Source organism: Pseudooceanicola sp. DL12 (assembly GCF_056270665.1).
This window is the reverse complement of the sequence record NZ_CM149884.1, coordinates 537,844-593,357: the sequence shown is the minus strand read 5'-3', so window position 1 is coordinate 593,357 and position 55,514 is coordinate 537,844. Positions and strand designations below refer to the sequence as shown.

Below are 55,514 nucleotides of genomic sequence, written 5' to 3'. Positions count from 1 at the left end.
CCGCCCCGACATCCACCTCTCCGGCGACTTCATCGTCGGCTTCCCCGGCGAGACCGATCAGGATTTCGAGGACACGATGGACCTGGTGCGCCGCGTCGAATACGGCACCGCCTATTCCTTCAAGTATTCCGCCCGCCCCGGCACGCCGGCGGCGGAAAAGGGCGACAAGATGGTGGATCCCGCCGTCGCCTCGGACCGGCTTCAGGCCCTGCAGGCCCTGCTGACGGAACAGCAGCGCAGGCTTCAGGATGCCATGGTCGGCCGCGAGGTTTCGGTGCTGTTCGAAAAGGGCGGCCGCCTGCCGGGCCAGATGGTGGGCAAATCCGAGTACCTGCATGCCGTCCATGTCACCGCCGAGGGGCTTCAGCCCGGCGACATCCGCCGCGTGCGGATCACCGACAGCGGCAAGAACTCCCTTGCCGGCGCCCTCGCCTGACCCGGCCCTGACCCCGCAGCAGGCAGGGCCAGGCAGCAACTTGACGGCCCCCGACAGCCCCTTGCCGACGCGCTGTCCCGGCATCTGCCGCACATTCGCCTGATTTTTCATCAAATCCAACGGACAAAACGCGCCTGGTCACGGAGGGCCGGCGCGTTCTGTAAGGCAGCAATTTGTCGATCACGTTGACCGCCGCGCCCCTACGGGCAACTTTTTGATAACCTTGGACAAAGCGGTTCTACTGGGGCGGCCGCATGGTCGCCCCCGGTTCAGCCTGCCGTCCGTCGGACATCTCAGTTGCGCGGGGTGGAGTCGATCAGTTCCTGGGTGCGCGAAACCATCAGCTCGCTGTGGTCCACCAGATAGGCGTCACGGCAGACCCGCTCGCCGATCTCGATGGCGCGCGAGTAGGAAAAGCCATTTGCCATCAGGGACTCGACGAAATCTTCGTTCGGGTGATCCCAGATCACGGATTTCCAAGGGCCGCGGAAACACGACACGACAACAGGAACGTTTTCGGGGGTAACAGCTTGTGCAGCAACAGCCGGCAAGAAGCCGGCGGTGGCAGCAGCCACCAGCATGACGATTTTCTTCATTCTACCACAACCTTTCAAGCGGGTCCTGAGCGGGGTCCGGCTTTTTGATGCCAGTTCACCCTTTAGATTTTCTTCATTTTGAAAGTGAGGGCTACATATGTGAGGAATTGATTCGTTTCCAGAGCGGAATCAAACAACCTTAACAAGTCGACGTCGCGTCACCCAAAACACACACTTTTCGCTCATATTTTCTCGAATTTGGGCTCTAATTGGCCCAAAACAGCCCGTTTGGGCAGTTTTGCCTATCCGAAGGGATAGGTCCTTCCGGGCGACTTCGCGGCCGTTTTTGCCGCCTTTTCCGCCCACCTCCAAACCCTCCGAGAACGAGTCTTTTACCATTCGTCAAGGTCAGTCTTGCAGACCTTTTGCCCCGCCAATTACCGTTCCGGGCACCTCCCGTTTCAATCCCATTTGCAATTTCGTGAGCCATCACCCGCCGCGATGCGGAATTCTTGACTTGCCGGATCGGCTCCGCCCTGCCACGCTGAGTTCAGGAACCGCCCCGGCGGGCGGATGACATCTCTTGAAGGAGTCCTACTTGGCCACAAGCCTGCTGCCCCCGCAAAATGACGACACGACCCTGGCCGAAGTTGCCGTCGAATTCCCCGACAACTTCCTGCTGATCGAACTCTGCGGCGAATACGACCGCAACCTCGCCCAGCTGGAACAGAAACTTGGCACGCAGATCCTGCGCCGCGGCAACCATCTTGTCGCCATGGGCAGCCCCGAGGCAGCGAAGGAAACCATAGATGTCCTCAAGGCCCTCTACGCCCGGCTCGAGGCCGGCCGCGAGGTCGGCCATGCCGACATCGACCGCGAGCTGCGCATGAACGGCACCTCCGTCAGCGCCAGCAGAGCCCCCGATCCGGAGGACACCGGCGACCAGCTCGAGATGTTCAAGGGCGGCCGGGTCGAGATCAAGACCCGCAAGAAGATGGTCGAACCGCGCACCGAGGCGCAGAAGGCCTATGTCCAGAACCTCTTCAACCACGAGCTCGGCTTCGGCATCGGCCCGGCCGGCACCGGCAAGACCTACCTGGCCGTGGCCGTAGGCGTGTCGATGTTCATCGAGGGCCACGTCGATCGCATCATCCTGTCCCGCCCCGCGGTCGAGGCCGGCGAAAAGCTCGGCTACCTGCCCGGCGACATGAAGGACAAGGTCGACCCCTACATGCAGCCGCTCTACGACGCGCTGAACGACTTCCTGCCGGGCAAGCAGGCCGCCAAGCTGATCGAGGAAAAGCGCATCGAGATCGCGCCGCTGGCCTTCATGCGGGGCCGCACGCTGGCCAATGCCTTCGTGGTGCTCGACGAGGCGCAGAACGCCACCTCGATGCAGATGAAGATGTTCCTCACCCGCCTGGGCGAGGGCTCTCGCATGGTGATCACCGGCGACCGTTCCCAGGTCGACTTGCCGCGCGGGGTGCAATCGGGCCTGCGCGATGCCGAACGCCTGCTCGCCCATATCCCCGACATCTCCTTCAACTACTTCACCTCGAAGGACGTCGTGCGCCACCCGCTGGTCGCCAAGATCATCGAGGCCTACGAAGAGGACGAGGCCAAGGGCTGATCCGCGCCCCCGAGAGCGGATGCGGCGGCGGACAACCCCCGCCGCATCCCCGATGGCGCCGCCCGCCGGCTGATGCTATGGCCCGCCCATGACAGACGACATCCAGATCACCGACTGCCTCATCGAGGACCCCCGCTGGGAGGAGACCGGCCTTGCCGCGCTCTCCGAATCTGCGGCCCGCGCCACCCTTGCGCATCTCGGCCTGACGCCGGCGGACTTCGAGATCTGCGTCATGGGCTGCGATGATTCCCGCATCGCCGAGCTCAACACCGAGTTCCGCGGCAAACCTTCGCCGACGAACGTGCTCTCCTGGCCGGCCGAGGAGCTGGCCCCGGAAACCGAGGGCGACGCGCCCGATCTGCCGCAGGCCGATCCCCACTTCGGGGCCGCCGAACTGGGCGATATCGCCATTTCCTTCGATACCTGCGCCCGCGAGGCGACCGAATCCGGCCTCGCCTTCGATGATCACGTGACCCATCTGGTTGTTCACGGAATCCTCCATCTTCTGGGCTACGACCACATTCGCGACGGCGATGCGACATTGATGGAGGGAACCGAGGTGGAAATACTTGGCAAACTGGGTATCGCTGACCCATATAATCGGGATGGCGGGGTGTAACCCCGCGGCTATTGGAAAGGTACGATGGGCGACAGCACGGACGGGTCTTCTAACGCAGCGCAACGCGCGCGGTCCCAGACCCCAGAAACCGCCGCTCCCGCAGGGGGCGTCGTGGTGAACATGAACGGAACCGGCCAGGCGGCCACGCAGCCAGCGGCACTTCAGCCGGCCGGCGGCGCGACGGCGGGGGCCAGCACCCCGCTCAACGGCACCGCCCAGCGTCCCGGCACCGACAGCGGCACCAACAGCGGCACCGATGGCCCCGTAAACGGGTCCGAGGGCTACTCTCGTGACAGCGATGAAGACGAAGACCGCCAGAACGGCAGTTCCGGCGGCTTTGGCGGCTGGCTGCGTCGGGTCTTCACCGGCGCCGACGGCGAGGAAGAGACCGACGAGAGCAGTGCCACCGGCGATCCGGCCCCCCAGTCGAACGAGCATCACCACCGCCCGCACTCGCTGCTGAATCTGCGCCGCATGCGGGTCGAGGATGTCGCCATCCCCAAGGCCGAGATCGTCGCGGTGCCCTCCACCATCACCCAGGCCGAGCTGGTCGATGTCTTCCGCGAGAGCGGCATGACCCGCCTGCCGGTCTATACCGGCACGCTCGACACCCCGATCGGCCTCGTCCACCTGAAGGACTTTGCCCTGAAACACGGCTGGGCCGGCGGCGGGCGCTTCTCGCTCAAGGCGCTGCTGCGGCCGCTGCTCTTCGTGCCGCCGTCGATGCCCATCGGCGTGCTGCTGCAAAAGATGCAGACCGAACGCCGGCACATGGCGCTGGTGATCGACGAATACGGCGGGGTCGACGGCCTCGTCACCATCGAGGACCTCATCGAACAGGTCATCGGCGAGATCGAGGACGAGCACGACGTCGAGGAGGACGCCCTCTGGACGAAGGAGCCCTCCGGCTCCTACCTGGTGCTCGCCAAGGCCCCGCTCGACGAGTTCGAGGACGAGATCGGCATGTCCCTCACCGATGACGAGAGCGTCGACGAGGAAGAGATCGACACCCTCGGCGGCCTCGTCTTCATGCTCTCGGGCCGCGTGCCCGCGCGGGGCGAGGTGGTGGAACATCCCGCCGGCCATGATTTCGAGGTGGTCGATGCCGATCCCCGCCGGATCAAGCGCCTGCGTGTCCGTCTCAACGTCCGTACCCCGGAACAGGCCGACAGCTAAATCATGAAGAGACTTCCCCGTCCGCGACTTCCGCGCCTGCGCGCGTGGTGGCCCCTTGCGGCGGGGATCCTCGCTGCCGGTGGCCAGGCACCCGTTTCCCTCTGGGTCCTGGCCCTGGCGGGCTTTTCCCTGCTCTTTCTCGCGCAGCTGCGCGCGCCCACCGTGCGCGCCGCCGCCTTCAACGGCTGGGCCTTCGGGTCGGGCTATTTCCTCGCGGCGCTGGCCTGGCTGGTCGAGCCCTTCATGGTCGATCCGGCCCGCGATCTCTGGATGGCGCCCTTTGCCATGTTTTTCATGTGCTGCGGGCTGGCGCTCTTCTGGATGCTGGCCACCGGCCTGGCCAAGCGGATCGCCCCCGGCCCCGCCTGGGCCCAGGCCCTGGCCTTCACCGGGGCGCTTGCCCTGGCCGAGGCCCTGCGTGGCTGGATCTTCACCGGCTTCCCCTGGGCGCTGATCGGCCACGGGCTGATCGACAGCCCCCTGTTGCCCCTCGCCGCCCTCGGCGGCCCGCTGCTGCTCACGGTTGCCCTCCTGCTGCCCGCCTGCGCCTTCGGCACCGCCCTGCACCGCTGGTCGGGCCACAGCGCCCTGCCCGCCCTCACCGGCGTGGCGCTTCTGGCCGTGCTGGCGCTGGCCGCGCCCGCCTTCCGCCCCGAGGCCCTGCCCGCCGGCCCCGATGCGCCCGTCATCCGCCTGGTTCAGCCCAACGCCGCGCAGCGCGAGAAATGGAAGCCCGAGAACATCTCGCTCTTCTTCCGGCGCCAGCTCGACTATTCCGCCGCCGGGCCCCGGCCCGACCTCGTCGTCTGGCCCGAGACCGCCATTCCCTACCTGCTGAACGAAAGCCCCGGCATTCCCGGTGTGCTGCTCGATGCCTCCGGCGGCGTGCCCGTGGTCTTTGGCGTGCGCCGCACCGATGGCCCGCTGATCTACAACTCCCTCGCCGTGGTCGAAGACGGCGCCGATGGCTTTCCCGAGGTGGCCGATGTCTATGACAAGCACCACCTGGTGCCCTTCGGCGAATACATCCCCTTCGGCGATCAGCTCGCGCGGATCGGCATCACCGCCTTTGCCTCGAACCTGGGCAGGGGCTTCTCGGCCGGGCCCGGCGCACATCTGATCGACCTGCCCGGCATCGGCACCGCCCTGCCGCTGATCTGCTACGAGGCCGTCTTCCCCCGCGACATCCGCGCCGCGCCCTCGCGGCCCTCGCTGCTGTTGCAGATCACCAACGATGCCTGGTTCGGCACCTTCTCCGGCCCCTATCAGCACCTGGCCCAGGCCCGCCTGCGTGCAATCGAACAGGGAATTCCGATGATCCGGGTCGCGAATACCGGGATTTCTGCCCTGATTTCAGCAGATGGTCAGGTTATTTCATCGCTCCCGCTGGGGGTCGAAGGCTATCTCGACGTCTCCCTGCCCCCCGCCGCGGCGCCGACACCCTATTCCAAATCAGGTGATATACCTCTGATATTGCTTGCCTTTATCCTCATGTGCATTGCTGCAATACCGGCTGTTCATCAGTCCTTGACCAGTCGGAAACAAACCGATTGACCATTGCAGGCCCGGGGCGTACCCCATTGGGACCGCCACCCCAACGGCTTCCTGACGGGGTTGGTAAGCAATCATCGGAGCACATTCACATGACAAGACAGAGCTACATCTTCACCTCTGAATCCGTTTCAGAGGGCCATCCGGATAAGGTCTGCGACCGTATCTCGGATGCGGTTCTCGACGCCCTCATTTCCGAGGAGCCCGAGGCCCGCGTGGCCTGCGAGACCTTCGCCACGACCAACCGCGTCGTGATCGGTGGAGAAATCGGCCTCGCTGACCAGGACAAGCTGCACGAGTACATGGACTCGATCGAGGACATCGCCCGTGCCTGCATCAAGGACATCGGGTACGAGCAGGACAAGTTCCACCACGAGACGGTGGAAATCACCAACCTGCTGCACGAACAGTCGGCGCATATCGCCCAGGGCGTGAACTCGTCCAACGAGAAGGACGAGGGCGCGGGCGACCAGGGCATCATGTTCGGCTATGCCACGGACGAGACGCCGGAACTCATGCCGGCCCCCATCCACTATGCCCACGGCATCCTCAAACGCCTCGCAGAGGTCCGCAAGGACGGCACGGAACCCACCCTGCGCCCCGACGCCAAGAGCCAGCTCTCGCTGCGCTACGAAAACGGCGTCCCCGTAGAGGTGACCCAGCTGGTGCTCTCGACCCAGCACGCGAACGAGGCGCAGACCAGCGCCGACATCCGGGCCATCGTCGAGCCCTACATCCGCGAGGTGCTCCCCGACGGCTGGCTGACCGACAACACCGAATGGTGGGTCAACCCCACCGGCAAGTTCGTCATCGGCGGCCCTGACGGCGACGCCGGCCTGACCGGCCGCAAGATCATCGTCGACACCTACGGCGGGGCCGCGCCCCATGGCGGCGGGGCCTTCTCCGGCAAGGATCCGACCAAGGTCGACCGTTCCGCCGCCTATGCCGCGCGCTACCTGGCGAAAAACGTCGTCGCCGCCGGCATGGCCAAGAAGTGCACGATCCAGCTCTCCTACGCGATCGGCATCTCCAAGCCGCTCTCGATCTATGCCGACACCTACGGCACGGGCGAGGTGGACGAGGCCGAGATCGAGCGCGCCGTGGCACAGGTGATGAACCTCACGCCCCGCGGCATCCGCGAGCATCTGCAGCTGAACAAGCCGATCTACTCCCGCACCGCAGCCTACGGCCACTTCGGCCGCGCGCCCGATGCGGACGGCGGCTTCTCCTGGGAAAAGACCGACCTGGTCGACGCCCTGAAGAAGGCCATCTGAGAGACGGCATCCGCGCCAGGATCACAGCCTGACCGCACGACAGGGCCCCGCTTCGGCGGGGCCTTTTCGCATCCTGCCCTCACCGCTGGCCAGGCCGCGCCGGCCATGCTAGGACGCGGCCTTCCTCGCCACAGGAGCGCCACATGACCGACACCACCGGACTGACCCAGCTCGGACAGGCCACCGCCCTGCCCGCCTCCCCCGAAGAGGCCGTGCTCGAACGCGTGCCCCAGCCGACACCCGGCGAACGCTACAACGTGCGCTTTACCGCGCCCGAGTTCACCTCGCTCTGCCCGATGACCGGACAGCCCGACTTCGCCCATATCATGATCGACTACGTCCCCCGCGACTGGCTGGTCGAGAGCAAGTCGCTCAAGCTCTTCCTCGGCTCCTTCCGCAATCACGGCGCCTTCCACGAGGAATGCACCGTCACGATCGGCCGCCGCCTGGCCGACCTGCTGGAGCCGGAATGGCTGCGCATCGGCGCCTACTGGTATCCCCGCGGCGGCATCCCGATCGACGTCTTCTGGGCCACCGGCCCCGCCCCCGAAGGCCTCTGGATCCCGGACCAGGGCGTGCCGCCCTACCGTGGTCGCGGCTGAGGCCAAGGCTGACGCTTGACCCGAGACGGCCGAAGGCCCACAACGCCACCCGACCCGAGCAGAGACCCGAGAGCATGACCCGCGACACCCACCCCTCCGGCGCCCCCTGGCGCAACTTCTACGGCCGCTTCAAGGGCAAGGGCCTGCGCCCCTCGCAGGAGGTCTACCTCGACGAGGACCTGGGCCGTCTCTCCCCCGGCGCCGTCGGCTGGGAGGAAAACCCGGAACGCACCCCGCTCGACCTCAAGGCGCTCTTCGGGGAGCGCGACGTCTGGCTCGAGATCGGCTTCGGCGGCGGCGAACACCTGGTGCACCAGGCGGCGAACAACCCGAACGTCGGCATCATCGGCGCGGAACCCTACATCAACGGCGTCGCCATGCTGCTCGGCAAGATCCGCGAGGCCGGCGTGGAGAACCTCGCCGTGCACCCGGGCGACGCGCGCGACCTCTTCGACGTCCTGCCGGACGGTTCGCTCTCCCGCGCCTTCCTGCTCTACCCCGACCCATGGCCCAAGAAACGCCACCACCGCCGCCGCTTCGTGACGCCTGACCACCTCGAACCGCTCTCGCGCAAGCTCAAGCCGGGTGCGATCTTCCGGGTGGCCACCGACATCCCGGACTACGTCCGCCAGACCCTGCAGGAAGTGCCGAAACAGGGCTTCGAATGGCTGGCCGAAGGCCCGACGGACTGGCGCGCGCCCTGGGACGACTGGATCTCCACCCGCTACGAGCAGAAGGCGCTGCGCGAAGACCGCACACCGCATTACCTGACCTTCCGGAAACTCTGAGAGGGGTTTCGCGCCGCAAGCGGCACGAAGCCTCCGGCGGGGATATTTTTCTACAGGGAAACAAGAAAAAACACCCTTCTGGCGGCCCGGCCGAACAGAAGGGTGTTTCCCTGTGCGGTCATCGGGATCCCTCCCTGTACCGCGAAACCTGGCTGACAGATCTTGGATAACAAACGGTTAAGCCGCGCGCGGCAGCTTCCGTTTCCCTGTTCCAAATATCCCCGCCGGAGGCAGGCGCGGCGCCGGCAAGGGGCGCCACGTCCGATGCTTCAGAGGTTTTCTGGCTGTGGCATGCCCAGCACGTGATAGCCGCCATCCACGCGGATGATCTCGCCGCTGGTGCAGGCCCCCGCATCGGAGGCCAGGTAGACCGCCGTGCCGCCAATGGCTTCCAGCGTTGCGTTGGCCCGCATCGGGGCATTGGCCTCGGTCTGACGGAAGGTCTTGCGCGCCCCACCGATGGCCGCCCCGGCCAGCGTCTTCATCGGACCGGGCGAGATGGCGTTGACGCGGATCCCCTCGGGGCCGAGATCGTTGGCCAGGTACCGCACCGCCGATTCCAGCGCCGCCTTGGCCACGCCCATGACGTTGTAGAAGGGTGTCACCCGGTTCGAGCCCTGGTAGGTCATCGTCAGGATCGTGCCGCCATCCTTCATCAGCGGGCGCGCCCGGCGCGCCACGTCGATCAGCGAGTAGCAGGAGATATCCAGCGAGTTCTTGAAGTTCTCGCGGCTGGTGTTGATGAACCGCCCCGAAAGCTCGTCCTTGTTCGAGAAGGCAATGGCATGCACCACGAAGTCGAGGCTGCCCCACTGCTCCTTGATCTTCTCGAAGGCGGCATCCATCGAGGCATCGTCGGTGACGTCGGAATCGAGCATCAGCTCTACCCCGAGTTGCTCGCCCAGCGGTGCCACGCGCTTGCCGAAGGTTTCCCCCTGGTAGGTGAAGGCCAGCTCTGCCCCCGCCTCGTGCATCGCCTTGGCGATCCCCCAGGCGATCGAACGTTCGTTCGCCACGCCCATGATCAGGCCACGTTTGCCCTGCATCAATCCCGTCATCGTCAGATCATCCGTTGTAACGCGACAGCAGCATCGAGCCGTTCGTGCCGCCAAAGCCGAAGGAATTGGTCATGACGGTATCGAGCCCGGCATTTTCGACCAGAGAAGTCGCGATTTCGCCCGGCAGGATACCCTCGAGCAGCGTGTCCACGTTGATCGACGGGATGATGAAATCATCCCGCAGCGCCAGCAGGCAGAAGATCGCCTCGAGCGCCCCGGCCGCCCCCTGGGCATGGCCGGTCATCGACTTGGTCGAGCTGATCGGCGGCACCTCTCCTTCGCCGAAGACGCGACGCACCGCGTCGACCTCGGTGCCGTCACCGGCCGCCGTCGAGGTGCCGTGGGCGTTGATGTAGGAGACCTTGCGGCCCTCGGGCAGCGTCGACATGGCAAGCTCCATGGCGCGCTGCGCCCCCTCGCCGGAGGGCGCGACCATGTCGACCCCATCGGAGGTCGCGGCAAAGCCGGTGACCTCGGCATAGATCTTGGCGCCACGCGCCTTGGCGTGCTCGAGCTCTTCCAGCACCACCATGCCGCCGCCGCCGGAGATCACGAAGCCGTCGTGATCGGCGTCAAAGGCACGGCTGGCCTTCTCGGGCGTGTCGTTGAACTTCGAGGACATGGCGCCCATGGCGTCGAACAGGCACGACAGCGTCCAGTCGAGCTCCTCGCCGCCGCCGGCAAACATCACGTCCTGCTTGCCCATCATGATCTGTTCGGCCGCGTTCCCGATGCAGTGCAGCGAGGTCGAGCAGGCCGAGGTGATCGAATAGTTGATGCCCTTGATCTTGAAGGCGGTGGCCAGGTTGGCCGAGATCGTCGAGCTCATGCATTTCGGCACCGCGAAGGGCCCGATCCGCTTGGTGGCGCCCGTCGACAGCACCGTCTGGTGCGCCGCGAACATGGCGCTGGTCGAGGGGCCGCCGGAACCGGCCACAAGGCCCGTGCGCGGGTTCACCACGTCGCTCTCCTCCAGGCCCGCATCCGCGATGGCCTGGCTCAGGGCGATATGGGCATAGGCCGCCCCAGGCCCCATGAAGCGCAGGGTACGCTTCTCGACATGTTCGGCCACGTCGATCTTCAGCGTGCCCGCAACCCGGCTGCGGAACCCGTGCTCGGCCATTTCCGGCGAAGCGACGATACCGGATGTTCCGGTTTTCAGAGAGGTGGTGACCTCTTCAGCATTGTTCCCGATCGAGGATACAATCCCCAACCCGGTGACCACGACTCGGCGCATGGAGCCCTCCTTCCTCAGGAATTAGCTTTCAGACAGGGCAACTTTCATGTCCTTGACCTGGTAGATGACCTCGCCATCCGCTTCCACCCGGCCATCGGCCACGCCCATTGTCAGGCGCCGCGTCTGCACGGCCTTGGTGAAATCGACGTAGTAGGTCAGCATCTTGCGGTCGGGACGCACCATGCCCGTCAGCTTCACTTCGCCAACGCCCAGAGCATAGCCGCGACCCTGCCAGCCGCGCCAGCCCAGGTTGAAACCGGTCAGCTGCCACAGCCCGTCGAGGCCAAGGCAGCCCGGCATGATCGGGTTGCCCGGAAAATGGCAGTCGAAGAACCACAGGTCGGGACGGATGTCGAATTCGGCGACCACGTGGCCCTTGCCGTGCGGTCCGCCATCGGCGCTGATGTCGGTGATGCGATCCATCATCAGCATCGGCGGCTCGGGGAGCTGCGCATTGCCTGCGCCAAACAGCTCGCCACGCGCGCATTTCAGAAGATCTTCCCGGTCAAAGCTGGTGGGATAATCGGCCATTAAGGCTCCGCCCCTTTCATGTCGTCTTCAGGTTCTGCCCCCTCTATCACCGCGCGAACGCGCCATGCAAGTGCAGGCGCCCCCCGCGGCGGGGCTTCGTGTCCTCGCGGAGCGGCCCTTTCGGCCCGTTCCCTGCTCTCTCGGCAGGCGGGCCTTGCCGCCCATCCTGCCCCCGTCCCGCCCCGGCCCTGTTGCTTCCGCGCCGTCATACGGGCCCGTCGGGCCCATTTTCCGTTGCGCTGTTGCGTCCCGCCGGGGTTTTTCCCTATATTGTCGGGTGAGCAACGGGATACAAGAACAGCATGAGTTCCACGGCAACCGAACGCGGCGCCGCCTGGCTATCCACAGCAGGGCTGCGGCCGACACGGCAGCGACTGGGTCTGGCGACCCTTCTGGTCGGTGATGGCAACAACCGCCATGTCACCGCAGAGAGCCTCTTTGCCGCTGCAAAGGACACCGGCCAGCCCGTCTCGCTGGCCACGGTCTACAACACCCTGCGCGCCTTCTGCGACGTGGGCCTGATGCGTGAGATCACGGTCGACGGCTCGCGCAGCTACTTCGACACCAACATGCACGACCACCCGCATTTCTTCTGGGAAGACAACGGCGAGCTGACCGATGCCCCCGACGAGGAACTCGAGATCGCCCGCCTGCCCCGCGCGCCCGAGGGCGCCGAGGTCTCCAAGGTCGACGTGGTGATCCGCCTCCGCCGCAAGAACTGAGAAGACAGGCGCCCGCGCGAATACGGGCCCCCGTCCGGACCCCTTCCGGATCCGAGTCCGGGTCTCGCAGACGGGATGCCCCGCGGTCGCGCCTGGCCGGCCCCTCCTGCCGCATCCTCCTGTACCCCAGCACTCCGCTTCCCCCGACTCACCCCGCGCGCTTCACCCCCGCCGCCCAGGCCGCGGGCGGGGCACGCCGCACTGCGCGCAAGCCTCCCGTGCCGCCCATGGACATCCGCGGCCCGGCCGCCACGCTATCCCTGCGTCCGCTGCCGTGGTTTCGGCAGGGATGACCCCGGGCGCCCCCCCCTGCCTTCATCTTTCCCCAAATACGGCTTTGCCGGGGTCAGCCGTCCTTGCTGTCCCCGGGCTCCTTGTCCCCACCGCCGCCACAGCCCTCGCAGCCCTCGCAGGCGCGCACCCGGCGGCGCGAGGCATCCCAGTCCGCGCGGAAGGTCTCTGCCGCGCCGAACTCGGCAAAGCCGTCGTAGTGCCTGTGGTGGCCCTTCGTCCGGGCGGCGTGCTTGATCGGGCACCAGAAGGCCTCGGTGCGCCCGGCCACCTCCTGCACATAGGCGATCAGCCCGTTGCAATAGCCGCAGTAGACGCAGTTCAGCTTTTCGATCCCGTTCAGATAGGCCAGCGTGTGCCTGTCGATCCTGATGTATTCGCCCCGTTTCACCTTCGGGATGCCGTAAACCGGAAAGCAGATCGCCTGATAGACGCTGACGAAAAGATCGAGCAGGGCAAAGGGCAAGATCAGCGCATAGATCACCGGCGCGGTCACCAGGTGCATCACCGGGCTGTTGGCCAGGAAACCGAGCAGGCCGCTGCGCAGGGCCGCGTGCCGGCGCCGCACCTCCTCCTCCCAGACGATCCGGCCGTTCACGAGCCGATAGCGCAGCAGCGCCCGCCGTTCCGCGTATTCCTGTTCCAGCTGCTCGTGCAGCTCGCTGATCCGCGCCTTCAGCGCGTCGATGCGGTCGGTCATCATCCTCTCCCCGGCCCCGTCCTGACATTGCGGCCAAGCCTAGCATGAGCGGCCCCGGTCGCGTCATTGCTCGCTGCCGGGGGCATAGCCGGGATCATTCTGGCGTGGCTTCGCCGCCACCCGGCACCCGCAATCCTCCAGCCGCAATCCTCCAGCCGCGCACGAAAAAAGGGGCCCGCCGCATGGCAGGCCCCTTCCGGTCTTTTCGATCCGTCGCGATCAGGCGGCGACGATTTCCACCATCTCGACGTCAAAGATCAGGTCCTTGCCGGCCAGCATGTGGTTGGCGTCCAGCAGGACTTCCTCTTCCTTGATCTCGGCCACGGTCACCGGGATCACCTGCCCCTGCGGAGAGCTCATCTGCAGCTGCAGGCCCACTTCCAGCGGGATCTCGTCGGGGATGGCGCTGCGCGGCACGGCCTGCATCGCGTTGGGGTCGCGGGGGCCATAGGCCTGGTCCGCAGGGATCTCGACTTTCTTCTGGTCGCCCACGGCCATGCCGGGGATCGCAGTGTCGAGGCCGGGGATGATCTGGCCCGAACCCACGGTGAATTCCAGCGGCTCGCGGCCCTGGGAGCTGTCGAAGGTGGTGCCGTCGGTGAGGGTACCGGTATAGTGAATGCGAACGGTGTCGCCCGTCTTGGCTGTGCTCATAGCCTGTCCAATCATGTGGGGGGGTGAATTTCGGGGCCGGCTGCCTCTGGGTGCCGGGTGCCCGTCTCAACTGCCCCCAGCCTACCGCAGGCCGCTGCCGGGCGCAAACCGCTCTTTTCTTGCGGGCCTTCCCGTGGCAGGCTGGGGCCGGGATTGCGACAAGCGCGCGCGACATGAAAGCAAGGGGAGGAGCTTTTATGGCGATACGGACCTGCCTGTTCGACGCCTACGGAACCCTGTTCGACGTCACCGCCGCGGCCCGTCGTGCCTCGGAGGAGCCCGGTTACGAGGATCTCGCGACCTACTGGTCCGCGATCGCCGGCCTCTGGCGACGCAAGCAGCTGGAATATTCCTGGCAGCTGACGATCCGCAACCTGCCCTGCAATTTCTGGGAGGTCACCCGCGATGCACTCGACTGGGTCCTCGAGGCCGAGGGCTTCCAGGATGCCGAGCTGCGCGAACGCCTCCTGGCGCTCTACTGGCGCCTCGAGGCCTTTGACGATGTCGCCCCCGCCCTCGCGCGGCTGAAGGAAAAGGGGCTGACCTGCGCCATCGTGTCGAACGGCTCGCAGGACATGCTCGAGAATGCCGTCGCGGCCTCGGGCCTGGGCCATGCGATCACCGCCGTCATCTCCGCCGAGACGGTGGGCGCCTTCAAGCCCTCGCCGCTGGTCTACGAGAAGGCCTGCGAGCGGCTCTCCTGCGAGCCCGACGAGGTCGCCATGGTCACCGCCAACGGCTGGGAGGCCACCGCCACCGCCAGCTACGGTTTCGCCACCGTCTGGCTCGACCGCACCGAGATGCCGCTCGACCATCTGCCCGGCCGGCCCGACCATTACCTGCGCACCCTCGACGCCCTGCCGGAGCTGGAGATCTTCTGATGCCGCATTTCACCGCGCCCGACGGCGCCTTCCTCTGGTACGAGGAGGCGGGCGGCGGCCTGCCGGTTCTGGCCCTCTCCGGGCTCACCCGCAACGGGCGCGATTTCGACTTCGTCGCGCCGCACCTGGCCCGTACCCGTCTGATCCGGATGGACTACCGCGGTCGGGGCCGCTCGGACTACACCGGCGCCGGCAGCTATACCCTGCCCAACGAGATGGCCGATGCCATCGCCCTGCTCGATCACCTCGGCATCGACCGCGCGGCGATCCTCGGCACCTCGCGCGGCGGGCTGATCGGCATGCTGATGGCCGCCGCCCATCCCGCCCGCGTCCTCGGCGTGGCGCTAAACGACGTGGGCCCGGCGCTGGAAACCGGCGGGCTGGCGCATATTGCCAGCTACCTCGGCCTTGATCCGCCCTTCGCCAGCCTCGATGACGCCGCCGCGGCCACGGACCCCGCCTTTCCCGGCGTGCCCTTCGAACGCCGCCGCGCCATGCTCGCCCATACCAACCGCGAAACCCCCGAGGGCCTGCAGATCCTCTATGACCCCGAGCTGAGAGAGGCCACCTTCGGCGAGGCCGCCCAGGCCGCCGCTGCCGCCGCCGATCCCGACCTGCTCTGGAATTGCTACGATGCCATGGCCGGCCTGCCCGTCGCGCTCATCCGCGGCGCCAATTCCAACCTGCTGTCGCCCGAGACGGTGGAGGCCATGCGCGCCCGCCACCCCGGTCTCATCGTTGCAACCGTCCCCGACCGCGGCCATACTCCCTATCTGGACGAGCCCGAGGCGCTCGCCGCCCTTTCCCAATGGCTGGACCAGATGCAATGAATTTCGACATGATCGAGGCCGCGGCAACGCGCCTCGCGGGCCATGCCCGCCATACCCCCCTCCTCTCCTCGCCCTTCCTCGACGAGATCGCCGGCCGCCGCGTGCTGGTGAAGCCGGAATGCCTGCAGCACACCGGCAGCTTCAAGTTCCGCGGCGCCTGGTCCGCCATCTCGGCCCTGCCCCCCGAGACCCGCGAGAAGGGCGTCATCGCCTTTTCCTCCGGCAACCACGCCCAGGGCATCGCCCTCGCCGCCCGCCGGCACGGCATCCCCGCCGTCATCGTCATGCCCGCCGATGCCCCGGCGCTGAAGCTCGCCAATACCCGCGCCTATGGTGCCGAGGTGGTGACCTACGACCGCGCGACACAGGACCGCGACGAGATCGGCGCCCGGCTCGCCGAAGAGCGCGGCCTCACCCTGATCAAGCCCTTCGACGAACCCCAGGTCATCGCAGGCCAGGGCACATGCGGGCTGGAAATCGCCCATGACGCCACCGCCCTCGGCATTTCCGAGGCCGAGGTGCTGGTCTGCTGCGGTGGCGGCGGCCTCACCTCCGGCATCGCCCTGGCGCTGGAGACGGCCGCCCCCGGCTTCCGCGTCCGCCCGGTCGAGCCCGAGGGCTTCGACGATGTCGCCCGCTCTCTCGTCTCCGGCAAGATCGAGCACAACGCCGCGCTCTCCGGCAATATCTGCGATGCGATCATCACGCCGGCGCCGGGCAAGATTACCTTCCCGATCCTCAAGGCGCTCTGCGGCCCCGGCCTCACCGTCTCCGAGGAAGAGGCCCTCGGCGCCGTGGCCCAGGCCTTCCTGCGGCTCAAGATCGTGGCAGAGCCGGGCGGCGCCGTGGCGCTGGCCGCGGCCCTCTGGCGCGCCGATCAGCTCGAGGGCGATACCGTCATCGCCGTGGTCTCCGGCGGCAATGTCGATCCGGCCATGTTCACCCGGGCGCTCGGCACGCTCTGATGCCGCGCCCCCTGGCGCGCTATTTCTCCGGCACTTCCGCCATGGAATCCGCATAGCGCCGCATCAGCCGGACAAGCTGGTCGAAATCCCCCTCGTCCCAATCGGCAAAGGCCTCGCGCGCGATCTTCTCGCGCGCGGCGTCGATCATGTCGGTCATCTCGCGGCCCTTGTCGGTGATCTCCGCCTGACGCACGCGCCGGTCCCGCGCGCCGGGGCGGCGCTCGATCAGGCCCATCTCCTCCAGCTTGGCCACCTGCCGGCTGACCGTGGTGTGATCCCGCCCGGCCCTGTCGGCCAGTTCGACCACTCCGATCGGCCCGAATCGCCCCACCGTCACCAGCAGCGGAAACAGCGCCCGGTCCAGCGGTATGCCCGCCGCCCGCACCATCAGCTCGTCGCGCTGCGGGCGGTTCATGATGGCCACGATATCCAGAACCGCATCATGCAATTCGCGGAACTGGCCCGAGAAGCGTGTATTTTGCACATTATTCATTGACGGCGCCTCTTTTCGCGTTTATGTGCATATTACACACTTAATCCAGATTCGAAAGAGCCACTTCCATGAAAGCTGCCGTCGTTACCGCGGCGGGCGCCCTGCCCGTTTGCGCCGAATTCCCCGAACCCGTCGCGACCGAGGGTCATGTCACGCTCCGCGTGCTCGCCTCTGCCGTCTCCCAGCTCACCCGTGCCCGCGCCGCCGGCACCCACTACAGTTCCGCCGGGGGCTTCCCCTTCGTGGCCGGTGTCGATGGCGTCGGGCTGATGCCCGATGGCACCCCCGCCTATTTCGCCTTCCCCGAAGCCCCTCAGGGCGCCATGGCCGAAATCGTCACTGTGCGCGCGCCTCAGGTCGTTCCCCTGCCCGCGGGGCTCGATCCCGTCATGGCCGCGGCCATGGTCAACCCCGCCATGTCCTCCTGGATCGCCCTCACCGAGCGCGCCGCCCTTGCCCCCGGCGAGACCGTGCTGATCAATGGCGCCACCGGCGCCTCCGGCCGCCTCGCCGTCCAGGTTGCCCGCCATCTCGGCGCGGCGCGCATCATCGCCACCGGCCGCAACCCCGCCGCGCTTCAGGCGCTCACCGCGCTCGGCGCCGATCAGGTGATCTCCCTCGCCCAGCCGGAAGAGGCGCTTCACGCCGAGCTCGCCGCCGCCTTTGCCGATGGTGTCGACGTGGTGCTCGATTACCTCTGGGGCGCGCCGGCTGCGGCGGTGATCGCCGCCAGCGGGGCCGCCCCCGATCCCTCCCAGCCGCTGCAGTTCGTCCAGATCGGCTCGATGGCCGGCGACAGCCTCCCGTTGCCCGCCGCCGCCCTGCGCTCCCGCGCGCTCAATCTCATGGGCAGCGGCCTCGGCAGCGTGGCACCCCGGCAGATGATGCAGGGGATCCGCAACCTGATTGCCGCCGCCCCTGCCGCCGGTCTGACCTCCGCTATCGAGACTGCCCCCCTCGAAGAGGTCGCCGAAGCCTGGGCCCGGCCGGCGGGCGACTCCCGCCTCGTCATCACCCTGCCCGATCAGACCCTCTGAGCCGGCAGCAAGGCCCCGCCCCGTCCGGATTTTAACCTTTCCGGGCGGGCGTTTTCGCACCGTCGCGATACCGACGCGATACCGACGTAATACCGACGTTGGAATTCAACGATTCCAGAGTGTTAATTACATTCACCTTTCGGAATACCGACGTCGTTTCTCGCGTCGATTCATTTGCATCATCATGCTTTTTCACCGCTTTGGTACATTTGAATCACAACGATTGTGATTGACATAGACAATTACTTTTGGCACGACTCCCCTGCGAACAGGGAGGTTCTCATGCGTACACAGGTCGCCATTATCGGCGGCGGACCATCGGGTCTGCTGCTGTCCCAGTTGTTGCACCGTGCCGGTATCGACACGGTCGTGCTCGAGCGCCGCTCGCGCGACTACGTGCTCTCCCGGATCCGGGCCGGCGTGCTGGAATGGGGCTCTGTCGAGATGCTTCGCGAGGCCGGTGTCTCTGCCCGGATGGACGCCGAGGGCTTCCCCCACGACGGAACTTATCTCGCCGTCAGGAATCAGGGTTTCCGCATTGATTTTCAAGACCTTGTCGGCAAGAAGGTCATGGTCTACGGGCAGACCGAAGTCACCCGCGACCTCTACGAGGCGCGCGCCGCCATGGACGGTGTGGTGATCCACGAGGCCGAGGGCGTGACCATCCACGACGCCGACAGCGCGGCGCCCTGGGTCACCTATGTGAAGGACGGCACCGAGCATCGTATCGACTGCGATTACATCGCCGGATGCGACGGTTTCCACGGCCCCTCGCGGCAGGCGATCCCCGATACGGTGCTCAAGGAATACGAGCGCGTGTATCCATTCGGCTGGCTCGGCGTCCTCGCCGAAACGCCTCCCGTCTCCGACGAGCTGATCTATTGCCAGAACAAGCGCGGCTTCGCGCTCTGTTCCATGCGCAACGCCAACCTGTCACGCTACTACGTGCAATGCCCCCTCACCGACAAGCTCGACGCCTGGACCGACCAGATTTTCTGGGACGAACTCAAGCGCCGCATCCCCGAAGACGCCGCCGCCCGCCTCGTGACCGGCCCGACCATCGAGAAGAGCATCGCGCCGCTCCGCTCCTTCGTGGCGGAACCGATGCGCTGGGGCCGCCTGTTCCTCGTCGGCGACGCCGCGCACATCGTGCCGCCGACCGGCGCCAAGGGGCTGAACCTTGCCGTGTCCGACGTGCACTACCTCTATCACGGGCTTGTGCAGCATTATCAGGGCGACGACGAAGGTATTGATAAGTATTCCGAAAAAGCCCTCGCGCGGGTCTGGAAATCGGAGCGCTTCTCGTGGTCGATGACGACCATGTTGCATAATTTCCCCGAGAGTTCAGACTTCGAGCGCCGCATGCAGGAGGCCGAGCTGGACTACCTTCAGCACTCGACTCGCGCGCAGGCGGCGCTGGCTGAAAACTATGTTGGGCTCCCCTACTGATGCTGATTGCACCTCTCGAAAACCTGAAGGTCAACTATACCGACGAAGGCGACCCGCAGGGCGCGCCCGTGGTCTTTGCCAACTCGCTCGGCACCGACCTGCGCCTCTGGGACAAGCTGGTCCCGCTCCTGCCAAAGGGGCTGCGGCTGATCCGCTACGACAAGCGCGGCCATGGCCTGACCCAGGCGACGCCCGGTCCCTACTCCATGGGCACGTTGGTGCGCGACGCCGAGCAACTGCTTGATTATCTTGAGGTAAAGGACGCTCTCTTCGTCGGCCTCTCGATTGGCGGAATGATCGCTCAGGGGCTCGCCGTCAAGCGGATGGACCTCGTCCGTTCGCTGGTGATCTCGAACTCGGCCGCAAAGATCGGCACCGCGGACATGTGGAATACCCGTATCGAGGCGATCCGCAAGGATGGTATCGAGAGCATCGCCGACACCACGATGGAGCGCTGGTTCGGCAAGGCCTTCCGCGCCACCGACGAACTCGAGGCCTGGCGCAACATGCTGATCCGGCAGGACCTGGAAGGCTACACCGGCTGCTGCTCGGCTATCGCCGGTACCGATTTCTACACCCCTACCTCGGGGTTGCGCCTGGCCTGCCTCGGCATCGCCGGGAGCGAGGACGGCTCGACCCCGCCGGACCTGGTCCGCGAGACGATCGACCTGGTGCCGGGATCCAAGTTCGAGCTGATACGCGGCGCGGGCCACCTGCCCTGCGTCGAGAAGCCCGAGGAGTACGCACGTATTCTCAATGATTTCATCAAGGAGACCGGACATGTCTGACCGTTTCGACAAAGGCATGGAAGTGCGCCGCTCGGTACTGGGTGACGCCCATGTCGACCGCGCCGAAGCCAACAAGACCGAGTTCGACGAGCCCTTCCAGGCCCTGATCACCGAAGGTGCCTGGGGCACCGTCTGGGCAAGTGACGGCATCAGCCGCCGCGAACGCTCGATGCTGACGCTGGCCCTGCTGGCGGCCACCGGGAACTTCGAGGAGATCCCGATGCATATCCGCGCCACGGCCCGTACCGGCGCGACGAAACAGGACGTGCAGGAAGCCTTCCAGCACGTCGCCATCTATGCCGGCGTGCCGAAGGCGAACCATGCGCTGAAGCTTGCCAAGGCGACCTATGCCGAAATGGAGGAGAACCAGGAATGAAAGATCTCGGCCCGCTGATCCCGCGCAATCGCGACGCGCAACCGCCAGCTTACGATCCCAACTACAAGACATCCGTGACCCGTTCACCGAACTGGCCGCTCCTGTCGATGGAGAGTTCGCCCTCCGAAGAGACCGGCCCGACCTTCGGCCATTCGCTACTGGGCGAATATGACAACAACCTGATCCTGAATTGGACGCGCGGCAAGGCGCCCGCCGTGGGCGAGCGCATCCTGGTACACGGTCGCGTCCTGGACGAGAACAACCGCCCCGTCCCGAACACGCTGGTCGAGATCTGGCAGGCCAACGCAGGTGGCCGGTACCGTCACAAAAAGGACGTGTATTTCGCGCCGCTTGACCCGAACTTCGGGGGCTGCGGCCGGACCATCACCGACGAGAACGGCTATTACGAATTCCTGACGATCCGCCCGGGTGCATACCCCTGGGGCAACCGCGGGAACGACTGGCGCCCGATGCACATCCACTTCTCGGTCTTCGGCCACAGCTTCGGCCAGCGCCTGATCAGCCAGATGTACTTCGAAGGTGACCCGCTGATCGACATGTGCCCGATCGCCGCCACCATCAAGAGCCGCAGCCAGCTCGATACGCTGGTCTCCGCCCTCGACATGTCCAAGGCCCGTCCGATGGACTTCCTCGCCTACAAGTTCGACATCGTGCTGCGCGGCCGCCGCCAGACAATGTTCGAAAACAAGCTGGAAGGGATGTAACTCATGGTCCAGAAACTCGACACCCTCGTGGAAACCCCGTCGCAGACGGCAGGCCCCTATGTGCACATCGGCTGCATGCCCACCTACGCGGGCAACGCGGGCGCCTATGACATCGAGATCGGCGAGAGCCCGATCGAGGACGGTGCTGCCGGCGAAATCATCGAGATCACCGGCGAAGTCTTTGACGGCACCGGCTGGGCGCTGCGCGACGTGATGCTGGAAACCTGGCAGGCGGATGCCGCAGGCAAGTACCCCGGCCAGGAGGGCGCAGACCCGAAAGTCATCGGTTTCTCACGCGTAGCCGCCGATTTCGACAGCGGCAAGTTTACCATCCGCACCGTCAAGCCGGGCAGCACGCCGGCCCGAGGTGGCGCCACCCAGGCCCCGCATATCTCGCTCTGGCTGGTGGCCCGCGGCATCAACATCGGCCTGCAGACCCGCGTGTATTTCGACGACGAGGACAACAGCGCCGACCCGCTGCTGGCCCGGATCGAACAGCGGCCCCGCGTCGACACTCTGATTGCCAAGAAGACCGGCGAGGGCCAGTATACGTTCAACATCGTCCTGCAGGGCGAAGGCGAGACCGTATTCCTGGATATCTGATGGCTGACTTTCTGCTGATCCACGGCTCATGCCACGGGGCGTGGTGCTGGCAGAAGCTCATCCCCGAACTGACGCGCCTGGGCCATACGGCCCGGGCGCTCGACCTTCCGGGGCGGGCCGATGACACGCGCGCCCGGGAGGAGATGACGCTGGCCCTTGCCGCGACATCCATTCTGGATGCGCTTGGGCAAGGGCCTGTCCATCTTCTGGGGCATTCCGCCGGAGGCTTTCCGATCGCCGCCGCTGCAGAAGCCGCACCAGGCAAGATCGCCAAACTTTATTACCTTTGTGCCTATGCACCGCGCGATGGCCAGTCGATGGTCGACATGCGCCGCGAGCAGACACGTCAGCCTCTGGCCGGCGCCGTGCGGAAAACCGACGACGGCCTGGCCTATACCGCCGACCCCGAGCGCGCCCGGGCGCAATTTTACAACGACGTCGATCCGGCGACCGCCGACTGGGCCATCGGGCAGCTCTGCGCCGAGCCGATCGCGCCGCAGGCCACGCCCATCCACCTGACCGATGCCTATCAATCCGTGCCGCGCTGCTATATCCGCTGCACCGACGACCGGACCATCCCGCCGGAATACCAGGCGGAGATGGCCCGCACCTTTGCCCCGGAGGACAGATACGACATGCCGACCAGCCATTCTCCCTTTCTCGCCGATCCCGCGGGCCTTGCCGCCCTGCTGAGCCGCATCGCGGAGGGCATGTGATGGCCGGATCCGTGCACGACAGCCAGCTCTATTCGCGGCTCTTCCCTGCCGGCGATGCCGGACCTCTGTTTACCGACAGCGCCGAGGTGCGCTCGATGCTGATCGTCGAGGGCGCACTGGCAAAGGCCCAGGGCGCCCTGGGCATCATTCCAGAGGTCAGCGCCGCCTACATTCACCGCGCCAGCCTCGAGATCCCGCTGGACCCCGGCGCGCTGGCCGAGGGCGCCGGCAAGAACGGCGTGCCGGTGCCCGGCCTCGTCGCGGCCTTCCGCAAGGCGATGGAAGCGCCGGAGCACGCGCAATATGTCCACTGGGGCGCGACCTCGCAGGACATCATGGACAGCGGCCAGATGCTGCGCCTGCGACAGTTGCTCGTGCTCTGCGAGGATGGGCTGAAGACACTGCTGCAAGCCCTGGCAAGGCTGGCCTCGGATCACGCCGACCTGCCCATGGCAGGCCGCACCTATGGCCAGTTCGCCACGCCCGTCAGCTTTGGCAGCCACGTGGCCGGCTGGGGCTTTCCGCTGCTGGATCTGCTGGCCGATCTGAAGCACGTCCGCGAGACCTCGCTCTGGGTCTCGCTCTCGGGTGCGGCCGGTACGGGCGCCGAGTTCGGCGGCAAGGGCACGGAGCTGCGCGCGGCACTGGCCGAAGGCCTCGGCCTGACGGACCCGGGACGCAGCTGGCACGCGGATCGTGGCCCGGTGCTGCGCATCACCGGCTGGCTGGCGCGGCTGGCACAATGCCTGGGCAAGATGGGCGACGACCTGATCCTGATGGCGCAATCGAGCGCCGCAGAGGTACGCCTCGGCGCCTCCGGCGGCTCATCGACCATGCCGCAGAAGCAGAACCCGGTGCAGCCTTCCGTGCTGCTGGCGCTGGCCCGGCAGGTTACGGGCCTCTACGCCATTCTGCAGGGCGCCGGCATGCCCCGCCAGGAACGCGACGGCGCGGCCTGGTTCACCGAATGGCTGAACCTGCCGCAGCTCTGCCTCTCGGCCGCTGCCGCCCTGACGACGGCCAATGCGATGGTGCCCGGGCTGACCCCGCAGGGGGACCGGATGTACGAGGCCTTCACCGGCTCGCACGGCCTGCTCCATGCCGAGGCGCTCTCCTTCCGGCTGACCGCCATCATGCCCCGGCCCGAAGCGCAGGCCCGGGTCAAGGAGCTGGCCAAGGAGGTCAACGCCAGCGGACGGCCCCTGGGGGAACTGGCACGGGAAGCCTTCCCGGAGCTCGACATGGAAGGCCTCTTCGATCCGGCCAGCCAGATGGGCGACGCACCGACCACCGCGCGCAATTTCGCCGCCGCGGTCGCCGCGCTCTGACGGGCTGCGCAACCGGCGATTGACAGCAGCGTCCGGGCTTGCCTAGCTGGCCCGGCGCCATGGGCGCATCACGCGGAGCGCCCATGACAGCCCAGACCACCATGCCCCCTCTGCATCTGCCGAGGCTCATCATCCTGCTGACCGTGGTGATCGACGCCATGGGCATCGGGCTGATCTTTCCGGTGATGCCCGGGCTGATCGCCGGCCTGCTGGGCGGCACGCTCTCGCAGGCGGCGGTCTGGGGCGGTTTCCTGGTCTCGGCCTTTTCGGCGATGCAATTCGTCTTCGGCCCGATCATCGGCAATATCTCCGACGCCTACGGTCGCAAGCCGGTGATCCTGATCTCGCTTGTCGTCATGTGTGCCGATTACGTGGTCACGGCCCTGGCCGGCACCGTCTGGCTTTTGCTGGTGGCGCGGCTGATCGGCGGGATCGCCGCGGCGACCCATTCCACCGCAAGTGCCTACATGGCCGATATTTCCAGCCCCGGCGACAAGGCCGCGAACTTCGGCTATGTCGCGGCGGCCTTCGGCCTCGGCTTCGTCATCGGGCCGATCCTGGGCGGGCTTCTGGGGGGCCTAGACCTGCGCGCGCCTTTCTGGGCGGCGGCGGCACTGGCAGGCCTGAACATGGTTCTGGTGATCCTGCTCCTGCCGGAAAGCAACCCGGTCGAGCGCCGCCGCCCCTTCCACTGGCGCCGAGCCAATCCCTTCAGTTCGATCCTCGCCGTGGGGCGCCTGCCCGGCCTCAAGATGCTGCTGGTCGTCTTCATGCTGTACGTCTTCTCGATGCAGGTCTACGCGGTGGTCTGGGCCTATTTCGGGCAGGCCCAGTTCGGCTGGGATACCCGGCTGGTGGGCATTTCACTTGCAATCTACGGCATCTCGCTGGTGCTGGTGCAGGCGCTCATCTTCCGTCCGCTGCATCGCTGGCTGGGCGAGACGCGGACGGTGATCTTCGGCCTGGTGGCGAACTTCGGGTTCCTGGCGACGCTCTCGGTGATCCGCAGCGGGACGGCCACGCTGGTCCTCACGCCCTTCTCGGCCATCGGCGAGGTGGCACAGCCCGCTCTGGTCAACATCGCCTCGAACGCGGCACCTGCCGACGCCCAGGGCGAACTGCAGGGCGTGCTGGCCTCGATCCAGGCGCTGACGGCGATTATCTCGCCCATCGTGCTGACGGGCATCTTCCGGCTCTTCACGGCAGAGGATGCACCGCTCTGGCTGCCGGGCGCCCCCTTTGGGGCCGCGGCCCTGGCACTGATCCCGGCGCTGCTGATTTTTACCCTTTTCGCGCGGAGGCAAGCCGCCTAATTTCGATCTGAGGAAAATTATTTCGCAAATCTGCTGCACTGGCAGAGGGGGAGCACATGCAGAAGATCAAGGCGGCGGTCTGCCGGGAATTCAACGCACCGATCACCATCGAGGAGGTCTTGCTGCGCCCGCCGCAGATGGGCGAAGTCGCGGTAAAGGTCGAGGCAGTGGCGATCTGCCACTCGGACATCTCCTTCTGGCAGGGCGGATTTGGCGGGCATCTGCCGGCGGTCTACGGGCACGAAGCCGCGGGCCATGTCACCGCCATCGGCGAGGGCGTGCAGGGATTGAAGGTGGGCGACAAGGTCTGCGTGACGCTGATACGCGCCTGCGGGCATTGCGATTGCTGCGGCAGTGGCCACCCGACGATCTGCGAAACGCCCTTTGATCCCGTGGCGCAGAGCCCGCTGAGCACGCCGGAGGGCGCGCCGGTGATGCAGGCCATGGCCTCGGGTGCCTTCGCCGAGGCCATGGTGGTGGACCAGAGCCAGGTGGTGGCCATTCCCGACAGTGTGCCGATGGCCTCGGCCTCGCTGATCTCCTGCGGGGTGATCACCGGGGTGGGCGCCGCGGTCTATGCCAGCGGCATCCACGCCGGACAGGACGTGGTGGTGATCGGCGCCGGCGGCGTGGGTCTGAACGCCATCCAGGGCGCGCGGATTGCCGGAGCGCGGCGCATCGTGGCGGTGGACACGCTGCCGCAAAAACTTGAAGCAGCGAAGGAATTTGGCGCCACCGACGGCGTTCTGGCCGAGGGCAAGCCCTGGAACGAGGTCAAGAAGATCCTGGGCCGCGGGGCCGATGCGGTGCTGGTGACCGTGGGGGCCGCGCCCGTCTACGACATGGCGCCGCGCTACCTGGCGCGGGGCGGACGCATCGTGATGGTGGGGATGCCGCATGGGGACAAGGTGTCGAGCTACTCTCCGTTGATCATGGCGGATGCGGGACAGGGGATCGTGGGCTCGAAGATGGGCAACGTGGTGGTAAAGCGCGACATCCCCTGGATGGTCGACCTGTACGGCCAGGGCCGCCTGAAATTAGATGAATTGATTTCAAGGACTTGGAAGCTCGAAGAGATCAACGAGGCGATTGCGGACACGCTCTCGGGGAGCGCCAGACGAAACGTGATCCTGTTCGAATGAGGCTTGCCGACCTCGACATAATCGTTACCGCACCGCCCGCTCCCGGATGGGGCGGGCGGTACTGGATCCTGGTCAAGGTCACGACGGCCTGCGGCATCACCGGCTGGGGCGAGGTCTATGCCGCCAGCGTGGGGCCCGTGGCGATGGGCGCGGTGATCCGCGATGTCTTCGAACGGCACATGGCAGGGGAAACCCCCGAGAACATCGAGCTGATGTTCCGCCGCGCCTATTCCGCGGGCTTTACCCAGCGGCCGGACCTGACGGTGATGGGCGCCTTCTCGGGGCTGGAGATCGCCTGCTGGGACATCCTGGGCAAGGCCCGCGACCGGCCCGTCTGGGCGCTGCTCGGCGGCAAGGTCAACGAGCGCATCCGGGCCTACTCTTACCTTTACCCGCTGCAACACCACGATATTTCCGGGTTCTGGAGCCGCCCGGACCAGGCGGCGGAAAGCGCACTCGACCTGGTGGAGCGGGGCTATACGGCGGTGAAATTCGACCCGGCCGGGCCCTATACGATCCGGGGCGGGCACATGCCCTCGCTGCATGACATCGACCTGAGCCGACGGACCTGCGCCGCGGTGCGCGAGGCGGTGGGCCCCCGCGCCGACCTGCTCTTCGGCACCCACGGACAGCTGAATGCCGCGGGCGCCCTGAGGCTGGCAAATGCCATCCAACCCTTTGATATCGCGTGGTTCGAAGAGCCGGTGCCACCGGATGACCTGAGCGGGCTGAAGCGGGTCTGCGCGGGCACGACGCTGCCGGTGGCAACGGGTGAGCGGCTGACCACCCTGCCCGAATTCCGGGCAGCGCTGGAAGCCGGGGCGCAGATCCTGCAGCCGGCCCTGGGCCGCGCAGGCGGCCTCTGGGAGGGGCGCAAGATCGCCGCCCTGGCCCAGGCCCACGGCGCGCAGCTGGCACCGCACCTCTATGCCGGGCCGGTGGAATGGGCCGCGAACCTGCACCTGAGCGCCGCGATCCCCAACCTGATGATAGCGGAAACCATTGAAACAGCTTACCATTCCGACCTGATCAAAGGCAGCATCACGGTCGAGGACGGCTTTGTCCGCCCGCCCGAGGGCCCCGGCCTTGGGATAGATCTGGACGAAACGCTTGCCCGCACCCATCTATACGAGGGAGGGGCGCTGCACCTTGAAATGCAGGAAGCGCCCTACCGATACGATGCCGAGAACGGCTTTGCGGGGGGTGCCCCGCCTCTTGCAAATTCGCAAACGTAGGCGTGCAAATGTCCTGAGTTTGTGATAAACCTTTGAATTGACATCAACCGGACCTGAAATTGTGAACGACATGAAGGACTTGCCCGCACCCCCCGCCGAGATGGCGGATAACGCGCAGAGCGCTGCTGCATTCCTCAAGGCCCTGGCCCACGAAGGCCGGCTGATGATCCTGTGTCACCTCGGCTCGGGCGAGAAGTCGGTGAGCGAGCTGGAAGAACTGCTGAACATGCGACAGGCGGCCGTCAGCCAGATGCTGGCGCGGCTGCGCGAAGAAGGCTTCGTGACCCCGCGCCGCGACGGCAAGGTGATCTACTACAGCCTGGCAGACGAGAGCACGAGCGAGATCATCGCCCTTCTTTACAAGCTCTTCTGCAAGCCGGCCGGCGCCGCCTGCTGAGCCCGGCGCGGCCCGTCACATCCCCCGAATGATGCTCGATCACCCTGCCCCGGCAGGGTGTTTTCGCATGGGCGACGGGCCGCGGCAAAAACGCCTGCGGCAAGCGAAATTCGCGCGGGTCGGCCCACAGGCCCCGCCCGAACGGCGCCAGACTTGCCCTATGCTTACCCGCCCGAACGGCCCGGACCGGCCCAGATGTTAACAAATCCTAACGTGTTGAAATCGCCGGATTCCAACGTCGGTATCACGTCGGTATCGCGTCGGTATCGCGACGGTGCGCGCGGCGCCTACCGGAAAGGTTAACCGCGCCGCGGCAGAGTGCCGGGATCGTCCCCCGCCCCGACAGGAGCCCGCCATGCCCGACAGTACCCTGCCCCGGACCTCTGCCCGCACTTCCGGGCGACGGCTGACCAAGAGCCAGCGCCTGGCCCAGGACCGGCTGTTCCGCTACGCCTGGGAGCAGAGCCGCGACTACCTGGACATGGACATGATCCGCGAGATGGTGCCCGAGGCCTGGCACACGCTGGAGCAGGACATCGACGTGGACGAGAAGAAGGAAAAGGTGACGCTCTACCTGGATTACTCGGTAGCGCGCTTCTATCGCGCCATGGGGCCGGGATACCACGCCCGGATCAACCGCCTGCTGGGCACCTGGGCGCAGATGAAGATCGCCGAACTGCTGGATGCGGATGCCCGGATCAGTGACGGCATCGGCGGCGGTTTCGATGCGGGTTTCGATGCGGGTTTCGGTGGCGGTTTCGATCGCGGGGCGACGGGGCGCGACGAAGACGGGTGATCACGGGGGCATGCGATCAAGGGGCGACGCCCTTGAACTGCGCGCCGGCGATGTCCTAGTGTGGCGCGCGAGGACGACCTCACCCCCGGGCCTGCACGCGGCAGGTTGCGGGGCCTTTCCCGGAGAGCCCGCAGAATGGGAGCCGGGAAAATGGGGGCCGGGACGACCCGGCATGAACCATGAGGTTACCGCCATGCGCTCGCCGCTCGACCGTCTTCGCCACGCCATGAGTTTCGAAATCTTCGCCCTGCTGCTTGTCGTGCCGCTGGGCGCGCTGCTGTTCCACATGCCGATGGGCGACATCGGGGTGGTCAGCGTGGTCAGCGCCAGCATCGCCGCGCTGTGGAACATCGCCTATAACCTGCTGTTCGACCTGGGCCTGCGGCGGATGACCGGCAGCACTGCCAAGGGCCTGCGGGCGCGGATGCTGCACGCGGTGCTCTTCGAGGTGGGGATGCTGGTGCTGCTGATGCCCTTCATGGCCTGGTACCTGGGCATATCACTGGGCCAGGCGCTGCTGATGGACGCGAGCTTTGCGCTCTTCTACGTGGTCTATACGCTGGTCTTCAACTGGGCCTATGACCGGGTCTTCCCGCTGCCGGAATGGCAGGCGGAGGCGCGGGGAGAGGCCCGGGGAGAGGGATGAGGAGAGGCCCCGGGAGAGGGATGAGCGCTCAGCCGTCGGCGGGCAGGGCCGCGGCGGCGGCGCCATCGGGATCGCCGCTGCCGGGCAGGCCGAACTGTTCATAGAACTCGGTCTGCTCGCGCTGGTACTTGCGCTGCCCCGCGGTCCAGTTCGATTTCACGAAGAGCACCACGTTGGCGATCTCCTCCTCGCTCAGCCGGCCGCGGAAGGCGGGCATCTTTCCCTCGCCCGGGGCGCAGATGCCGGGGGCATAGCCATCGAGCACCATCGAGACCAGCGCCGGTTCGGGATGGGCATAGCCATGGCCCAGGTGGTTGAGCGGCGGCGCGGGCAGGAAGCCGTCGGGGCCGGGGGCCTGCCAGTCGGGCTGACCGCCGAGATCGGCGCCGTGGCAGGAGGCGCAATGGGCGGCATAGACCGCCTGCCCCGCCCGCACCTCCTCGATGCCCGGGCCCCGGGGCGCCTTGGGCCAGAAGACATAACCGGTGAAGCCGGCTGCGATCAGCAGAAGGAAGACGATCAGGACACGTTTCATCGGGCTCTCCGGTGGCGCTGAGGCAGGGATAGTCGCGGGCGCGCCGGGAGGGAAGAGCCGAGCGCGCCGGGCGCGGCCTGCGCCGTCGCGTCAGGGACGGATCGGCGGGGTGCGGGAGGGCGGAATGGAAAACGCCCCGCGCGGGGCACGGGGCGTTGACCGGAATTCTGTGCCGCCGGGCCGGGCCCGGCTGCCGCTGGCTCAGGCCAGGGCGAGGTTGACGGCGCTTTCGCGGCCGTCACGGCCGGCTTCGATGTCGAAGGTCACCTTCGCGCCGTCCTGCAGGCCGGTCAGGCCCGAGCGCTCGACTGCGGAGATGTGGACGAAGACGTCCTTGCTGCCGCCCTCGGGGGCGATGAAGCCGTAGCCTTTGGTGGTGTTGAACCATTTCACGGTGCCGTTAGCCATGCCGTGGGTCTCCTGTTTCTTTGCTGTCCGCAGGATTGCGACAGCCCGGCGTCGTGTCGTCTGATCGATGACTGTCGCCGTAGAGAAACAGATTGGTCGATAGAGGTCGCGTAGCCCCTTCTTTATCGCAGATGGCCTGATTCGACGAAAGAGGGAAAAGCGCGGAGCGCCTGCCCCCCCTGGCGCGCCGGGGCGCAGGCGCGGCATCCGGGCCACAGGGCGGAAGATGGGCGGACGAAGGATGTCCGGCGGGAGTCCGGTTCCGCCGGGGCCTGCGGGAAAACCGGGCCGCGCGCGCCGCGCACCCCTTTCCGGGCGGAGTTCCGCTGGCCCCCGGGCGGGGTTTGGGCGGGGCTGCGCCCAGCGGGGCTCCGCGCATTGCAGAGCCGGCCCGGCAGGCACAGGTTTGAGGCAAGGCGGGCCGCTGCACTTCGACTCCCGGCGGTGGCCCCGCCCCCAACCCGCGACCGGCGCAGGCCCCCTGCCCCGGCCGAGAGCAAAGAGAGCAAGACGAGAGACACCGTGATCCAGCCAGATGCGCCCAACAGCATGCGTTTCGCAGGGCGCGCCAGCAGATGACGGCAGAAGGAGCGCCGCGCGTGCCCCACCTGTCGCCGGGATCCCTCTCCAGAAAGGACCTGACATGAGCCTGACCAAGCAACCGCTGAAGAAGAAACTTGCCGTGACCATCGCCGCCCTGGGCCTGAGCGCCGCACCGCTGGCCCCGGTGATGGCCCAGACCGCCGCGCCCAGCGAGACGCCCGAGGCCACCGCCCCCGCCGAGGCCCCGGCCCAGGCCACCGCCAGCTATTCCGACGAGCAGCTGGAGCATTTCGTGGATGCCGCCATGGACGTGGCCGAGGTGCGTGACCAGTACATGCCCAAGATCGAGGCTGCCGGCAGCGATACCGAGGTGCAGCAGCTGCAGAAACAGGCCCAGAGCGAGATGGTGCAGGCGGTGGAATCCACCGACGGCATGGACCTACAGACCTATACCGAGATCGGCCAGAACGCCCAGAGCGACCCCGAGCTGGGCCAGAAGATCTCGATGCTGATCCGTGAGCGGATGCCCTCTGCCGCGCCGCAGGGCGGGGCCACGGATGGGGCCGCAGGCAGCAGCGCCAACGACGGCTGATCCCCACAGCCGCCGTGCCGGACGGGCGATCTCCATGCCCGTCCGGCACCAGCCGCTCCCCCACCTTGCCCGGCCCGGCTCTCATCCCCTTGCACGGGTCCGGCCTGCGGCCAGTGGCCAAGGGCTCTGGGTGGGGGACGGTTTCCGGAGCGGGCGGGAACAGGCCGATCGCGCGATCGTGTGGATCAGCAGCCGATCAATCTGCCGCCCCGGGTTTGAAATTGCATCCCGCAGGGCCCATGTTGAGGTGGAGGGGCCAGAACCGGCCCCGACGAGACCGATCAACGGCCGACAACACGGAAAGACAATGACCGACGTTCCGAAATCCGCCCGAAGCACCATGGCCCTGGCCCTGGCGACGGCGGTCGCCCTCTCTGCCGCAGCCCCCGCGATGGCAGACCGGGTGTATATCCCGGGCAACGATGGCCCGGCCTATGCCGAGGCCGGCTTTACCCGCTCGCAGATGAAGCATTACGCCCAGGCGCGGCTGCTGGTGGAAGATGGCGCAACGGTGGAAGAAGCCACCGCCCAGGTCAACCAGATGGACCCCGGCATCTACAACCGCATCGACCGCGCCGTGGAACGCGACATGGCGATCCGGGTCTCGGCCGAGCGCTACATGAACCGGCTGTCAGCCCGGCAGAAGTGAGACCGGCCCGGGCGCACCCGGGACCGCGAGAGATTGCGAGGCACCGCTCCGTTTGGGGCGGTGTTTTTGTTTGGGGGTGAGGCCCGGTCCGCGCAGCGGCGGGCCGTCCGGGGGACGGACCGAGGGCCGAACGGGCGGAGCCCCGGGGGGCAGAGAGAAGGGCGGCGCCCGACCCTGGGGGGGCGTATGCGGGGCCTGTGGCCAGCGCGGGCGCCCTCCCGGGGGGAGGGGTGAGCCATGGCCCGCAACGCGGCGAAAGCTCCGGTGGAGCTTTCGAATGGCGAACGGGCGGAGCCCCGGGGGGCGTTTCAGAGAGAAGGGCGGCGCCCGACCCTGGGTGGGCGCATGTGGGGCCTGTGGCCGGCGCGGGCGCCCTCAAGGGGCGATGTCGGGTGTTCTGCTGGGGACGTCGCCAAGGCGCCCTCCCGGGGGGAGGGTCGGGCGCCGCCCGGCCCGGGGCCGGGACTGAAGGCCTTTTTGACTGATCCAGAATGCGCGTACGAACTGCTCCACCTGCCCTTCACCAGTCAGCAAAGTCAGAAATATCCGCCATCTGATGAAGAGTTACCCGATCTGCAGTAAACTTGTCTCCCCAGTAGTTCGATCTCTCTACATTACTCCCAGCCCCTTCCCACTCCACCACCAAGATAGGTTGCGAGGGATAATACCGAGCAATAAACCTATTGAGATGGTGATCCTGACCTCCATGGCCCAAGATCACCACGCGCTCAATTTCGCCAGATATCTGGCTCAAACGATGCCAATATGAGTTAAGAACCTCTGACGATTTTATCACTTGAGTTTTAAAATCAACATCCGTGAGAACTATGTGTCTTGATGGAGCAACATGGCCTCCCCGCAAAACTTCTGGCGAAATTTTCACAACAGAACCGCCGTTATCTACAAACAAGGGCGAACCATGCAAATGGAAATAAAACCCCTTTCCTACGTCAAAACGATTTAAATTAGATCTTGCAAAGGCGGGAGTTCCATGACCTTGAAACCCATCCAGTGTCCTGTATTGCTGGAATGCTGAGCGATCATTCAGTCCACGATACAGCGCGCCGTCATAATTTGTAGTGGCCACTGAAGAGCCTGAAGTGAACAAGTTTTCGTTCAAGGCATCCATAAATTCGCTCGAAGGCTCTAGATCCACGTCATGGACCGCCGGGTGAAACGCCGAAGCCACTGCATGGAGGTATTTTCGAATGGCATTAGGAAAGCCAACGCCGGTATCTGACAGCCATGCTAACCCCGTTTTGTCAGCACCTTGAAACCGTAGAATAGTCTCGCAAGAATCTACGACACGCTGAAGGTCGCCCAATTGCCCCTCGTTAGCCGGCTGGTCACACTCAGCAGGCAAACACCTGATAACGAGCGCCTTTTCCTCTTCTGTTAGGACTTCGCTTTCCCAAGCCTTTCCCATCGCGGCCTCTAAGGAGAAGAACTCTGGGTCCGCGGCCAGCGAAAGGCCATTTCCAACAATTATCAAGTTCCTCAAATCAAAAATCCCCCAAACTCCGTTAGAGTTTGGGGGATCTCTCACTTTCATTCAAGGGATTTGCAGTAGCAAGTATTACCGCGTGAACTTCTTGTACTTGATCCGCTTGGGTTCCAGCGCATCGGGGCCGAGGCGACGTTTCTTGTCTTCCTCGTAATCCTCGAAGTTGCCCTCGAACCATTCCACGTGGGCATCGCCCTCGAAGGCCAGGATGTGGGTACAGATCCGGTCGAGGAAGAAACGGTCGTGCGAGATCACCACGGCGCAGCCGGCGAAATCGACGAGGGCGTCTTCCAGCGCGCGGAGGGTTTCCACGTCCAAATCGTTGGTCGGTTCGTCGAGCAGCAGCACGTTGCCGCCCGAGCGCAGCAGGCGCGCCATGTGCACGCGGTTGCGCTCGCCGCCCGACAGCAGCGAGACCTTCTTCTGCTGGTCGCCGCCCTTGAAGTTGAAGGCCGAGCAATAGGCCCGCGCGTTCACCTCGGCATCGCCCAGCTTGATGATGTCCTGGCCGTCGGCGATGGCCTCCCAGACGTTGGCGTTGGGGTCGAGATCGTCGCGCGACTGGTCGACGTAGGAGAGCTTGACGGTATCGCCGAACTCCACCGAGCCCTCGTCGGGCTGTTCCTGGCCGGTGAGCATCTTGAAGAGCGTGGTTTTACCGGCGCCGTTGGGGCCGATCACGCCGACGATGCCGCCCGGCGGCAGGTCGAAGGAGAGCCCCTCGACCAGGAGCTTGTCGCCCATGGCCTTCTTCAGGTTGGAAACCTCGATCACCTTGGAGCCGAGACGGGGGCCGTTCGGGATGATGATCTGGGCATTGGCCAGCTTCTCGCGCTCGGACTGGTTCGCCATCTCGTTATAGGCGTTGATCCGGGCCTTGGATTTCGCCTGGCGGGCCTTGGCACCCTGGCGGATCCATTCAAGCTCGCGCGACAGGGTCTTCTGCTTGGCCTTGTCCTCGCGGGCTTCCTGCTCCAGCCGCTTGGCCTTCTGCTCCAGCCAGGAGGAGTAATTGCCCTCGTAGGGGATGCCGCGGCCACGGTCGAGCTCGAGGATCCAGCCGGTGATGTCGTCGAGGAAGTAACGGTCGTGGGTGACGACGAGGATGGTGCCCTTGTAGTCGATCAGGTGCTGCTGCAGCCAGGCGATGGTCTCGGCGTCGAGGTGGTTGGTCGGTTCGTCGAGGAGCAGCATGTCGGGCGCTTCGAGCAGCAGCTTGCAGAGCGCCACGCGGCGCTTTTCACCGCCCGAGAGGGTGGTGACGTCGGCATCGTCCGGCGGGCAGCGGAGCGCCTCCATCGAGACGTCGACCTGGCTGTCGAGATCCCAGAGGTTCTGGCTGTCGATCTCGTCCTGGAGCTGCGCCATCTCGTCGGCGGTCTCGTCGGAATAGTTCATCGCCAGCTCGTTGAACCGGTCGAGCTTGGCCTTCTTCTCGGCCACGCCAAGCATGACGTTGCCGCGCACGTCGAGCGAGGGGTCGAGCTCGGGCTCCTGCGGGAGATAGCCGACCTTGGCGCCCTCGGCATGCCAGGCCTCGCCCTGGAAGTCCTTGTCCCAGCCGGCCATGATCTTCAGCAGGGTGGATTTACCCGCGCCGTTGACGCCGACAACACCGATCTTGACCCCCGGCAGGAAGTTCAGGTGGATGTTTTCGAAGCATTTCTTGCCGCCCGGATAGGTCTTGGAGACCCCGGACATGTGGTAGACGTACTGGTAGGCAGCCATGGATGCTCCTCCTCTGGGGTGATGCGCTTTGGCGCTAGATACAGAAGGCCGCCGCCCGGGGCAATCAGGATGGCCGCGCGACGGGGCGCGACGGGGCGACAGGGGAAGCGCGTTGGTGCTGCGGCGCGGAAACTGCGCGGCATTTTACCGGCGATTTTCCCCCGTCGTTTACCTCACGCTCATTTTTTCCCGGCTAGGGTCGCCTCGACTGCGCATGGACAGCGCGAACAGGTGAGTGAGGCCAAACGTGACGATCGAACAGGACATCCGCCAGTGGACCCCCGAGGAGAAGAAAATCGGCAGGGAGTTGAACTCTCTGGTCGCGGCCGATCTCCGCTCCATCCTGGACAAGGCCTATGCCGTCGTCACGCCCGGGGTCAAACTGGAAGAGTCGCTCTTCCAGAAGGAACTGCGCAAGTTCAATTCCATCTCGACCGGCGACTTCTCGCAGGGCTATTTCAATGAACAGGCGGAAATCGCGGAGAACATCGCCAAGCAGATCACCTTTCCCACCTATCTGCAGGGCTATGCGATCTATGCCGGCGAGCTGATGTCTGCCGTGAGCGCGGCGTCGAAGAACCAGTCGGAGGCGAAGCGCAGCGCGCTCATGAAGACCCTCATGGCCGGCATCTTTTCCGACGTGGCCGTTGCCATGCACCATTTCTTCCGCGTCGAGGCCGAGGCCGACGTGAAGGGCATGGAGGTGCTGACCACGGCGCTGACCAGCCTGGCCAAGGGCGACCTGACCTATCGCATCGGCGACGAGGCCCCGCGCAAGATGGCCCGCGCCAAGGAAGACTACAACGAGGCGACGACCACGCTGCACGCCGCCATGAACGAGATCTACGGCGCCGCCGAGGACGTGCAGACCGGCAGCCATCACATCGCCTCGGCGATCGAGGCGCTGGCCAAGCGCACCGAGCAGCAGGCCGCGGCGCTCGACCGCTCGAACGGTGCGCTCGGCGATATCAGCGGCACGGTCAAGGATACCAACTCCGGTGCGAAACAGGCCGCCGGGGCGGCCTCGGAGGCGCGCGGCATGGTCACGCGTTCCACCGAGGTGATGCAGCAGACCCAGTCGGCGATGCAGGAGATCTCGAATTCCTCGCGCGAGATCAGCCAGATCGTCTCGGTCATCGACACGATCGCCATGCAGACCAACCTGCTGGCGCTGAACGCCGGCGTCGAGGCCGCCCGCGCGGGCGAGGCCGGCCGCGGCTTTGCCGTGGTGGCCACCGAGGTGCGCTCGCTGGCCCAGCGCTCGGCCGAGGCGGCAAAGACCATTCGCGACCTGATCGACCAGAGCGCGCAACAGGTGCAGAAGGGCGAGAAGCTGGTGGACGAGACCAGCAGCGCGCTGAACACCGCGCGCGAGAAGGTGGCCGAGATCGACGCCCTGCTGGCCACGATCACGAAATCCGCCGAGGCCCAGGCCGAGAGCATCGGCAACGTGAACCGCGAGGTTTCGCACAGCAGCGACCTGACCCAGCAGAACGCCTCGATGGCCGAGGAAACCACCGCCGAGGCCGTGCGCCTGCGCGACCAGGCCCAGGTGCTGAGCGGACTGGTGCAGCAATTCCGACTGCAGGGCGGCAACCAGGGCGGATCCGCCGGAAGCCGCCGCTACGGCTGACGGGCCGAGGCCCGGCGGTCCGGCCATGGTGCCAGCTGCCGGGGTTCGCCCTGCGGGGCCCGCGTATGGGATCTGAACGATGCGGGGCCCGTGCATTTGAGGCCCGTGTATAGAGCCCATGCCGTGCGGGCCCCACATATGGGATCTGTGCCACGGAAGGCCCGTGGGTTGAGGGCCCGAGCCGGCCCCTGACCTCATCCCCCCCTGACCTCATCCCCCATGTCCACGTCCCCCCGGCCCTCATCCCCCATGTCCACGTCCCCCATGTCCACTCCTGCGCCCATCGCGGGCCTGCGCCCATCGGGCCACCGGGGCCCCGTCGCGCCCCTTCCCCTGCCGCCGTCCCCTTCCGGACAGAGGAACCGCCGCGCCCGGCAGCGCGTTGAACCCTGACTGAAGCGCGGGACGACCCGCGATAGGCAGGGGCCCAGGATAGGCGGGGGTCAGACAGCGGGGCAGGATGACACAGGACGGCGGCAGGGGAACGACAGAGGACAAGGCGGCCCGAAGAGGGGCGGCCCGAGGAGGGGCGGCCCGGGACGAGACGACACCGGGCGACGCCGACCAGGGCCGCGCCCCCAAGGGTGCGACCGCGCAACTTGGCGCCGGGGACGATCCCGCGCCCCTGCCCGAATCCGAGGAACGCCGCGCGATCCTGCGCCGGATCCAGTATTTCCTGGCCGGCCTCTTCGTGCTGATGCTGATCTGGTCGGTCTCGCTGGCCAAGGTGGTGATCCTGCCACTGATGCTGGGCCTGCTGATCTCGCTGACCCTCACCCCCCTCGTGCGTTGGCTGAAACGGCGCGGCATCCCCGCGCCGGTCACCGCCGTGGTGCTGATCCTGGGCATCGGCTGCATCACCTTCTACGGGCTCTACATGCTGCGCTACCCGGCGCAGATGCTGATGCAGGAGGCCCCCTCGATCCAGCGCGAGCTGCGGCTGAAGCTCTGGGACGTGGCGCAGAATTTCGAGCGCATCCGCGAGGCCTCGGAACAGATGCAGCAGCTGGCCTCGGGCGGCGACAAGGGCCAGAACGGCGATACCGTGGTGGTGCAGGACGGCGTGAACCTGATGCAGGTGGCGCTGACCTCGGTGGCCGGCATGGGCTCTTCGCTGGTGATCGCCATGCTGCTGGCGATGTTCCTGCTCTCTTCGGGCGACATGTTCCAGCGCCGCCTGATCGAGGCCTTTCCGCAGTTCTCCGACAAGCGCCGCGCCCATCGCATCAGCCGCGACATCGAGCGGCAGATCTCGCGCTACCTGGCGGCGATCACGGTGATCAACGCGGGCCTGGGCATCGCGATCGGCGGCACGCTGCACCTGCTGGGCATGCCCTATGCGCTGCTCTGGGGGGTGGCGGCCTTTCTGCTGAACTTCGTGCCCTACATGGGCGCCATTGCCGGCACCGCCGCCGCGGGCGCCGTGGCGCTGGTGACCTTCGACACCTTCGGGCAGGCGCTGCTGATCCCGCTCAGCTACTTCGCGCTGACCTCTCTCGAGGGACAGCTGATCACGCCCTGGCTGGTGGGGCGGCACCTGCGGCTGAACACGCCCGCCGTCTTCGTGGCGGTGGTCTTCTGGGCCTGGCTCTGGGGCGCGGCGGGGGCGCTGCTGGCGGTGCCCTTCCTGGTGTTCCTCAAGGTCTTCTGCGACAACATTCCCGGGCTGAAGGTCATCGGCAGCTTCCTCGATGGCGCCCGCCCGCCAAGCCGTCGCAGCCGTCGCCGCAGGATGCGCCAGACCGCCACGACCCGGTTGTCGCGACGGCCCACCGCCGCGCCGGCCCCGCCCGACATGGCACGCCCGCTGCCCGGCCAGGGCCCAACCCAGGGCCATGCGCCCCTGTCGCAACCGGCAAAATAGCGGAAACATTTGACATTTTCGCAGCTTGCGTCAGAACCTCCCGCGGTGCGCCGACAAGCGGCCACCGGAGAGGGAGCGGACTTGGTCCATCGACGCCCATATGCCAGGGCAGGTCAGCGCATCGGCCTGCTGGGCGGATCCTTTGATCCGCCGCACGAGGGGCACGTGCATGTCACCCTCGAGGCGCTGAAACGTTTCGGCCTCGACGGGGTCTGGTGGCTGGTCAGCCCCGGCAACCCGCTGAAGACCCGCGGGCCTGCGCCGCTCGGGGAGCGGCTGGCGGCGAGCCGGGCGCTCATGCGGCATCCGCGCGTCACCGTCACCGGAATCGAGGCCCGCACCGGCACCCGCTATACCGCGGGAACGCTGCGCGCGCTGCGCGGCCTCTATCCCGGTGTCCGGTTCACCTGGCTGATGGGCGCCGACAACCTGGCGCAGCTGGACCGCTGGCAGGAATGGCGCTGGATCCTGAACAACGTGCCGGTGGGCGTGCTGGCCCGGCCGGGCGATCGGCTCTCGGCCCGCGAGAGCCGCGCCGCGCGGATCTTTCGCGCCGCCCGCCTGCGCGACGACGAGAGCCACCTGCTGGGCGGGGCCGAGGCGCCCGCCTGGTGCTTTGCCAACATGCCGATGATCCCGATCTCCTCGACCGAGCTGCGCCGCAAGGGGGGCTGGAGCGGCGCCCAGAACGGCGGCGGGGACGGTCAAGGGGGCGGTCAAGGCGACTGGCGACAAAGTGAAGACTGAGAGCCGCCTGCGGCCCCTGCCCCCGCTTGGCGGCAGCCGCGCGGCGCTGTAGATTGCGCCCCATGACCCAAGCCCCTTCCCAGGACCCGTCCCGGGCCCGCCCCCTGTCCCGACGCAATTTCCTGACCGCACTGCTGGCCGGCACCGCAGGCGCGGCCCTGGCCGGCCCGGCGCTTGCCGGTGCGCCGGGCACGTCGCTGCGCCCCCGCCTGCGGCCCGGCGACCTGGGCAAGGTGCACCCCAACGATGCCAGCGCCCTGATCCGGAGCGTCAACATCACCGGCGAGACGACCTATGCGCTGCTCGATATCGAGACCGGCCGCATGCTGGAACATGTGGAGGACAGCACCGCCCTGCCCCCCGCCAGCGTGGCCAAGACGCTGACCTCGCTCTATGCGCTGCATTTCCTGGGCGCCGATTACCAGTTCCAGACCCGGATCCTGGCCACCGGAGAGCTGCAGGGCGGCAAGCTGACCGGCGACCTGATCCTGGCCGGCGGCGGCGATCCGATGCTGGACACCAACGACCTTGGCCGGCTGGCCGCGCAGCTGAAGGCGAGCGGCGTGACGGAAGTGGCCGGGCGGTTCCTCTACCACGCGGCCTACCTGCCGGAGCTGCGCCAGATCGACCCGAACCAGCCCCAGCACGTGAGTTACAACCCCGGGATCGGCGGGCTGAACCTGAACTACAACCGCGTCCACTTCGAGTGGAAGAAGGAAAACGGCCGCTGGACCGTGACCATGGACGCGCGCACCGACCAGTACCGCCCCGATGTGCAGACCTCCCGGATGGAGGTGGTCGACCGGGCCGGCCCGACCTATACCTACGAGGACCGCGACGGCATCGACAGCTGGACGGTGGCGGATGCGGCGCTCGGCAATGGCGGCGCGCGCTGGCTACCGGTGCGGCGCCCGGGGGCCTATACCGCCGAGGTCTTCCAGACACTGGTACGCTCGCACGGGATCGTGCTGAAGACGCCGGAGCCGATCGAGACCCTGCCCGACGCCTGGCAGATCGCGCGGTTCGACAGCCGCCCGCTGCACGAGGTGCTGCGGCTGATGCTGTTCTATTCCACCAACCCCACCGCCGAGATCGTCGGGCTGACCGCCAGCACCAAGCGCGGCCTGGCGCCGAAGAGCCTGAAGGAGAGCGCCGAGGCAATGAGCGCCTGGGCCCGCGCCGAGCTGGGCCTGCAGGACGTGGCGATGGAGGACCATTCGGGCCTTGGCGACGATTCGCGGATCTCGACCCGCGACCTGGTGCACATGATGGCCAGCGCCCCGGCGCAGACCGAGCTGCAGCCGCTGTTGAAGGAAATCCACATCCAGAAGTTCGACGGGCCCAACGTGCCGATGTCGATCCACGCCAAGACCGGCACGCTGAACTTCGTCAGCGGGCTGGCGGGATATGTCGAGGTCGAGGACGGCCGCGAGCTGGCCTTTGCGGTGCTGTCGGGCGACATCGCACGGCGCGACGGGCTGCCGATGGAACAGCGAGAGAGCCCGCCGGGCGGACACGGCTGGAACACCCAGGCGAAATACCTGCAGCAGCGGCTTCTGCACCGCTGGGCAAACCTATATGGCCGGGGACCGCTGCCGCCGCTGCCACGCGAAATCAGCCCGGTGAGTGCCAAGGCGAGCACGACCGTTCCGGGCTGAGGCCCGGCACGGCCGAAGGCGCCGCTTCATTTCGGAGGAAATGGGCCGGAAGGAACGGGCGGTCAGAACCGCTGGGGCAGCGGCGCGTCGTAGCCGGTGTGCGCCGCACGCACGCTCTGCGCGCCGGGTGATCCGATCTCTGCGCGGTTGGTGATGACGCCCACCACGGGCATGAGGCAGAGCAGGCCAAGTCCTGCGAAAAGGACAATACGGTTCATCGGTGCGGCTTTCGCTGTGAGTCGTTATCTCATGAGCGAAGTTTGCGCCTCTCTGCCGGAAAACGGACCTGCAAATATTTGCAACGGCCCTTTTGCGCAAGGCTGTGCCCGCCATTGGCAAAAACTGGCGCGCGGTCGTTTCGGATTGTTTCAGAACCGCCCGGCGCCCGTTACCGGCGAGCGCCGGAACGGGCCATCAGACAGCCATACCGTCAGGTGACGGGCAGGTCATACCGTCAGGTGACGGGCATTTTAGACCGTCAGGTGACGGGCGCGGGCACCGCGTTCGATGGCCGCGGCATGCAGCCGGTCGAGGTCGAGCTCGTAGCGCATTTCCTCGAGCAGGCGCAGCTCGGTCTCGCGCAGGGTGCCATCGGCGGCGGCGACATCGCAGCAGAGCGCATAGGCGGTCTCGAAGAGGCGGGCGGGCAGGTTCTCGCGGATCAGGCCGAAGAGCGCATCGAGGCCGTCCTCCTCGGAGAAGAGATCGAAGACGATGGAGGACATCTGCTTGATCCTCGCATCGTCGTAATCGGCGAAGATCGGCAGCGTGTTGACCTGGCTCTCGATCTTGATCAGCTCGGCGGTACGGATGTCCTCGTCAGAGACCGAAACGGCGATCATCATGAGCACCAGGCAATCCTGGGGCGAGAGCGCGTGGGAAATGTCGTTGACCATGTCTGCCTGTCACCTTGCTTGAAAATGGGCGCGGAAAAGGCGGAAAGCCTGCCTTTGCCGGGGGAAATGCCTGTGTATCCTGTGGTCAGATTATTGACCTATGCCGGTGCGGGCAATAGGAAGCGCTGGCCCCGGTGAAGGGGATCAACCGATGGAGTGTGACATGTCCGACCTGCGCCAAGCCGCATTGGAATCGAAAGCCTGGCCTTTCGAAGAGGCCCGCCGCCTCGCCAAACGGTACGAGAAACAGGCGCCGGAAAAGGGTTACGTGCTGTTCGAGACGGGCTATGGCCCCTCCGGCCTGCCCCATATCGGCACCTTCGGCGAGGTGCTGCGCACCACGATGATCCGCCGCGCCTTCGAGGTGATCAGCGACATCCCGACGCGGCTGATCTGCTTCAGCGACGACATGGACGGGATGCGCAAGATCCCCGGCAACGTGCCGAACCAGGAGCGCCTGAAGGAAGACATCCAGAAGCCGCTGACCAGCGTTTTCGACCCCTTCGAGGAATTCGAGAGCTTTGGCCACCACAACAACGCCATGCTGCGCCGCTTCCTGGATACCTTTGGCTTCGAGTACGAGTTCTATTCGGCCACGGAATTCTACCGCTCGGGCCAGTTCGACGAGGTGCTGAAACGCGCCGTCGAGAAATACGACGACGTGATGAAGGTGATGCTGAAATCGCTGCGCGAGGAACGTGCCGCGACCTATTCGATCTTCCTGCCGATCCACCCCGAGACCGGCCGCGTGCTCTATGTGCCGATGAAGTCGGTCAACAAGGATGATTACACGATCACCTTCGACGACGAGGACGGCCGCGAATGGACCCTGCCCGTGACCGGCGGCCAGGTGAAACTGCAGTGGAAGCCCGATTTCGGCGCCCGCTGGGCGGCGCTCGGTGTCGACTTCGAGATGTACGGCAAGGACCACAGCACCAACACGCCGATCTACGACCGGATCTGCGAGATCCTGGGCGGCAAGAAGCCGGAGCATTTCACCTATGAGCTGTTCCTGGACGACAAGGGCCAGAAGATCTCGAAGAGCTCGGGCAACGGCATCTCGATCGACGAATGGCTGACCTATGCCAGCACCGAGAGCCTGAGCTACTTCATGTACCAGAAGCCGAAGACGGCGAAGCGGATGTACTTCGACGTGATCCCGCGGGCGATGGACGAATATCACCAGCAGCTGCGCGCCTATGCCGACCAGGACGCCAAGCAGCGCCTGGCCAACCCGGTGTTCCACATCCACGGCCACGACGTGCCGGCCAGCGACCTGGTGGTGCCCTTCTCGATGCTGCTGAACCTGGCGAGCGTCTCGGGCGCCGAGGACAAGGAAACGCTCTGGGGCTTCATCGCGCGCTATGCGCCGGAGGCCAGCCCCGAGACCAACCCGCAGATGGACCAGGCCGTGGGCTTTGCGGTGCGCTACTACAACGACTTCGTGAAGCCGACGAAGGTGTTCCGCGCGCCCAGCGAGCTGGAACGCGAGGCCCTGGAAGAGCTGCGCGACAAGCTGCGCGCCTGGGACGGCCCGGTCGAGGACGAGGCCCTGCAGGGGATCGTCTATGACGTGGGCCGCGAGCGGTTCGAGCCGCTGCGCGACTGGTTCAAGGCGCTCTACGAGGTGCTGCTCGGCGCGAGCCAGGGGCCGCGTTTTGGCGGGTTCATCGCGCTGTATGGTGTGACCGAGACCGCCGACCTGATCGACGAGGCGCTGGCCGGAAAGTTCGCCTGAGCCGAGAAACGGAAATGAAATCAAGGAAAAGGGCGCCTCTTGGGGCGCCTTTTTTCGTGTTTCCCGCACCGCCGTGACGACGGGGGCCAAAGACAGGCCGGTGCGTGCACGGACCATACCGGCAGGAATGCAACACTTCTGCTCCGGAAGGCCATTTTTCCGGCCGGCCCTTGTGGCTTCACCGTACCGTTACGTAACCTGGAAGGGTAACCGGTTACGACAGTCACACGGTCCTCGCGAACTGCGCTGCGTTACGGCACGGCCCTATCGCGATCCGACCGCTTCGCCTTCAGTCGGGCGACCTGTCCGCGTTTTGTTCAGCCCCCCGATTCCAATTCGAGAAAGATTTGCCTCCATGGCTTCCAAGCGCTCCCCTCTCCTTACCCTTCTGCAATGCACCGCTGCCGCGGCGCCGGCCCTGGTGCTCGGCCTGTCCGCGGGCCAGGCCTCGGCCCAGGATTACGCCGTCGGCGGCGGTGTCTCGACCCTCGGTGTCTTCATCGAGCCCTCCTATTCCATCAACGACCAGATGACCCTGCGCGCGCCGATCTACTACGGCTCCTTCGACACCGACCTGGAAGACGACGGCAACAAGGTCGACGGCAAGATCGAATCCTTCAGCGGCGTGATCGCGCTGGATTACTATCCCACCTCGACCGGCTTCTTCGTTTCCGGCGGCCTGGCATTTGGCGGCTACGACTTCTCGGGCAACACCACGCAGATCACCGCCGAGGGCAACACCTACAGCGGCGCATTCGGCGTGAAGATGGAACAGAAGAACGACGTGGCACCGCAATTCTCGCTGGGCTATCGCCATGCCACCATGACCGGCATGAGCGTGAACCTGGAGGCGGGTGCGCGAATCGCGACCTACGAGGTTTCGGTCAGCGGCACCGAGGCGCTGACCCCGCAGGGCCAGCAGGACGTGGCCAGCGAGGTGCAGAGCATCAACGATTCACTGTCGGATTTCCCGGTGGTGCCCTTCCTCAGCGTCTCGCTGAGCTGGCGGTTCTGAGCCCGAGGGCAGACCGGCAAGACAGGAGCAAGACAGACGGGGGCCCGTTGCGCAGGCACGGGCCCCTTGCCACGCCGCACGGCAGAGGAACGCGCGGGTCCGGCCGAACCGGACGGCAGGTGGTCAGCGGCTGCCCCGTTCAGCCGGCGGGCTGCAGATCCTGCGGGGTGAGGCGGAAGGCCTTGCCGAAGCCGCCGTTGAGAAAGGCGCCCTGCGGCCGGAAACGCACCAGCAGGAAATCGGCAAAATCCACGTAGAGCTTGGACTTTGGCCGCTGGGCCACGTAGTGGGCGGCCAGATCGCCAAAGCCCGGGGCATCGCGCGGCACCGGCTCTGGCCGGGCCTGAAGCGTCAGCCGGGGATGGGTGAGCGGATCGCCCCTGCCCCCCGGCTCTCCGATCAGCAGCGAGACCGGGCCACCGGCCAGAAGCGGCGCGGTATGGGCGGCCAGCCGCGAGACCAGGGTCAGCGGCAGCCCCTGTGGATCGCGGGCCAGGGCAATGCGCGTGACCATGGGCACGGGGCCTTCGCCGCCCCCGTCGATCAGGGTGGCCAGGGCGCCGTGGCGGGCCGCGGCGATCAGCTCCTGCGCCAGGGCGCGGGCCTCGTCATCGGTGGGGCGGATCGGATCTGTCATGGGGCGAGGATAGCGCCGCGCGGCGGGCGGCGCCACTGCCCCGGCACCACGGCTGGCGCGACGTCAGCGCTCCCACCAGAAACCGAATTTCAGGCGCAGGGGATCGGAGTTCTTGAGCTTGATGGCGGCGCCCAGATCGAGGTAGAGCCCGTCGCGGAGCCGCCAGGCCGCCGAGCCCGCCAGCCGGGCAAAGGGGCCATCGCCGTGGTGCTGACCGGTCTGCAGCTGCATGTAGTATTTCGTCCGCTCGCCGGGGGCAAAGCCCCAGGTGGCGTCGATCTTCCAGTCGGTCGCGAGGGTATCGGGAAAGAATTCCGTGGCCCCTTCAAGGGAGAGCCAGCCCTGCGGCCGGGCCAGGCTGCGGCCGATGGCAAAGCCGGGGCGGATGACATCTGCGCCGGCGATGCGGCCAAATCCGAGATCGGTGGCGACATGGATGCCATGGATCGGCTGATAGGCCCGCGAGGCGAAGATCACCGCCTTGTCGAACCCCGAGATGGCCCCGCCGAGGTCGAGGCCCAGCGTCCAGTCATCGGTCAGCCCGAATTCGTGGTAATAGGTATAGGCGGGCGTGGAATTGCCCTGCAGGTCGAGGTTCAGGCGGTAGGCCCCGGCGGAGAAGTGATGCCCCTTGCCGCGCGCCCAGGCCCCGGCCAGCAGGGGCTGAGGCAGCGCGATCAGAAGCAGGAGCAGCAGGATTCGGGCGCCGGCGGGCCGAAAAACGGGCCGCCGGGTGGGCCACCGGATCGAATATCGGATCGGATACCTGATCGAAAACCGGGCTAACCACCGGGCTAACCACCGGGCCGCCCGCCCCCTGAGGAGCCCTCGCCTGTTCGCGCCTGGGCGCATCCATTCCTCCATTCCCGGCCCCGAAGGGCATTAACCATTTGGGACAAGGATGGTTAATGAATGGATAACACCCGCCGGATGCATGGCATCGGCGGGTGGTGCCCCTTGGGGGAAAGTTGCGATTTCCGGGCCGGGATCAGGCGGCGGCGATCTTTTCCAGATCCTCGTCCTCGGCCAGCTGTTCCGCCGAGGCGGCGGGGGCCGCCGGCAGGGGGCCCATGACGATGCGCTCGGGGCGCAGCTCGGGGATGCGGATGCCCTGGCCGAAGTTGGTGACGATCAGGTCCTCCTGCGCACCGATGGCGGCCAGCTTGGCGCGGATGCGGCAGATGTAGACATCGAGGATCTTGGGGTCGGGTTCATCCGTCCAGGCATAGAGCTGGGTCATGATCTGATCGCGGGTCACCATGGCGCCCCGGCGCAGGATCAGCATCTCCATCATCTCGTATTCCAGGCGGGTGAGATGCACGGGCATGTCGTGGTGGTGCAGGGTGCGGGCGTCGATGTCGAGGGCCAGGGGGCCGGTCTGCAGCACCGGAAGGGCAAAGCCCGCGGCCCGGCGCACGAAGGCGCGCAGGCGGGCGGCCATGATGGCGGGCTTGGCCGGCCATTCCATCACGTCATCGGCGCCACGGAAGAGGAAATCGCGGCGCATGTCCTCGTCGACCTTGCGGGAAACGACACAGATCACCAGGCGCGGGAATTCGGCCCGCAGGCGGCTGACCAGCTCGGAGGCGGGCATGTCGGGCAGGTCGGGATCTATGAGAATGGCGTTCTGCTCGGCCGAGGAGGCATATTCCAGTGTTTCGGCAGCATTGGCCGCATCGGACACATAGAAGCCCTGCTCGCGCATGGCATGGGCCAGGCCGGCGATGTTCCAGGTGGTATCGGTCACAAGCAGGCGCATCCGCATTCACTCCTGTTCTGCGGGGAACGACGGAAGGGAGGGACAAACGCCGACGGAGGGCGAATGCGGCCCACACCGTCGATCACGTTTTTCGGGGAATGGCAGCTTTGCCGCCCTGCGCAGAAAGGAAGGGGCCGGGATGGAACCGGGAAGGTTGACGTCCCGTCAGGCACAATTTTCCGCGCCTCTCTTTCATACGGCATTTACCGCGCCGGTGCACCTATACGAAAGTATATTTGAGCGTCTTTTCAATCGCTTGGTTAATACAACCTTGCCAGGATGCCTTGCCCTGCCCATCTGGGGGGAAACCGGATGAGCAAGAGGAGCGCTGCCGATGAAATGTCCCGTGGACGGAGCCGAGCTGAGGATGACCGAGCGGCAGGGGGTCGAGATCGACTACTGCCCGAGCTGCCGGGGCATCTGGCTTGATCGCGGCGAGCTGGACAAGATCATCGACCGCTCGGCGGAGGAGACCGCCGCGCCCGCTCCGCGCCAGCAGGTGGCGCGCCCGGCCACGCCGCGCGAGACGCCCTATCACGAGGCGCAGCGCTATGACCCGCGCCACGAGACGCAGTACGGCGGCTATCACCACGATCCGCGCTACTACAAGAAGAAGAAAAAGAAGCGGAAATCGATCCTGGAAGAGATCTTCGATTTCTGATCCCCCCGGCACCGCGGGGCCGGGGCGGAGACGCGAAAAAGGGGCGGCGCGAGATGGCGCCGCCCCTTTTGTCATTCGAGGCCCCCGCTGGGGCGGGCGATCACTCGCCCTGCACCGATTTCCGGGCCGACTTGTCGGTCACCCGGCGCACCAGCACATAGAAGCTGGGCACCATGAAGATGCCGATGAAGGTGGCGGCCATCATGCCCCCCAGCACCCCGATGCCGATGGCGTTCTGGGCCGCGGCCCCGGCCCCGGTGGCAGTGGCCAGCGGCACGACGCCCAGCATGAAGGCGAAGGAGGTCATCAGGATCGGACGCAACCGCATCCGCGCGGCCTCGACCGTGGCCTGGATGAGCTTCTTGCCCTCGGCCTCGAGATCCTTGGCGAACTCGACGATCAGGATGGCGTTCTTGGCCGCCAGGCCGATTGTCGTGAGGATCCCCACCTTGAAGTAGACGTCGTTGGCCTGCCCCGCGAGAGAGGCGGCGACCACCGCCCCCAGCACGCCCACCGGCACGGCGAGCATGACGGAGAAGGGGATCGACCAGCTCTCGTAAAGGGCGGCCAGCGACAGGAAGACGACGAGCACCGAGAGCGCGTAGAGATAGGGCGCCTGGTTGCCCGACTGGCGTTCCTGGTAGGACAGGTCCGTCCAGGCCACGCCGTAGCCCCCCGGCAGGTCCGCGGTGAGCTGTTCCATGAGGTCCATGGCCTCGCCCGAGGAGGTGCCCGAGGTGGGCGAGCCGGAGATGCTCATGGCGGAGGTGCCGCCATAGCGGGCCAGCGAGGGAGAAGAGCTCTCCCAGCTGGTGTTCATGAAGGCGCCGAAGGGCACCATCTCGCCGTCGGAATTGGTGGCGAACCACTTGTCGATGTCCTCGGGCTGCATCCGGTAGGGCGCATCCCCCTGCACGATCACCGGCCGCAGGTTGCCGTTCATGTTGAAGTCGTTGACCGTGGAGCCACCGAAGATCACCGAGAGCAGCGAGTTGACCGACGACAGGGTGACACCGAAGCTCTCGGCCTTCTGCTGGTCGATGTTGATGCGCAGCACGGCCTCGTCCTCGTCGCCGGAGACGCGGATGTTGTCGACCTGCCCGGTGGCATTGGCGGCCTGCTCGAGCTGGGCCGCGGCCTCGCGCATGGCGGCGGTGCCGTTGTTGGCCTGGTCGACGAGATACATCGAGAAGCCCGAGGTATTGCCGAGGCCGGGAATGGCCGGCGGCTGCATGAAGAAGACCTGCCCTGCGCGCAACCCGAAGAAATGCGCGTTGGCATTGTTGACCACGTCCGTGGCCGACAGGCCGGGGGCCTCGCGTTCATCGAAATCGCGCAGCTTGATGAAGAGCATGGCGTTGTTCTGACCGGTGCCGCCGAAACTGAAGCCGAGGGTGCCGAAGACGGTTTCCACCGCCTCGCCCTGGTCGTTCAGCAGGTAGTCGTTGATCTCGTTCACCACGGATTGCGTCTGTGCCGTGGTCGAGCCCTCGGTCAGGCTGACCATGGCCATGACCACGCCCTGGTCCTCGGTCGGCAGGAAAGAGGACGGCAGCCGGGTGAAGATCCAGCCGGCGCTGCCGGTGATCACGACCAGGGCGACCAGCATCACCACCGGCACCTTGACCAGCCGGGTGACCATGGCGGAATACCCGTGGTTGACCCGGTCGAAGGTGCGGTTGAACCAGCGTGCGGGCGCGATGCTCTCGCCATGGGCCTTGCGCAGGAGCGAGGCGCAGAGCGCCGGCGACAGGATCAGTGCGACCAGCGCCGAGAGCACCATGGCGGTGATGATCGTGACCGAGAACTGACGGTAGATCACCCCGGTGGAACCGCCGAAGAAGGCCATCGGCAGGAAGACCGCCGAGAGCACCAGGGCGATGCCGATCAGCGCGCCGGTGATCTGGCCCATGGACTTGATCGTGGCCTCGAGCGGCCCGAGATCGTCCTCTTCCATCACCCGTTCGACGTTTTCCACCACCACGATGGCGTCATCGACCAGCAGGCCGATGGCCAGAACCATGGCGAACATGGTGAGCGTGTTGATCGAATAGCCCGCGACCGCCAGCACGGTGAAGGTGCCCATGAGCACCACCGGCACGGCGATGATCGGGATCAGCGTGGCACGCCATTTCTGCAGGAAGACCAGGATCACCAGGAAGACGAGGAACACGGCCTCTATCAGCGTGTGATAGACCTTTTCGATGGACAGCTCGACGAAGGGCGAGGTGTCGTAGGCATAGCGGATCTCGACCCCTTCGGGCAGGGCGTTCTCCAGCCCGGAGAGGGTGGCACGCACCGCCGCGGCGGTATCCACGGCATTGGCGCCGGTGGCCAGGTTCACACCGAAGCCCGAGGCGTTTTCCCCGTTGAAGAAGGAGTTCACGCCGTAGTCTTCCTGGCCGATCTCGACCCGGGCGACATCGCCGAGATAGACGGCAGAGCCGTCCTCCTCGGTCTTGAGCAGGATGCCCTCGAACTGTTCGGCCGAGGTCAGCTGGCTCTGGGCGGTGATGGTGGCGGTGAACTGCTGCCCCTGGGTGGTGGGCAGATCACCCAGCGAGCCCACGGAGACGGTGGTATTCTGCGCGGTGACGGCAGAGGTCACGTCGGTGGGGGTGAGCTGATACTGCTGCAGGGCCAGCGGATCGAGCCAGATGCGCATGGCATAGCCCGAGCCGAAGCTGTTGATGCCGCCCACGCCCTCGGTCCGCTTGACCGGACCCGAGACCATGTTGTCGAGGATGTCACCGAGCTGGATCGTGGAATAGCGGCCATCGGGCGAGACCAGCGCGCCCACCATCAGGATCGAGGAGGACGACCGGGTGACGGTGACGCCGGCGGTCTGCACCGCGTCGGGCAGCTGGCTCTCGATCTGGCTGACCTTGGATTGGACCTCGTTCTGGGCATCGACCGCGTTGACGCTCTCGTCGAAGGTCAGGCTGATCGAGGAGCTGCCCTCGCGCGAGGTCGAGGTCATGTAGAGCATGCCGTCGATGCCGGTCAGGCTGTCCTCGATCACCGTGGTGACGGAGTTCTGCACGGCATCGGCCGTGGCGCCGGAATAGGTGGCGGAAATGCGGATCGTGGTGGGGGCGATGTCGGGGTATTGCGACACCGGCAACTGGGTAAAGGAGAAGGCGCCGGCCAGCATCGTGACGATGGCCAGCACCCATGCGAACACGGGGCGATGGATGAAGAAATTGACCATGACCCGTTATTCCCCGGAGTCCGTGTCGTTGATGTTGTCCGTATCCACGTCGTTGTCGCCGGACTCCTGATCGGGATCGGTGGCGCCGTCGACATCCTGCACGATGCCCTCGTCGTCGATGTAGACCGGCACCGGCGAGACCTGGGTGCCGGCCTTGAGGTCGTTCAGCCCGTCGACGATCAGCTCGTCGCCCGGTTCCACCCCATCGGTGACCACCCAGGAATTGTCGTAGGTGCCGGTGTAGGTGAGCGTGGCCTCGCGGGCCATGCCGTCATCGACCACGAAGGCCGTCAGAGTGCCGTCGGAATTGCGCGTGGTGGCGCGCTGGGGCACCAGGATCGCCTCGGTGGTGCCCAGCGTCAGGGCGACGCGCAGGAACTGGCCGGGCAGGATCAGCCTGTCCTCGTTGTCGAAGATGATGCGGAAATCGATGGTGCCGGTGGTGGTGGAGACCGAGGTGCGGGGGCTGACCAGCTCTCCCGCGCCCTTGTAGGTCTCGCCGGTTTCAAGCGTGAGGGAGATGCCGAGGGTATCCTGCGGCACCAGAACGCCGCTGTCGATCATCTCGCGGTGACGCAGCATCTGCGCCGAGGCTTCCTGGACGTCGACGAAGATCGGGTCGAGCTGGGTCACGGTGGTGAGCGCGTCGCTCTGGTTGGCGGTGACCAGGGCGCCGACGGAGAATTCGGGGATGTCGACGATGCCGTCGATGGGGCTGCGGATCTCGGTGCGGTCGAGGTCGAGCTCGGCCGATTGCAGGTCGGCATCGGCGGAGGCGACGCTGGCGCGGGCCGAGGCGAGGTCGGCCTCGGCGCTGTCGAGATCGGCCTGGGTGATGCTGCTGACGCCGGAGAGGCGGGAATAGCGGTCGACAGTGGCCTGGGCGGCCGAGAGCGTGGCCTCGGCGCTGTCCTTGGCGGCCTGGGCGGCGGAGAGGTTCACCTCGTAGGTGGCACTGTCGAGCTTGAACAACAGGTCGCCGGCCTTGACCTTGGTGCCGGGCACATAGGCGATTTCCTTGATCACCCCCTCGACGCGGGGGCGGATCTCGGTTTCCTCGTGGGCGACGGCACGGCCCGGCAGGGTGACGGAATAGGGCACCGCCTCGGGCTGCAGCGTGATGACCCCGACCGAGGTCGGCGGCATGCCACCGGACGCATCCTGAGCGAAGCTGACCCGCGACGACAGGGCAGTGGCTGCAACGGCAAGCACCATGGCCGGAAGAACCATGGCGGCACGTTTGGCGATCGTTCTGGGCAACATGCAGTCTCCATCAAAAAATTCTTTTCGGGCCCGCGTCGGGGAGGCCAGCGGACCGTACGGATCAGGGTAGTACGATGGCCTATCCAAATTCCGTCGCAGTCATCTGACATTATAGGAAGGAATTTTCCCAAATCCGGCAGATTTCTTTGTCGCAGACGTAAAAGGCCCCCGGAGCAGTGCTCCGGGGGCCCCTGGGTTGCATGGCAGGACCCTGCTTCCCTCAGAAGGTCTTGCTGAGGCCGACGTAGTAGGCGCGGCCCGGTTCGTTGTAGGTATTGGCCCCGTCACCCGAGCGCAGGATCGTCTTGTTGAAGACGTTGGTGACCCCGAAGCGGATGTTGAAATCCTCGGCGACCTCGTAGTTTGCCGCCAGGTCCACCAGGGTGTAGGGCGCCCGCGACGTGGTATCGTCGTATTCGATGCCGGTGCTGGAGTTGATCGTGGCGGCCTCGATCTCGCCGTAGTGGGTAAGCGAGGGGATGACCCGCAGCTTTTCGGTTGCCTGCCATTCCAGCGAGGCGTTGATCGTGTACTTGGGCACCAGCGAGAGCGGCGCACCGGTCTGCTTGTCCTCGGACTTGATCATCCAGGTGAAGTTGGTGACCAGCTTCACGTCCTCGCTCAGCTCGGCGTTGAAGCTGCCTTCGACCCCGGACACCACGGCACGCGGCACGTTTTCCCACTGGAACACGCGATAGGTGGAATCGCCGCTGGTGATCATGGCCACCTGGTCGAGACCGGATTGGATCTTGTTGCGGTAGTCGTTGTAGAAGGCGGTCAGCGTCGCATCGATGCCCTGCGGCCCGGAGTAGGCCACGCCGACTTCGCTGTTCCAGCTGGTTTCCGGCTTCAGGTCCTCGTTGCCCAGCACGTAGCACGGCCCGTCACCGTAGTAGATCGAGGGGCAGCCCCGACCGCGGGTGACGTAGATGTAGTTCGGGTTGAGCTGATAGAGGTTCGGCGCCTTGAAGGCCCGGGCGCTGCCGGCCTTGATCGTCCAGTCCGAGTTGACCTCGTAGGTGGCGCTGATGCCGCCGGAGAGGTTGAAGCCGAAGGTATCGGCATAATCGGCACGGATCTGAGGCGTTATGGTCAGCGCATCGGTCGCCAGGATGTTGCCTTCGCCGTAGACCCCGAGGAGCGTCTGGCTGGAGACCGGATCACGGTCCGCTGCATTGGCCTGGGTATCGCCGTAGGTGAAATCGAGGTCGCCGCGCGCGGCGATCGAGACGGGATCATCCATGCGCTCGTAGCGGGCCTCGCCGCCCAGCGTCCAGGTGGCCTCGCGGCCGAAGGCGGTGCCGGGCAGGTTCAGCTCGCTCTTGGCCGAGAGGTTGTCGAGCAGGACGGTGCCCCATTCGCTGTCGGAGTTGATCCGGCCCTCGCCGCCACCGCTGGCGCCTTCGCTCAGGCGCGTGTTGTCGGTGTGCTCGTACTGGATGTAGCTCTCGAGATCGCCGAAGGAATATTCACCGTGGTGGGTGATCGCGGCCGTCGTGCGCTGCATCTTGTTGGTGGTCGCCTCCTCCGCGGCCAGTTCCTCGGTCAGGTCACTGCCGGAGGTGAGCTGTCGGTCGCCGGTATAGAGGTTCTCCTGGCGGCTGTAGCCCAGCTCGAAGTCGATCCGGTTGAAATCGTCGGGCTCCCAGCGGACCAGGCCGCTGACATCCTTGTTGATCACGCCCTCGACGCCGGCCGCGGCATCGGTATCCTCGTCGGTGACCGAGGCGTTGATCTCCGGGTCATCGGGGTTCGACCGGTTGTAGCTGCCGGTCAGCCGGAAGGAGAGATTGTCGCTGAGCGGCTTGGCCCAGAGGAAGTTGCCGCGATAGGAATTGCCCTCGAGGTCGCTTTCCGGCTGGTTGTACTGCAGGTTGAGCGTGAAGGTATCGGTCTCGGGCTTCTTGGTGACGATGTTCACCACGCCGCCGGCGGCACCAGAGCCGTAGCGGGCCGCGGCCGGGCCCCGGATGACCTCGATATGATCGACCATCTCGGCGGGCACCCAGTTGCTGTCGCCGCGGGTGTCGCGCTCGCCGGAGCGGCCCATCTTGATCGAGTCGCGCGACAGCACCGGTTTGCCGTCGATAAGGATCAGGGTGTTTTCCGGGCCCATGCCGCGGATGTCGATCTGACGCTGGTTGCCGCGCTGGCCGGTGGAGGTGGCCCCGGTCAGGTTGACGCCGGGCATGCGGCGCACGGCATCCTTCAGGTCGTTGACCACAGGACGCTCCTGCAGGTCCTCGGCAGAGATCACCGAGACGCCGAGAGATTGCTTGAGCTGTTCGGAAGCTGCCTGGACCACGATCGGATCTAGCAGGATCACGTCGCCGGTTTCCGTGGTGTATTCGTAGACCTGATCGGCGGAGGCTGTGGCCTCCGTCTCCTGCGCCAGGACGGGCGCGGCGGCAGAGACCATCACGGTCGCGGCCAACAGCGCACTGATCCGGCGGGAGCGCCGGTTCCAGCTGTTCATGTGTTCCCCCAAGGGTTTGACTGACTGATATTGGGGCGCGTCTGTCTGTCTGGCCGGACCGTGCGGGACACATGCTGGATGGGTGTGCGTTACCCCGCGGCATGCCTATGCCGCGGGGATAACCAAGTAAATCTGTCGGGTATCTTTCCCCCTCAGATCGTCGTCAATTTGTCGCAATGTTGCGAAGCGGGCACGCTTTCCCGCCCGGCGGGTGCCGGGGAAAGGAACTTCGCGGCGAAAGCGGCGACCTGTGCCGGCGCGGTCAGGTCGGCGTGATGGCAAGGCAGATCGAGCACCGAGAGCGGCCCGGCAAGAGGCGCCCAGAGCGCGGGGCTGCGCCCGGTGCCCTCGTGATCGAGCGCGGCATGGACATGGCAGAGCGGCGCACGCACCTGCCGCTCGCGGTGGCCGCGCACCAGGCGGTTGGTCTGCTGGACCGAGCGCACGACCCCCTGCTGTACCGCGTCGGGCA

At 66.2% G+C, this 55,514-nt stretch carries 55 protein-coding genes and 1 riboswitch (2 of these 56 only partly in view); of the genes, 35 read left to right on the top strand and 20 right to left on the bottom strand.

Annotated elements, in window-relative coordinates; all coding sequences use genetic code 11:
• Window positions 1-436 carry the 3' end of a tRNA (N6-isopentenyl adenosine(37)-C2)-methylthiotransferase MiaB gene (gene miaB, locus AC0WR5_RS02770; RefSeq protein WP_475866708.1) on the top strand. 899 nt of this gene lie to the left of the window's left edge, so the window shows 436 of its 1,335 coding nt (coding positions 900-1,335); its start codon lies off the left edge, out of view; the stop codon is at window positions 434-436.
• 293 nt (window positions 437-729) lie between these two features.
• Here the strand turns inward: miaB and AC0WR5_RS02765 are convergent, their stop codons facing one another.
• The gene (locus tag AC0WR5_RS02765) at window positions 730-1,032 is read right to left on the bottom strand and encodes a hypothetical protein (RefSeq protein WP_475866706.1); all 303 of its coding nucleotides are present in this window, start codon (window positions 1,030-1,032) and stop codon (window positions 730-732) included.
• Window positions 1,033-1,570: 538 nt separating this feature from the next.
• On the opposite strand from AC0WR5_RS02765, the gene AC0WR5_RS02760 reads away from it, so the two are divergent.
• The 7 genes from AC0WR5_RS02760 (at window position 1,571) to trmB (ending at window position 8,612) form a co-directional block, all read left to right on the top strand.
• Entirely contained in the window at window positions 1,571-2,602 is a 1,032-nt protein-coding gene (locus AC0WR5_RS02760) for a PhoH family protein (RefSeq protein ID WP_475866705.1), read from the top strand.
• Window positions 2,603-2,690: 88 nt separating this feature from the next.
• Window positions 2,691-3,221: an rRNA maturation RNase YbeY gene (ybeY, locus tag AC0WR5_RS02755; protein WP_475866703.1), complete on the top strand. Its 531-nt coding sequence runs from the start codon at window positions 2,691-2,693 to the stop codon at window positions 3,219-3,221.
• 24 nt (window positions 3,222-3,245) lie between these two features.
• The gene (locus AC0WR5_RS02750; protein WP_475866701.1) at window positions 3,246-4,397 is read left to right on the top strand and encodes a hemolysin family protein; all 1,152 of its coding nucleotides are present in this window, start codon (window positions 3,246-3,248) and stop codon (window positions 4,395-4,397) included.
• A 3-nt stretch (window positions 4,398-4,400) separates the two neighbouring features.
• On the top strand, window positions 4,401-5,951 hold the full coding sequence (gene lnt / locus AC0WR5_RS02745) for an apolipoprotein N-acyltransferase (RefSeq protein ID WP_475866700.1): 1,551 nt from the start codon (window positions 4,401-4,403) through the stop codon (window positions 5,949-5,951).
• A gap of 32 nt (window positions 5,952-5,983) precedes the next feature.
• A riboswitch (SAM-SAH riboswitch) is annotated at window positions 5,984-6,033 on the top strand.
• A gap of 7 nt (window positions 6,034-6,040) precedes the next feature.
• Window positions 6,041-7,222 carry a methionine adenosyltransferase gene (gene metK, locus AC0WR5_RS02740; RefSeq protein ID WP_475866698.1) on the top strand — a complete coding sequence of 394 codons (1,182 nt, stop codon included), beginning with the start codon at window positions 6,041-6,043 and terminating at the stop codon, window positions 7,220-7,222.
• A 143-nt stretch (window positions 7,223-7,365) separates the two neighbouring features.
• Window positions 7,366-7,824, top strand: coding sequence for a preQ(1) synthase (gene queF, locus AC0WR5_RS02735; RefSeq protein ID WP_475866696.1), 459 nt, complete (start codon window positions 7,366-7,368; stop codon window positions 7,822-7,824).
• A 74-nt stretch (window positions 7,825-7,898) separates the two neighbouring features.
• Window positions 7,899-8,612, top strand: a complete 714-nt coding sequence (gene trmB, locus AC0WR5_RS02730; protein ID WP_475866695.1) for a tRNA (guanosine(46)-N7)-methyltransferase TrmB — start codon at window positions 7,899-7,901, stop codon at window positions 8,610-8,612.
• A gap of 269 nt (window positions 8,613-8,881) precedes the next feature.
• Here trmB and AC0WR5_RS02725 read toward each other — a convergent pair whose 3' ends face one another.
• The 3 genes from AC0WR5_RS02725 to fabA are packed head-to-tail and all read right to left on the bottom strand — an operon-like array spanning window position 8,882 to window position 11,438.
• Window positions 8,882-9,670, bottom strand: coding sequence for an enoyl-ACP reductase FabI (locus AC0WR5_RS02725; RefSeq protein ID WP_475866693.1), 789 nt, complete (start codon window positions 9,668-9,670; stop codon window positions 8,882-8,884).
• A gap of 7 nt (window positions 9,671-9,677) precedes the next feature.
• Window positions 9,678-10,907, bottom strand: a complete 1,230-nt coding sequence (locus AC0WR5_RS02720) for a beta-ketoacyl synthase N-terminal-like domain-containing protein (RefSeq protein WP_475866691.1) — start codon at window positions 10,905-10,907, stop codon at window positions 9,678-9,680.
• A gap of 21 nt (window positions 10,908-10,928) precedes the next feature.
• Complete coding sequence (gene fabA / locus AC0WR5_RS02715) at window positions 10,929-11,438, bottom strand: bifunctional 3-hydroxydecanoyl-ACP dehydratase/trans-2-decenoyl-ACP isomerase (RefSeq protein ID WP_475866689.1); 510 nt, start codon at window positions 11,436-11,438, stop codon at window positions 10,929-10,931.
• Window positions 11,439-11,740: 302 nt separating this feature from the next.
• Here fabA and irr point away from each other — a divergent pair, with 302 nt between their 5' ends.
• Window positions 11,741-12,160, top strand: a complete 420-nt coding sequence (gene irr, locus AC0WR5_RS02710; protein WP_475866687.1) for a Fur family transcriptional regulator Irr — start codon at window positions 11,741-11,743, stop codon at window positions 12,158-12,160.
• A gap of 346 nt (window positions 12,161-12,506) precedes the next feature.
• On the opposite strand, the gene AC0WR5_RS02705 is transcribed toward irr, so the two are convergent.
• Window positions 12,507-13,151 carry a hypothetical protein gene (locus AC0WR5_RS02705; RefSeq protein ID WP_475866686.1) on the bottom strand — a complete coding sequence of 215 codons (645 nt, stop codon included), beginning with the start codon at window positions 13,149-13,151 and terminating at the stop codon, window positions 12,507-12,509.
• A gap of 219 nt (window positions 13,152-13,370) precedes the next feature.
• Window positions 13,371-13,805, bottom strand: a complete 435-nt coding sequence (locus AC0WR5_RS02700; protein ID WP_475866684.1) for an FKBP-type peptidyl-prolyl cis-trans isomerase — start codon at window positions 13,803-13,805, stop codon at window positions 13,371-13,373.
• A 197-nt stretch (window positions 13,806-14,002) separates the two neighbouring features.
• Here AC0WR5_RS02700 and AC0WR5_RS02695 point away from each other — a divergent pair, with 197 nt between their 5' ends.
• The 3 genes from AC0WR5_RS02695 to AC0WR5_RS02685 are packed head-to-tail and all read left to right on the top strand — an operon-like array spanning window position 14,003 to window position 16,481.
• Entirely contained in the window at window positions 14,003-14,686 is a 684-nt protein-coding gene (locus AC0WR5_RS02695; RefSeq protein WP_475866683.1) for a haloacid dehalogenase type II, read from the top strand.
• The gene (locus AC0WR5_RS02690) at window positions 14,686-15,516 is read left to right on the top strand and encodes an alpha/beta fold hydrolase (protein ID WP_475866682.1); all 831 of its coding nucleotides are present in this window, start codon (window positions 14,686-14,688) and stop codon (window positions 15,514-15,516) included. The genes AC0WR5_RS02695 and AC0WR5_RS02690 overlap by 1 nt, the downstream gene beginning before the upstream one ends.
• Window positions 15,513-16,481 (top strand): threonine ammonia-lyase, encoded by a 969-nt coding sequence (locus AC0WR5_RS02685; protein ID WP_475866681.1) that lies wholly within the window; start codon window positions 15,513-15,515, stop codon window positions 16,479-16,481. Before AC0WR5_RS02690 ends, AC0WR5_RS02685 begins: the two co-directional genes overlap by 4 nt.
• A gap of 19 nt (window positions 16,482-16,500) precedes the next feature.
• On the opposite strand, the gene AC0WR5_RS02680 is transcribed toward AC0WR5_RS02685, so the two are convergent.
• On the bottom strand, window positions 16,501-16,974 hold the full coding sequence (locus AC0WR5_RS02680; RefSeq protein WP_475866680.1) for a MarR family winged helix-turn-helix transcriptional regulator: 474 nt from the start codon (window positions 16,972-16,974) through the stop codon (window positions 16,501-16,503).
• Between the two features lie 68 nt (window positions 16,975-17,042).
• On the opposite strand from AC0WR5_RS02680, the gene AC0WR5_RS02675 reads away from it, so the two are divergent.
• The 14 genes from AC0WR5_RS02675 to AC0WR5_RS02610 all read left to right on the top strand — a co-directional run bounded on the left by AC0WR5_RS02675 (window position 17,043) and on the right by AC0WR5_RS02610 (window position 29,525).
• Complete coding sequence (locus AC0WR5_RS02675; RefSeq protein WP_475866678.1) at window positions 17,043-18,011, top strand: quinone oxidoreductase family protein; 969 nt, start codon at window positions 17,043-17,045, stop codon at window positions 18,009-18,011.
• 282 nt (window positions 18,012-18,293) lie between these two features.
• Window positions 18,294-19,460, top strand: coding sequence for a 4-hydroxybenzoate 3-monooxygenase (gene pobA, locus AC0WR5_RS02670; RefSeq protein ID WP_475866676.1), 1,167 nt, complete (start codon window positions 18,294-18,296; stop codon window positions 19,458-19,460).
• Entirely contained in the window at window positions 19,460-20,248 is a 789-nt protein-coding gene (pcaD, locus tag AC0WR5_RS02665) for a 3-oxoadipate enol-lactonase (protein ID WP_475866674.1), read from the top strand. The genes pobA and pcaD overlap by 1 nt, the downstream gene beginning before the upstream one ends.
• On the top strand, window positions 20,241-20,624 hold the full coding sequence (gene pcaC / locus AC0WR5_RS02660; protein WP_475866673.1) for a 4-carboxymuconolactone decarboxylase: 384 nt from the start codon (window positions 20,241-20,243) through the stop codon (window positions 20,622-20,624). The genes pcaD and pcaC overlap by 8 nt, the downstream gene beginning before the upstream one ends.
• Window positions 20,621-21,349: a protocatechuate 3,4-dioxygenase subunit beta gene (gene pcaH, locus AC0WR5_RS02655; protein WP_475866671.1), complete on the top strand. Its 729-nt coding sequence runs from the start codon at window positions 20,621-20,623 to the stop codon at window positions 21,347-21,349. Before pcaC ends, pcaH begins: the two co-directional genes overlap by 4 nt.
• A gap of 3 nt (window positions 21,350-21,352) precedes the next feature.
• Complete coding sequence (pcaG, locus tag AC0WR5_RS02650) at window positions 21,353-21,952, top strand: protocatechuate 3,4-dioxygenase subunit alpha (RefSeq protein WP_475866670.1); 600 nt, start codon at window positions 21,353-21,355, stop codon at window positions 21,950-21,952.
• On the top strand, window positions 21,952-22,668 hold the full coding sequence (locus tag AC0WR5_RS02645; protein WP_475866669.1) for an alpha/beta fold hydrolase: 717 nt from the start codon (window positions 21,952-21,954) through the stop codon (window positions 22,666-22,668). Before pcaG ends, AC0WR5_RS02645 begins: the two co-directional genes overlap by 1 nt.
• A complete protein-coding gene (locus tag AC0WR5_RS02640; protein WP_475866667.1) occupies window positions 22,668-23,996 on the top strand; it encodes a class-II fumarase/aspartase family protein in 1,329 nt (442 codons plus the stop codon). The genes AC0WR5_RS02645 and AC0WR5_RS02640 overlap by 1 nt, the downstream gene beginning before the upstream one ends.
• Before the next feature lie 83 nt (window positions 23,997-24,079).
• Window positions 24,080-25,309: an MFS transporter gene (locus tag AC0WR5_RS02635; protein ID WP_475866666.1), complete on the top strand. Its 1,230-nt coding sequence runs from the start codon at window positions 24,080-24,082 to the stop codon at window positions 25,307-25,309.
• Between the two features lie 56 nt (window positions 25,310-25,365).
• Window positions 25,366-26,451 (top strand): alcohol dehydrogenase catalytic domain-containing protein, encoded by a 1,086-nt coding sequence (locus tag AC0WR5_RS02630; RefSeq protein ID WP_475866664.1) that lies wholly within the window; start codon window positions 25,366-25,368, stop codon window positions 26,449-26,451.
• Window positions 26,448-27,686 (top strand): mandelate racemase/muconate lactonizing enzyme family protein, encoded by a 1,239-nt coding sequence (locus tag AC0WR5_RS02625; RefSeq protein WP_475866663.1) that lies wholly within the window; start codon window positions 26,448-26,450, stop codon window positions 27,684-27,686. Before AC0WR5_RS02630 ends, AC0WR5_RS02625 begins: the two co-directional genes overlap by 4 nt.
• Window positions 27,687-27,756: 70 nt before the next feature.
• A complete protein-coding gene (locus tag AC0WR5_RS02620) occupies window positions 27,757-28,083 on the top strand; it encodes an ArsR/SmtB family transcription factor (RefSeq protein WP_475866662.1) in 327 nt (108 codons plus the stop codon).
• 355 nt (window positions 28,084-28,438) lie between these two features.
• Window positions 28,439-28,879: a BrnA antitoxin family protein gene (locus AC0WR5_RS02615; RefSeq protein ID WP_475866660.1), complete on the top strand. Its 441-nt coding sequence runs from the start codon at window positions 28,439-28,441 to the stop codon at window positions 28,877-28,879.
• A 193-nt stretch (window positions 28,880-29,072) separates the two neighbouring features.
• Window positions 29,073-29,525 (top strand): PACE efflux transporter, encoded by a 453-nt coding sequence (locus tag AC0WR5_RS02610; RefSeq protein ID WP_475868870.1) that lies wholly within the window; start codon window positions 29,073-29,075, stop codon window positions 29,523-29,525.
• 28 nt (window positions 29,526-29,553) lie between these two features.
• On the opposite strand, the gene AC0WR5_RS02605 is transcribed toward AC0WR5_RS02610, so the two are convergent.
• A complete protein-coding gene (locus AC0WR5_RS02605; protein WP_475866658.1) occupies window positions 29,554-30,060 on the bottom strand; it encodes a c-type cytochrome in 507 nt (168 codons plus the stop codon).
• A 201-nt stretch (window positions 30,061-30,261) separates the two neighbouring features.
• Window positions 30,262-30,468 (bottom strand): cold-shock protein, encoded by a 207-nt coding sequence (locus tag AC0WR5_RS02600; protein WP_475866657.1) that lies wholly within the window; start codon window positions 30,466-30,468, stop codon window positions 30,262-30,264.
• A 643-nt stretch (window positions 30,469-31,111) separates the two neighbouring features.
• Here AC0WR5_RS02600 and AC0WR5_RS02595 point away from each other — a divergent pair.
• Window positions 31,112-31,603: a DUF4168 domain-containing protein gene (locus AC0WR5_RS02595; RefSeq protein WP_475866655.1), complete on the top strand. Its 492-nt coding sequence runs from the start codon at window positions 31,112-31,114 to the stop codon at window positions 31,601-31,603.
• A 307-nt stretch (window positions 31,604-31,910) separates the two neighbouring features.
• A complete protein-coding gene (locus AC0WR5_RS02590; protein ID WP_475866654.1) occupies window positions 31,911-32,252 on the top strand; it encodes a hypothetical protein in 342 nt (113 codons plus the stop codon).
• Window positions 32,253-32,772: 520 nt separating this feature from the next.
• On the opposite strand, the gene AC0WR5_RS02585 is transcribed toward AC0WR5_RS02590, so the two are convergent.
• Window positions 32,773-33,804: an SIR2 family protein gene (locus AC0WR5_RS02585; protein WP_475866652.1), complete on the bottom strand. Its 1,032-nt coding sequence runs from the start codon at window positions 33,802-33,804 to the stop codon at window positions 32,773-32,775.
• Between the two features lie 24 nt (window positions 33,805-33,828).
• Window positions 33,829-35,484, bottom strand: coding sequence for an energy-dependent translational throttle protein EttA (gene ettA / locus AC0WR5_RS02580; RefSeq protein ID WP_475866650.1), 1,656 nt, complete (start codon window positions 35,482-35,484; stop codon window positions 33,829-33,831).
• Between the two features lie 247 nt (window positions 35,485-35,731).
• Here ettA and AC0WR5_RS02575 point away from each other — a divergent pair, with 247 nt between their 5' ends.
• The 4 genes from AC0WR5_RS02575 (at window position 35,732) to dacB (ending at window position 41,386) form a co-directional block, all read left to right on the top strand.
• A complete protein-coding gene (locus AC0WR5_RS02575) occupies window positions 35,732-37,117 on the top strand; it encodes a methyl-accepting chemotaxis protein (protein WP_475866649.1) in 1,386 nt (461 codons plus the stop codon).
• A 460-nt stretch (window positions 37,118-37,577) separates the two neighbouring features.
• Window positions 37,578-38,981: an AI-2E family transporter gene (locus AC0WR5_RS02570; RefSeq protein ID WP_475866648.1), complete on the top strand. Its 1,404-nt coding sequence runs from the start codon at window positions 37,578-37,580 to the stop codon at window positions 38,979-38,981.
• An 81-nt stretch (window positions 38,982-39,062) separates the two neighbouring features.
• Entirely contained in the window at window positions 39,063-39,728 is a 666-nt protein-coding gene (locus AC0WR5_RS02565) for a nicotinate-nucleotide adenylyltransferase (protein WP_475866647.1), read from the top strand.
• Between the two features lie 62 nt (window positions 39,729-39,790).
• Window positions 39,791-41,386, top strand: coding sequence for a D-alanyl-D-alanine carboxypeptidase/D-alanyl-D-alanine endopeptidase (gene dacB / locus AC0WR5_RS02560; RefSeq protein ID WP_475866646.1), 1,596 nt, complete (start codon window positions 39,791-39,793; stop codon window positions 41,384-41,386).
• Window positions 41,387-41,448: 62 nt separating this feature from the next.
• Here the strand turns inward: dacB and AC0WR5_RS02555 are convergent, their stop codons facing one another.
• A complete protein-coding gene (locus AC0WR5_RS02555) occupies window positions 41,449-41,604 on the bottom strand; it encodes a hypothetical protein (protein ID WP_475866644.1) in 156 nt (51 codons plus the stop codon).
• 252 nt (window positions 41,605-41,856) lie between these two features.
• Window positions 41,857-42,282 (bottom strand): tellurite resistance TerB family protein, encoded by a 426-nt coding sequence (locus AC0WR5_RS02550; RefSeq protein WP_475866642.1) that lies wholly within the window; start codon window positions 42,280-42,282, stop codon window positions 41,857-41,859.
• Between the two features lie 163 nt (window positions 42,283-42,445).
• On the opposite strand from AC0WR5_RS02550, the gene AC0WR5_RS02545 reads away from it, so the two are divergent.
• Window positions 42,446-44,020, top strand: a complete 1,575-nt coding sequence (locus tag AC0WR5_RS02545) for a lysine--tRNA ligase (protein ID WP_475866640.1) — start codon at window positions 42,446-42,448, stop codon at window positions 44,018-44,020.
• 355 nt (window positions 44,021-44,375) lie between these two features.
• Window positions 44,376-45,035 (top strand): hypothetical protein, encoded by a 660-nt coding sequence (locus tag AC0WR5_RS02540; protein WP_475866638.1) that lies wholly within the window; start codon window positions 44,376-44,378, stop codon window positions 45,033-45,035.
• 139 nt (window positions 45,036-45,174) lie between these two features.
• Here AC0WR5_RS02540 and AC0WR5_RS02535 read toward each other — a convergent pair whose 3' ends face one another.
• From AC0WR5_RS02535 to AC0WR5_RS02525, 3 genes are all read right to left on the bottom strand, one after another.
• A complete protein-coding gene (locus AC0WR5_RS02535) occupies window positions 45,175-45,672 on the bottom strand; it encodes a HugZ family pyridoxamine 5'-phosphate oxidase (protein ID WP_475866636.1) in 498 nt (165 codons plus the stop codon).
• A gap of 63 nt (window positions 45,673-45,735) precedes the next feature.
• Window positions 45,736-46,524: a hypothetical protein gene (locus AC0WR5_RS02530; protein WP_475866635.1), complete on the bottom strand. Its 789-nt coding sequence runs from the start codon at window positions 46,522-46,524 to the stop codon at window positions 45,736-45,738.
• Window positions 46,525-46,660: 136 nt separating this feature from the next.
• On the bottom strand, window positions 46,661-47,431 hold the full coding sequence (locus AC0WR5_RS02525) for a response regulator transcription factor (RefSeq protein ID WP_475866634.1): 771 nt from the start codon (window positions 47,429-47,431) through the stop codon (window positions 46,661-46,663).
• A gap of 334 nt (window positions 47,432-47,765) precedes the next feature.
• Here AC0WR5_RS02525 and AC0WR5_RS02520 point away from each other — a divergent pair, with 334 nt between their 5' ends.
• Entirely contained in the window at window positions 47,766-48,092 is a 327-nt protein-coding gene (locus tag AC0WR5_RS02520; RefSeq protein WP_475866632.1) for a TFIIB-type zinc ribbon-containing protein, read from the top strand.
• 100 nt (window positions 48,093-48,192) lie between these two features.
• Here AC0WR5_RS02520 and AC0WR5_RS02515 read toward each other — a convergent pair whose 3' ends face one another.
• From AC0WR5_RS02515 to AC0WR5_RS02500, 4 genes are all read right to left on the bottom strand, one after another.
• A complete protein-coding gene (locus AC0WR5_RS02515; protein ID WP_475866630.1) occupies window positions 48,193-51,303 on the bottom strand; it encodes an efflux RND transporter permease subunit in 3,111 nt (1,036 codons plus the stop codon).
• A gap of 6 nt (window positions 51,304-51,309) precedes the next feature.
• Window positions 51,310-52,566, bottom strand: coding sequence for an efflux RND transporter periplasmic adaptor subunit (locus AC0WR5_RS02510; RefSeq protein ID WP_475866628.1), 1,257 nt, complete (start codon window positions 52,564-52,566; stop codon window positions 51,310-51,312).
• 220 nt (window positions 52,567-52,786) lie between these two features.
• A complete protein-coding gene (locus tag AC0WR5_RS02505; protein WP_475866627.1) occupies window positions 52,787-55,042 on the bottom strand; it encodes a FepA family TonB-dependent siderophore receptor in 2,256 nt (751 codons plus the stop codon).
• Between the two features lie 152 nt (window positions 55,043-55,194).
• Window positions 55,195-55,514: the 3' portion of an amino acid adenylation domain-containing protein gene (locus tag AC0WR5_RS02500; RefSeq protein ID WP_475866625.1), read on the bottom strand. Its footprint extends 3,625 nt past the window's final position; only the last 320 of its 3,945 coding nucleotides appear in the window; its start codon lies beyond the right edge, outside the window — the gene reads right to left on this strand; its stop codon occupies window positions 55,195-55,197.

Coding starts and splice junctions, on each gene's coding strand:
- AC0WR5_RS02765 (WP_475866706.1), bottom strand. CDS start 1,032: ATGAAGAAAATCGTCATGCTGGTGGCTGCTGCCACCGCCGGCTTCTTG.
- ybeY (WP_475866703.1), top strand. CDS start 2,691: ATGACAGACGACATCCAGATCACCGACTGCCTCATCGAGGACCCCCGC.
- AC0WR5_RS02750 (WP_475866701.1), top strand. CDS start 3,246: ATGGGCGACAGCACGGACGGGTCTTCTAACGCAGCGCAACGCGCGCGG.
- lnt (WP_475866700.1), top strand. CDS start 4,401: ATGAAGAGACTTCCCCGTCCGCGACTTCCGCGCCTGCGCGCGTGGTGG.
- metK (WP_475866698.1), top strand. CDS start 6,041: ATGACAAGACAGAGCTACATCTTCACCTCTGAATCCGTTTCAGAGGGC.
- queF (WP_475866696.1), top strand. CDS start 7,366: ATGACCGACACCACCGGACTGACCCAGCTCGGACAGGCCACCGCCCTG.
- trmB (WP_475866695.1), top strand. CDS start 7,899: ATGACCCGCGACACCCACCCCTCCGGCGCCCCCTGGCGCAACTTCTAC.
- AC0WR5_RS02725 (WP_475866693.1), bottom strand. CDS start 9,670: ATGACGGGATTGATGCAGGGCAAACGTGGCCTGATCATGGGCGTGGCG.
- AC0WR5_RS02720 (WP_475866691.1), bottom strand. CDS start 10,907: ATGCGCCGAGTCGTGGTCACCGGGTTGGGGATTGTATCCTCGATCGGG.
- fabA (WP_475866689.1), bottom strand. CDS start 11,438: ATGGCCGATTATCCCACCAGCTTTGACCGGGAAGATCTTCTGAAATGC.
- irr (WP_475866687.1), top strand. CDS start 11,741: ATGAGTTCCACGGCAACCGAACGCGGCGCCGCCTGGCTATCCACAGCA.
- AC0WR5_RS02705 (WP_475866686.1), bottom strand. CDS start 13,151: ATGACCGACCGCATCGACGCGCTGAAGGCGCGGATCAGCGAGCTGCAC.
- AC0WR5_RS02700 (WP_475866684.1), bottom strand. CDS start 13,805: ATGAGCACAGCCAAGACGGGCGACACCGTTCGCATTCACTATACCGGT.
- AC0WR5_RS02695 (WP_475866683.1), top strand. CDS start 14,003: ATGGCGATACGGACCTGCCTGTTCGACGCCTACGGAACCCTGTTCGAC.
- AC0WR5_RS02690 (WP_475866682.1), top strand. CDS start 14,686: ATGCCGCATTTCACCGCGCCCGACGGCGCCTTCCTCTGGTACGAGGAG.
- AC0WR5_RS02685 (WP_475866681.1), top strand. CDS start 15,513: ATGAATTTCGACATGATCGAGGCCGCGGCAACGCGCCTCGCGGGCCAT.
- AC0WR5_RS02680 (WP_475866680.1), bottom strand. CDS start 16,974: ATGAATAATGTGCAAAATACACGCTTCTCGGGCCAGTTCCGCGAATTG.
- AC0WR5_RS02675 (WP_475866678.1), top strand. CDS start 17,043: ATGAAAGCTGCCGTCGTTACCGCGGCGGGCGCCCTGCCCGTTTGCGCC.
- pobA (WP_475866676.1), top strand. CDS start 18,294: ATGCGTACACAGGTCGCCATTATCGGCGGCGGACCATCGGGTCTGCTG.
- pcaD (WP_475866674.1), top strand. CDS start 19,460: ATGCTGATTGCACCTCTCGAAAACCTGAAGGTCAACTATACCGACGAA.
- pcaC (WP_475866673.1), top strand. CDS start 20,241: ATGTCTGACCGTTTCGACAAAGGCATGGAAGTGCGCCGCTCGGTACTG.
- pcaH (WP_475866671.1), top strand. CDS start 20,621: ATGAAAGATCTCGGCCCGCTGATCCCGCGCAATCGCGACGCGCAACCG.
- pcaG (WP_475866670.1), top strand. CDS start 21,353: ATGGTCCAGAAACTCGACACCCTCGTGGAAACCCCGTCGCAGACGGCA.
- AC0WR5_RS02645 (WP_475866669.1), top strand. CDS start 21,952: ATGGCTGACTTTCTGCTGATCCACGGCTCATGCCACGGGGCGTGGTGC.
- AC0WR5_RS02640 (WP_475866667.1), top strand. CDS start 22,668: ATGGCCGGATCCGTGCACGACAGCCAGCTCTATTCGCGGCTCTTCCCT.
- AC0WR5_RS02635 (WP_475866666.1), top strand. CDS start 24,080: ATGACAGCCCAGACCACCATGCCCCCTCTGCATCTGCCGAGGCTCATC.
- AC0WR5_RS02630 (WP_475866664.1), top strand. CDS start 25,366: ATGCAGAAGATCAAGGCGGCGGTCTGCCGGGAATTCAACGCACCGATC.
- AC0WR5_RS02625 (WP_475866663.1), top strand. CDS start 26,448: ATGAGGCTTGCCGACCTCGACATAATCGTTACCGCACCGCCCGCTCCC.
- AC0WR5_RS02620 (WP_475866662.1), top strand. CDS start 27,757: ATGAAGGACTTGCCCGCACCCCCCGCCGAGATGGCGGATAACGCGCAG.
- AC0WR5_RS02615 (WP_475866660.1), top strand. CDS start 28,439: ATGCCCGACAGTACCCTGCCCCGGACCTCTGCCCGCACTTCCGGGCGA.
- AC0WR5_RS02610 (WP_475868870.1), top strand. CDS start 29,073: ATGCGCTCGCCGCTCGACCGTCTTCGCCACGCCATGAGTTTCGAAATC.
- AC0WR5_RS02605 (WP_475866658.1), bottom strand. CDS start 30,060: ATGAAACGTGTCCTGATCGTCTTCCTTCTGCTGATCGCAGCCGGCTTC.
- AC0WR5_RS02600 (WP_475866657.1), bottom strand. CDS start 30,468: ATGGCTAACGGCACCGTGAAATGGTTCAACACCACCAAAGGCTACGGC.
- AC0WR5_RS02595 (WP_475866655.1), top strand. CDS start 31,112: ATGAGCCTGACCAAGCAACCGCTGAAGAAGAAACTTGCCGTGACCATC.
- AC0WR5_RS02590 (WP_475866654.1), top strand. CDS start 31,911: ATGACCGACGTTCCGAAATCCGCCCGAAGCACCATGGCCCTGGCCCTG.
- AC0WR5_RS02585 (WP_475866652.1), bottom strand. CDS start 33,804: ATGAAAGTGAGAGATCCCCCAAACTCTAACGGAGTTTGGGGGATTTTT.
- ettA (WP_475866650.1), bottom strand. CDS start 35,484: ATGGCTGCCTACCAGTACGTCTACCACATGTCCGGGGTCTCCAAGACC.
- AC0WR5_RS02570 (WP_475866648.1), top strand. CDS start 37,578: ATGACACAGGACGGCGGCAGGGGAACGACAGAGGACAAGGCGGCCCGA.
- dacB (WP_475866646.1), top strand. CDS start 39,791: ATGACCCAAGCCCCTTCCCAGGACCCGTCCCGGGCCCGCCCCCTGTCC.
- AC0WR5_RS02555 (WP_475866644.1), bottom strand. CDS start 41,604: ATGAACCGTATTGTCCTTTTCGCAGGACTTGGCCTGCTCTGCCTCATG.
- AC0WR5_RS02550 (WP_475866642.1), bottom strand. CDS start 42,282: ATGGTCAACGACATTTCCCACGCGCTCTCGCCCCAGGATTGCCTGGTG.
- AC0WR5_RS02545 (WP_475866640.1), top strand. CDS start 42,446: ATGTCCGACCTGCGCCAAGCCGCATTGGAATCGAAAGCCTGGCCTTTC.
- AC0WR5_RS02540 (WP_475866638.1), top strand. CDS start 44,376: ATGGCTTCCAAGCGCTCCCCTCTCCTTACCCTTCTGCAATGCACCGCT.
- AC0WR5_RS02535 (WP_475866636.1), bottom strand. CDS start 45,672: ATGACAGATCCGATCCGCCCCACCGATGACGAGGCCCGCGCCCTGGCG.
- AC0WR5_RS02530 (WP_475866635.1), bottom strand. CDS start 46,524: ATGCGCCCAGGCGCGAACAGGCGAGGGCTCCTCAGGGGGCGGGCGGCC.
- AC0WR5_RS02525 (WP_475866634.1), bottom strand. CDS start 47,431: ATGCGCCTGCTTGTGACCGATACCACCTGGAACATCGCCGGCCTGGCC.
- AC0WR5_RS02520 (WP_475866632.1), top strand. CDS start 47,766: ATGAAATGTCCCGTGGACGGAGCCGAGCTGAGGATGACCGAGCGGCAG.
- AC0WR5_RS02515 (WP_475866630.1), bottom strand. CDS start 51,303: ATGGTCAATTTCTTCATCCATCGCCCCGTGTTCGCATGGGTGCTGGCC.
- AC0WR5_RS02510 (WP_475866628.1), bottom strand. CDS start 52,566: ATGTTGCCCAGAACGATCGCCAAACGTGCCGCCATGGTTCTTCCGGCC.
- AC0WR5_RS02505 (WP_475866627.1), bottom strand. CDS start 55,042: ATGAACAGCTGGAACCGGCGCTCCCGCCGGATCAGTGCGCTGTTGGCC.